Here is a 57,671-nt window from a genome sequence, read left to right on the forward strand (position 1 = left end):
GCGCTACCTGCCGCGCATGAACTGGGGCATTGAGGTCAAGATGGATGCGGAGGAAGTGTTCGCCTTTGTTCCCAGAGTACGCAACTACAGTTTGATAGTGCTGGGCCTCACCCTGATTGCCGCTATGCTGGGCGCTTTGTTGTTCAGCCGACGCGTAGTCACCACGCTGAAAAATCTCAGTCACAGTGCGCAGCATATTGCCGCTGGAAATCTAAGGCAGCGAGTTCCCGTTGCAGGATGGGATGAAATCGGTCAGCTGGCCAGCACCTTCAATACGATGACTGAGCGCCTGACCGCCAGCGATCGTCAGCGTGACGTAGCCGAAAAAGATTTGCGCCAGCTCAACCAGAACCTCGAAAACCGTGTTGCCAAACGTACAGCTGACTTGGAGCAGGCGAATGCGGTGCTTGTCAGCAAAGAAGAAGAAATGCGTTCGATCGTGGAGCACATGGTGGACTGCATCATTACGATCGACGACAAAAGCATAATACGCTCGGTCAATCCCGTTATCGAAAAACTCTTCGGTTACACCCGGGAGGAAGTAATCGGTCAACCCATTTCCATTCTGATGCCCGAACCTTTCCGCAGCGGTCATGAGGGATATGTTGAGAGATACTACCGGACCGGGAGGGGTCGGTGTGAATTCGACCACATTCTGTCGCTGGAAGTCGAGGGTGTGCATAACATCGGCATGGGCCGCGAAGTCGAAGGCCGGCACAAGAATGGCGAACTCATCGACCTATATGTTGCGGTCAGTGAGTATTTCGTCGGAGGGAAACGTTATTTTACCGGCGTGCTACGCGATATCCGCGAACGCAAGCGGGTCGAGCAGGCTTTGCGCAACAGTGAACAGCGTTTTCGGGCCATCGTGGACAACCTGGCGGCGCTTGTGGGCGAAATGACTCCTGATGGTGTCTTGGTGGAAATCAACCGTACCGCACTGGAGGTAGGCGGCCTGCGCAGCGAGGATGTTATCGGCAAGTGTCTGTCCGACACCGGATGGTTCTCCTACAAGCCCGAGGTGCAGCAACAACTCCGGGAAGATATCAGGCGGGCGCGAGCCGGGGAAATCGTCCGCCGTGACATTGAGATGCGCATTGCCAATGGTGGTCTAATGACAGCTGATTGTATGCTGGTGCCGGTCCGGGACGCCAAAGGCCAAGTCGTTAAAATAATTCCTTCTGCAATCGACATCAGCGACAGGAGTCGCATTCTGAAGGATCTTGAGCAGGCTCGCCATGATGCGGAGCAGGCCAATCAGGCAAAATCGATTTTTCTTGCGGCCATGAGCCACGAAATACGCACCCCCATGAACGGCGTGATCGGCATGGCGGACGTACTGCAGCAAACCAGCCTGAGCGGTTATCAGATGGAAATGGTCGATCTCATCCGTGAGTCGGCTTTCGCCCTGCTGGAAATCATCGAGGATATCCTGGATTTTTCAAAAATCGAGGCAGGCAGACTGGAAATCGAGCAGGCCCCGATGTCCGTGGAAAAGGTCGTGGAAAAAGCATGTGCCATGCTTGAAAGCCTGGCTGCCAGGAAGGCTGTGGAACTTACCCTGTTTCTCGACCCGGCGATACCTGAAGAAGTCCTGGGTGATGCACTGCGACTACGCCAGGTGCTCGTTAATCTTGCCAATAACGCCATCAAGTTTTCGAGTGGATTGCAGGAGCCGGGGCGGGTGTCGGTGCGCGCGCTGCTCGTTGAGCACGGCGAGAACGCGGTAACAGTGGAGTTCGAGATAGCCGATAATGGCATAGGCATGAACGAGGAGGTGCAATCTCGGCTTTTCACCTCTTTTACCCAAGGAGATACATCCACCACCCGGCGATACGGTGGAACCGGGCTGGGTCTGGCGATTACTCATCATCTGGTGGAATTGATGGAAGGTAGTATCCGGGTTCAGAGTGCCCCGGGCGAAGGGTCGGTTTTCACGGTACGGTTGACGTTTGACCTCATTCCTTCCTCGCACATGGAAGATAAGGTTATCGATCTCACCGGCATTTCCTGCCTAGTACTCGGTGCTGAAAAAGGTTTGGCGGATGATCTGGCCGTGTATCTGAGATACAGCGGAGCGGTTGCAGAGCGAGTGATCGATTTGCCAGCTGCCCTCAAGCGAATCGAGGTACTTCCGCCGGGCCTGTGGTTGCTGGTCATAGATGCCGGGCATGAAACCCCCCCGCTTGAAGAATTGCGTGCCGCCTTCCGTTCCCGTCCTGACCTGGATCCACATTTCGTAGTCCTCGAGCACGGTCATCACGAGCCTGATATTGAGCCCCGCTTTGTCGTCATTCGTCGCGGGCGCAGGCGGCATGAGCGTACCGAAGAGGTCGATACCGTTACATTGGATGGCGATGTCATGCACCGTGACGCCTTCCTGCGGGCAGTCGCACTCGCCGCCGGAAGACTGCAGGAGGAATTACCCGCGCCCCCCTCCGAGGAGGTGAAGGCGGTGGCATTGCCGTCGCGAGAAAAGGCGCTCGGTGAAGGCAGACTTATCCTTGTCGCCGAAGACAGCGAAATCAACCAGAAAGTGATCCGGCAGCAGCTTTCTCTGTTGGGTTATGCGGCGGATATTGCAAAGGATGGAGGGGAGGCACTCAAACGCTGGGAAAGCGGCAACTATGCATTGCTGCTGACAGATTTGCACATGCCGGAAATCGATGGGTATCAATTGACCGCAGCAATTCGTGTCAAGGAGGGGGAGCAAGGTGCTGCGCGCAAGCCGATTATTGCCATTACGGCCAATGCACTCAAGGGTGAAGCTGAACATTGCCGTGCGGTGGGTATGGATGACTATTTGAGCAAGCCGGTGCAGCTCTCGCATTTGAAAGCGGTGCTACAGAAGTGGCTTCCTTCTCCCGGCAGCAGCACTGAATTGCTCGAACTGGCTCCACCAAGCTCTACTGCGCCTGCACCTTCCGCCACGGCCATACCTGTTGCACCCGCTACGTCCGGGGAATCTGCTACTACCGGTGCCCCCGCTCTATCTACGGTTGCGGCAAAACCTGTCGATGTCCATATCCTTGAACAGCTCGTAGGTAACGACCCTGCCGTGATCAGTGAATTCCTCCAGGATTTTCGGGTGAGTGCACGAAAAACAGCAGAGGAGTTGCGAGCAGCGTGTCAGGCCAGTGATGCGAAAACAGCCGGCGGTATCGCACACAAGCTTAAGTCCTCGGCTCGCTCGGTAGGCGCATTGCAATTGGGTGAGTTGTGCGCTCAGATGGAACAGGCGGGCAAGGCGGGTGACATGACACGGTTGAATGAGCTATTGCCATCTTTCGAATCGGAATTCGCCGCTGTGGATAAGTACATCGGGTCATTGGCATAATATCGTCGTCTGATAGACAAGTTGCCTCCAGCGACGTTCGGATTCAGAAACCTGACTGAACAATAACTGAAAAGATAAATGTTATGGTAGAACGATCCGCAGTGAAAATTCTAGTGCTTGACGATGAATCTTTCATGCTCAAGCTGTTGAACCGCATTTTATCCAACCTCGGATATAGCTCGGTCATTCTCTGTGATAGTGGCCGTGCCGCACTGGAAAAAATAGCCGATGTGGATGCCGTCCCAAATGTGATCCTGCTCGATCTCAACATGCCTGAAATGGATGGAATTGAGTTCGTGCGGCATCTGGTGGACCGACACTATCCGGGTAGCCTCATACTGGTCAGCGGCGAGGACGAACGTATACTTCAGACCACCGTAAAACTGGTGCGGGCACACAAGATTCCCATACTGGGATACCTGCATAAGCCGGTGAAGCCCGATGCGTTATCCGAACTGCTTGAAAGTTGGGCCCCTTCCGCAGCCGGTGCCGCTGGTATGGCGAAGAAAGTCTACGCCGCTGATGAACTGCGCGCCGCCATCGAGGGGGGGCAACTGGTTAATTATTATCAGCCGAAGGTGGCGGTCGCTACAGGCGAGGTGGTGGGTGTAGAGACTCTCGCGAGATGGCGTCATCCAGCGGACGGTATCGTATTTCCGGACCAATTCATTGGCGTGGCCGAGGCTGCCGGCCTGATTGACGACCTGACCAAGGCGGTGTTTGCCGGAGCCATGGCTCAAGCGAAAGCGTGGCAAGAAATGCAGTTGCCGCTGCGAGTAGCTGTCAATGTGTCCATGGACAATCTGGCCTCGCTGGATTTTCTGAATTTTGTGGCGGAACTCGCGGCAAAGGAGGGCATAGCCCCCCAAAATGTGGTCCTGGAGGTGACCGAAACCAAGCTGATGCAGGATACACGCGCTCCACTTGAGATTCTGACCCGGCTGCGCTTGAAGCGTTTCCGCCTTTCCATTGACGATTTCGGGACAGGGCATTCATCATTGGCCCAGTTGCGCGACATCCCTTTTGATGAACTCAAGATCGATCAGGGCTTCGTGCACCGCGCCGGCACCGACGAGACGCTGCGGGCGATTTATGATGCAAGCCTCTCTCTGGCGCGGCAATTAAATATGGAAGTCGTGGCGGAAGGTGTCCAGGACCGGGAGGATTGGGATCTTCTGCGCCGCACGGGATGCGATCTGGCGCAGGGGGCTTTCCTTTCGGGTCCCATGTTGCCGGAGGATGTGCCGGGCTGGATGAAACTGTGGCGGGAACGGGTTCGTACCGAGCTTTTCCTGACGGAAGACGTAAGGAAATAATCGGCAGAGCGAGGGACAGAAGCAATCTCTGCGGGAATGACGGAAGCGTCCGCAGTTTTCGAGTCTTTCATTCCATTCGCCCTGTCCTTCGAATCCGTTTGTTTGGCCCTGGCAACGATCTCTACGCTGCTAAAGGGGTTTTTTCACTCAAGTTGCGAACTGAGTGGGGAAGGTAGCGGGAGTTACTATGAATACGAGATAGTCTGCTTTCTGGATGAAGCGGATGAATGAGCTTATTGCATGGAATGTAATCCGATCATATTGCCCTCGGTGTCGAGGACCAGGGCGATGAAACCATATTTGCCGATGGGCATTTTTTCCTTGAAAAGGCGCCCTCCATGCTCGGCAGCACGAGCGGCCTCTACCGCACAGTCTTCACACTTGAAATAAACCAAGGTGCTGCTTCCGCCGGACGGGCAACCCTCCATTTTCGCTAGCGCGCCCGCTGCGCCATAGCCTTCCTCCGACATGGGGAAGGCCCATAGTTCTATATCGGGGCTTGGTATCTGCTCGAGCTTTCCTTGCAGAACCCCTTCGTAGAACGTTTTTGCGCGTTCCATGTCCTGTACATAAATTTCAAACCAGACGACTGGATTGGATTTCATGGCGTTGCTCCTCGATGTTTATCATCCGGTTAAATCAATAATGCAGCCGCTACCCGTCGTTCTTCCGCCGATAATATGTTGTAAGTGCGACAGGCGGCAGCGGTATCCATCACTTCTATGCCAATGCCGGACTCGATCAAGCTTCTGGTAAGTTGCGGATGGGGAAAACGCAATGTGGCGCCCGTTCCGAAGAGGACCATTTCCGGCTGCAGCGAGAGAATGAACTGAAAGTGTTCGGTATTGAGTTCCTCGAACGTTTTTGCCTCCCACTCTTCGATCAGGCGATCGGGTAACACGATCAGGCTATGATCGTAGCGTACGTGATTGATCATGACGTGGTCGGTTCCGTAACCGGTAAACAGGTTGTGCCCGGTAGGACCGGAAAGATGCAGTTTCACACGAGACTCCATTTGCGGCAGTTTAGCGGGTCGGGTAACATTACATCTTTTTCCCGTTGCGATAAAGGTTTTGCGTCGAATAAAGCGGGAACGACAGAATCTCTTGATTTTCCACACTCAACACTCGCAGGCGCTTCCGGTTACGTACTTCCATCTGAACCCGGCTTTGCACAGAGCCTTCGCTGATCTTTGCCGTAAGGCTTTTGCCACCCATCCGTCCCCTATCTGATGCAGCCCATTCTCAAATCCAGCAAATTGGCCAATGTATGCTATGACATTCGCGGACCGGTGCTTGACCGGGCGCGGCAAATGGAAGAGGAAGGGCACCGCATCATCAAGCTCAATATCGGGAATCCGGCATCATTCGGTTTCGAAGCTCCCGAAGAAATCCTGCAGGATGTGATGCATAACCTTTCCGCTGCATCCGGTTATTGCGATTCGAAAGGATTATTTGCGGCACGCAAGGCCATCATGCATTACACGCAGGAGAAGCGTATCGAGGATGTCCGGTTGGAGGATATCTATATTGGCAACGGCGTTTCCGAACTGATCGTGATGGCGATGCAGGCGTTGTTGAATACGGGCGATGAGGTTTTGATTCCTTCACCCGATTACCCGTTGTGGACAGCAGCGGTGGTGCTGGCAGGCGGGACTCCGCGTCATTATGTGTGTGACGAGCAATCGGGCTGGTTGCCTGATCTGGAGGATATTCGCTCGAAGGTGACCTCGAACACCCGTGCGATCGTTGTCATCAATCCGAATAATCCGACAGGCGCACTTTATCCAGACGAAGTGTTGCGTGAAATCATCGAGATTGCACGTCAGCATCAACTCATCGTCTACGCCGACGAAATCTACGACAAAGTCTTGTACGACGATGCGACCCACACTTCGATTGCTTCCCTGGCGGATGACGTGCTGTTCGTTACATTGAACGGGTTGTCCAAGAATTATCGTGCCGCAGGATTTCGCTCGGGGTGGGCAGTGGTCTCCGGAACAAAACACTATGCCAGTGACTATATCGCTGGTCTGACCATGCTGGCCTCCATGCGGCTGTGTGCAAATGTTCCTTCGCAGTTTGGTATTCAAACGGCGTTGGGGGGGTATCAAAGCATCAAGGATCTGGTCCTGCCCACTGGTCGGCTTATGCGGCAACGCGATCTCGCCTGGAAACTGTTGACGGAGATTCCGGGTGTATCGTGCTACAAGCCGCGGGCGGCAATGTATCTGTTCCCGCGTCTGGACCCCGCAATCTACCCGATCGAGGATGACGAGCAATTTGTGCTGGATTTGCTGCTGGAAGAGAAGGTGCTGCTGGTGCAGGGTAGCGGTTTCAACTGGCCGTATCCGGATCATTTCCGTGTTGTATTTCTACCTAATAGTGACGACCTGACCGAAGCCATTCGCCGCGTTGGAGGTTTTTTGGCCCGCTACCGCAGGCAGCACGGAACCGGGTGAGGCGAACCCAACTTCTGTAAACGAGAACGCTGCGTACGAACAAAAGTCCCTTTCAGCAAATATGGCAAATATGTCCGAAAAATTCATCATTACCGAAGATATGAAACCTATCAACGTGGGCCTGTTGGGGGCAGGCACTGTCGGCAGCGGTACGTTCGCCGTGCTCAAACGCAACCAGGAAGAGATCACTCGGCGCGCCGGCCGCAGTATCGTCGTTCGCATGATTGCTGATCGAGAGGAAGAGAAGGCCCGCCAGATCGCAGGCGACGATGATGTCATCGTCACGCGCGATGCGAATGAAGTAGTGATGAATCCCGATATCGATATCGTGGTCGAACTGATCGGCGGCTACACCGCGGCCAAGGACCTGATACTGAAGGCCATCGAGAATGGCAAGCATGTCATTACCGCCAACAAGGCATTACTTGCTTCACATGGGACCGAAATCTTCGCCGCGGCGCAGAAAAAAGGCGTGATGGTGGCATTCGAAGCAGCGGTGGCCGGGGGCATTCCTATCATCAAGGCTCTGCGTGAGGGGCTGACTGCCAACCGCATCGAGTGGATTGCCGGCATCATCAATGGCACGAGCAACTTCATCCTCTCGGAAATGCGGGATAAGGGGTTGACGTTCGAAACCGTATTGAAGCAGGCGCAAAAACTGGGCTATGCCGAGGCCGATCCCACTTTTGACATCGAAGGTATCGATGCGGCGCATAAACTCACGATCATGGCCTCGATTGCTTTTGGCATTCCGATGCAATTTGACAAGGTATATACCGAGGGTATAACGAAATTGACCCGCGAGGATATCCGGTATGCGGAGGAGCTGGGTTATCGCATCAAGCTGTTGGGCATTACGAAACGTACGTCCGGAGGAATTGAGTTGCGTGTGCATCCGACACTCATCCCTGCTCGCAGGCTGATCGCCAATGTCGAGGGTGTCATGAATGCCATCGTGGTGAGAGGCGATGCAGTAGGCTCTACCCTCTATTATGGTCCGGGAGCGGGCGCTGAACCTACAGGGAGTTCAGTCGTGGCAGACCTGGTGGATGTAACTCGCATGCACACAGCCGATCCCAAGCACCGCGTTCCTCATCTCGCCTTCCAGCCAGGCCGCCTGTCGGATACGCCGATCCTCACGATGGACGAGGTGGAAACGTCTTATTACCTGCGGCTGCGGGTCATGGACAAACCCGGCGCCCTGGCCGATATCACGCGTGTGCTTGCCGACCTCGGCATTTCCATCGAAGCCATGATGCAGAAAGAGCCAAGCGAAGGCGAAGATCAGGTGGATATCATTATGCTCACGCATTTGGCGGTGGAAAGAAACGTTAACGATGCTATTGCCCGAATAAAGCGATTGTCCATAACGACCGGCAAGGTGACACGCATCCGACTGGAGCATCTGGGCAGCAAATGATTGACGATTGCCATTTCCGATCGTGGCTAATATCCGCTATTGTCCGGGATAAGATCACTGACATTTCCAGAGCAAACTCATCAGTCACATGGCGGATAGCGAGATGAATTGCTTCACTTTTACCTTTTTGCGAGTTTGTACAAGGCGGATTTAGGATAATGCTCTATATTTCCACTCGTGGCGGCATGCCGCCTAAAAAGTTCTCCAGGATTCTTCTGGGTGGCCTTGCTCCGGATGGTGGTCTGACGATGCCGGAAACCTATTCCAGGTTCGATGACGCAGAATTGCAGGAACTGCGGGGCATGGGTTACCCGGAACTTGCGTTCGAGATCCTTTCGCGTTTTGCGGATGACATTCCTGCTCCGGACCTGCGCGCCATCATTGCGCGAACCTATACCGCCCAGTCGTTTCAAAACGATGAAATCACGCCGCTTAAAACCCTGGAACCGGGGCTGCACATACTCGGTTTGTCGAATGGCCCGACGCTGGCCTTCAAGGATATCGCCCTGCAATTGCTGGGCAACCTGTTCGAGTACGCGTTGGACAAGAGTGGTGAGCAACTGAATATCCTCGGTGCAACTTCCGGCGATACCGGGCCGAGCGCAGAGTATGCCATGCGGGGCAAGCGCGGCATTCGTGTGTTCATGCTTTCGCCGCATGGAAAAATGAGCCCGTTCCAGACAGCTCAAATGTTTTCCCTGCATGATCCGAATATTTTCAATATCGCCATTCGTGGCGTGTTCGACGATTGCCAGGACATTATCAAGGCTGTCAGTAATGATTATGCGTTCAAGCAGAAATACCGCATTGGTACGGTTAATTCCATAAACTGGGCGCGCATTGCGGCTCAGATCGTTTATTACTTCAAAGGTTATTTTGCCGCTACCCGCTCGAATACAGAGCAGGTATCTTTCGCCGTCCCATCGGGAAATTTCGGCAACATTTGCGCAGGGCATGTGGCGCGCATGATGGGTCTGCCTATCAAAAAGCTGATACTTGCCACCAATGAAAATGATGTGCTGGACGAATTTTTCCGGACGGGACATTATCGCCCGCGCACAACCACCGAGACCGTCCAGACCAGTAGCCCTTCAATGGATATCTCCAAGGCCTCGAACTTCGAGCGCTTCATTTTCGACTTGACTGGAAGGGATGCCGCCAAAGTGAAGGAATTATGGCAGGCAGTAGATGAGGGCGGGGCCTTTGATCTCGCCAATACGTCTCTGTGGGAGAGAATCGAAGACTTCGGTCTTGTGTCAGGGACCAGCAGTCATGCAGATCGAATCGCAACCATCCGTCAGGTGCATGACCGGTATGGCTTGGTTATAGACCCGCATACAGCTGATGGTGTGAAAGCGGGATTGGAACATCGTGACGCCAATGTGCCGCTGATCTGCCTTGAAACGGCATTGCCCGTCAAATTCTCGGCAAGTATTGTCGAGGCGATCGGACATGAGCCTGCGCGTCCGGCAGGGTATGAAAATATTGAAGAAAAAGCGCAGCGTTATGTAGTCATGGATGCTGACGCAGGGGCGGTCAAGGCGTTTATTGTGGAGCAGGCGGGGCAGACCCAAACCGCGGCTGCGGTATAAATTAGCGATGAGACGGGAGGGGGAGCGCCAGTAAATATAAGCGCGGGCGACAGCATCGCCCTCTATTCCACCTTCCTTCGGCAGATTCAGGACGAACAACGACAGGAAGGGGCTGCCCTTCTTATTATTCACGCTGCTTTTCGGCTGCAGCAAGAAAATCATCCAGTATGGGACCGGAATCGAGCAGGTCTGTGGCGGGGCCATGAAATTCGGGATGCCATTGGAATCCCGTCACGTAGCTATCTCCATGCATACGTATTGCTTCGATGATGCCGTCAGACTCGGACACTGCCTCGACCATGGAATCCCGTCCCAGTTCCTTGATTGCCTGATGATGTATGCTGTTGACAAGATGTTGGTAGCGATTGCCGTAGAGCTTCGCCAACCGGGAATTTTCTTCAATCAGCAATGCATGCCGATGCTGGTCATACAACACTGCATCCACGTGTATGATGCATTCCGGGCGATCCGTCGCGATATCCTGGTACAGGCTTCCACCCAATGCGACATTGATGAGCTGGAGCCCGCGGCAGATACCCAATACGGGTTTTCTTTGTACCACACATTCCCAGAAAAGCTCCATTTCGTAAAGATCACGCACCCGGTCGCCGGACCACTCCGGCCGCTGAGGTGTTTCACCGTAGGAAACGGGAGATACGTCCGCACCACCTTGCAGCACCAGGCCGTCGATTTCCCGGACGTAGTCGCTTATGCGCACATGAGAACGCTCGACGCCACCGGTTTCTATTGCTGGCAACATGAATGCCAGCGCTCGTCGGCGCATGATCCAGTGGGCCACGGTCTGTTCAAGGTATTGCAGGGTTTTATTGCGAAAACCCAGTTCAAGGGGCGGTTGATGCAGGATACGGGGTGACAGGCCGATACGCAACGGGCGGGGCATCTCAGGTAACGAATAAGTCCTCAGAAATATAAATGTAATTAGATTTTGGAATTTCCGCGGTGTTCTTCGTTACATATAAGATACCTGAATAACTTTGCGTCCTCCTTTGCCTGGGGGCAATCGAGCCGACGTTGCGCTACTTTGTTCCGCTGGTTTTTCTCAGCGATCCATATCTAACTGACAGTTTAGACATTCCTCACGGAAATCAGTTTCCCATCCATAATTCGGCTTGCAATTGCATGACGTCGGCAAGGTTGTGCTCGCTTGCATAAGCCCTGCGCTGCCAGCTTGTGCCGTTACCGACGATGAGTATTTCGCGGATGCGTTCCATCGCTTCCACCGCGTGCAGTTCTCTTGCATGGTCGGAAATGTGTTCAAGCATCTCCATTATATCTTCCCGGATACTACGTTGTTGATGGGTACGAGGATCGATAAAGACGCCTTCCAGGCCAAAGCGGCATGCCTGGAAGCGATTGAACGTATACACCAGATAGTCATCCTCTTCGGGCGCCATACGCTGCTCCACCATGATGTATCTGGACATTGCCTGAATATAGCAGGCAATGGAGGCCGCAATCTCGACTGTAAGGGGCGTGTCGCACACTCTCACCTCAATGGTACCGAACTCGGGCTTTGGCCTTATATCCCAGTAAAAATCTTTCATGGATTCGACCACTCCCGTTCCCGTCATTTTGGCGAAAAATTTTTCGAAATCGTTCCAGCGCAATACGAACGGAGCCCGCCCACTTAATGGGAAGGAAAAAACGGAGTTCAATCGCGCAGAGGCAAAACCGGTATCATGTCCCTGCACGAACGGCGAACTGGCTGACAGAGCAATAAAATGCGGAATGTAGCGCGAGAGCATGTGCATCAGATGCAGCGCTTCGTCCGGCCCGGGACAGCCGATGTGTACATGCTGCCCGAATATCGTGAATTGTTTTGCGAGGTAGCCGTACAGCTCCGAGAGGTAATGAAAGCGCGGCGCATCGAAAATCTTCTGCTCACTCCAATGCTGGAACGGGTGGGTGCCTCCACCTGCAACAGCGACGTTGAGAAAACATCCGGCCTCGGAAACCACATCCCGCAGGGCACGCAGTTCCGTCACCAGTCCAGCATATTCCTGCTGCACCGAGGTGTTGATCTCTATCATGCTGCGCGTCATCTCCGGTTTGATTTCCCCGGGATGAGTGCGTTTTGCTACGCGGCGCAAAATCTCGGGTGCAGAGGGGGCAAGGTTGTAATCGTTGCAGCCGAGCAATTGCAGTTCAAGCTCCACTCCTATGCTCAGGGGACGGGAGGGCGCGAAGGGCATCAGGCTCATGGCATCAGGCTCATGTTTTCTTTTCCGGTGTTTCTCCGGCTCTTCGCAGGGCAACTTGCACCAGAACAGGTCCGGCCAATTCAAGTATGACGATCCAGTTCATCAGCACCATTCCAAGGCCGAACGCGAATTCGGGAAAATCGATTGCAGTATCCATTGTCAGCAGAAGCGCCACACTTGACATGGGGACTAGTGCAATACCGAGGGATATCGCCTGACGCCAGCCAATGCCGCTATGGGTTGCCAGCGGTAGCACGGCCAGCAGTTTGGCTATGATTCGTACGACGATAAGTAGCAGAACCAGTAAGAAGCCATCCCGCAAGCCTCTGAGATCAGCTGCAAGACCATTCGCGATAAACATCAATACCACCAGAACAGCGCCCGCGGAGCCGAAGTGCGGTGGGAACGTACGGGTGTGTTTGCGCTGGTAGCGGGTGATTAATCCGGCAGCAAGCAGGACAAGGATCGGGCTAAGCCTGAGCGTCGAGGCCATGATGGTGGCAAAGGCGATCATGCCGAACAGGATGAAGGAAAAAGTTTCCTCGTGCTGCCCCAAGTGGTGATGGATGCGTTCGAAGGTAATACCGAACAACCATGCCAGCAACGCGGAGCCGCCGAGGAGATAGAGTGGAGCGAATATGGTATGTACGAAGCTCGTGCCCGCCTGACCGTGCATGACAGCAACCGCCAGCTTGTGGAAAATCACCGCATAGATGGTGTTGAGCGCTGTCATGAGCAAGAGCCGATCGGTTACCTGACCCTGAGCGCGAGATTCCGTTACCGTGCGTACTATGATAGCGGGCGAGGTTGCGATTGCGATGGTTGCAACGATGGCAGCGGCAGTGCTGGTAACATTAACCCATACCAACACCGAGAAGACAACCGCAAAAGTAGTGATGGCTTCGAGAAGGCTGGTGCCTGCAAGCCATGGGTTGGCTTTCAGCCAGCGCAGATTGACCTTGCTGCCCAACTCAAACAGGAGAATCCCAAGTGCGAGATCAACCACCAGACGCCACTCGTTCACAGGGAGTTGAGGGATAAATCCCAATCCACCTGGTCCCAATACCACACCAATGCCGATATAGCCAACTATCCGGGGGAGCCTCAGATGACGTACCATCGCTTCGCCCAGAAGTACGGCGACAACGAGTGTGAGCGCCAGCCACAGCGCTGGACTGATTTGAAGCGGCCAGGCTGGAAGATAATCAGACCAGGTCATGCGTTATGATCAAATACTCCTGAGAATGAAGAATCAGCATGAGATTCATCCGACCGTTGTAAACGTTACTGTAAGCCACATCGATGCCTCCTTCGGGCAAATGCGGGTATTGGATCTGTTCAGATCCCGGTAAAAACCGGGCTAGACCCGAAACCGGCTCCAGAAAGCGTTGTATTTTCTACTGCTTTTGCGGGAGTGTGAATGAGGTACTGAGTCAATATTGGGAGAGATGCCCGGATTATAAACCATGAATCGAAACAGGGATAACTCTTCGAAGCTGACGAATAGGGGATAGACCGCAGTTTTTCTCATGAAAGTGACTCTCACGGAGTTTCAGTTGCGCAGCAATCTGGGGTATGTGATGGGTCGAACAGACAGGCTCGCGTCCAGCATTCTATGATTTTCAAGCCCCTTTTTCAGCGAGGGATGATGAAGGTCAGAGTCAGATCAAGTAAATTGCTTCGTTCATAAGGAAAAATGTGGGAAAAACGGCCATCTGTCCTCGCTTCTTGCGCTCGGCAATTACCCACGCGTATCGGCACAATGAGACTGAAAGCGTGAATGGTTTGTTGAAGCAGATCGATTGGCCGCCATGCAGTCGTGCGCGAGCTGAGGAACTCTCTCGTAAGCTGGTGACTTCGATACGAGGCAAATACAGCCATAGGGGAGGCGTGGATGCGTTGATGCACGAATTTTCCCTGTCGAGTCAGGAGGGTATAGCTCTGATGTGCCTGGCCGAGGCGCTGCTGCGCATTCCGGATCGGGAAACTGCCGATCGTCTCATACGAGACAAGATCAGCAAGGGTGACTGGCGCGCACATGTGGGACACAGCCCTTCGCTTTTCGTAAATGCGGCGGCCTGGGGCCTTCTGATCTCTCGCAAGCTGGTTTCGACCCACGGAGAAGATGGACTGTCAGCCGCATTATCCGGATTGATGGAAAAGGGGGGCGAGCCGCTGATTCGAAAAGGAATGGATCTGGCAATGCGTATGTTGGGCCACCAGTTCGTGATTGGCGAAACCATCGAGGAAGCGCTGGAGCGTAGCCGGGAGCGCGAGATGCGGGGATATCGTTATTCATACGATATGCTGGGGGAGGCGGCAATAACGGAGGCTGACGCCCAGCGCTACTGGACTTCCTACGCCTCGGCTATCCATGCTATCGGCAAGTCGAGCGGCAAGAGTGGTATTAAGAGCGGTATTTATAAAGGACCAGGAATTTCAGTAAAGCTCTCCGCGCTGCATCCCCGTTATGTACGCTCCCAGCGCGAGCGAGTGATGGCTGAGCTGTTGCCACGTCTTAAATCACTGCTGCTGCTTGCCAAGCACTATGACATGGGCTTCAACATGGATGCGGAGGAAGCCGATCGGCTCGATCTCTCGCTCGATCTCCTGGAAGCGCTCGTGTTCGACCCGGATCTTGCGGGTTGGGATGGCATCGGCTTTGTCGTCCAGGCCTATCAGAAGCGATGCCCGTTCATTGTCGATTGGCTCATCGATCTTGGGCGGCGCAGCGGTCATCGCATCATGGTTCGGCTTGTGAAGGGCGCATACTGGGATGCGGAAATCAAGCGTGCACAGGTAGAGGGGCTGGATGGCTATCCCGTTTATACGCGCAAGATTCACACCGACATATGCTATATGGTTTGTGCACAGAAACTTCTTTGCGCCGCGGAGGCGGTCTTTCCCCAGTTCGCCACCCATAATGCACACACATTATCAGTCGTATGCCAAATAGCAGAGGATGCGGGTGTCGAAGATTACGAGTTCCAGTACTTGCATGGGATGGGCGAGACGCTGTATGACCAGGTCGAACTCCTGAAGGAGGATCGGTTCGCAAAGTCGTGCCGCATCTATGCGCCCGTAGGCAGCTATGAGACGCTGCTTGCTTACCTCGTGCGCCGCCTGCTTGAAAATGGCGCAAATTCGTCATTCATCAACCGTATTCTCGACGACGATATCAGTATAGAAGAGCTGGTTGCGGATCCGATCAGTCAGATCGAGCAGGAGGGGGTGCATCCTCATCCGGCGATTCCCTTACCTGGCGATTTGTACGGTCACAAGCGCAGGAATTCCGCAGGCTTTGATTTCAGCGATGAGCAGGCGCTGGCTACATTGGCTGCTGAGTTAGCTGGAATGGAAAGGCGTGAATGGCGGGCTGAGCCTGTGCTTGCAGAGGGTGGGAATGCCGGAAGTGCAGGAAATGTGGGTTCATGGGTTCTCAATCCGGCTGATCGCAATGATTGCGTCGGGACAGTGATAGAGGCGACCGAGCATGATGTCGAAGTGGCGATCGCTGCCGCGCACGCGTTCGTGGCCGAATGGCAAAGTGTGTCGCATGAAGCCAGAGCCGCGATGCTTGAACGGGCAGCGGATGCACTGGAAGCGCACCGTACGGAACTGATAGGGCTTGCGGTACGCGAAGGCGGCAAGTCGTTACCGGATGCAGTCGCGGAAGTGCGTGAAGCGGTTGATTTCTGCCGTTATTACGGGCAACAGATACGCGATTGGTCCAATACGAGTCCACCTTCAGCGCTGGGACCCGTGGTCTGCATCAGCCCCTGGAATTTCCCGCTGGCAATATTCATTGGGCAGGTAAGTGCCGCGCTTGCTGCCGGCAATCCCGTACTCGCGAAGCCAGCCGAGCAGACGCCCTTGATTGCCGCCGTTGCCGTCAGGCTGCTGCACGAGGCTGGCATTCCACGGCCAGCGTTGCAGCTTTTGCCCGGACAGGGTGAGAGGGTTGGAGAGCAGCTTGTCAAAGATGTCCGTGTACGTGGAGTTATTTTCACTGGCTCTACCGAAGTCGCGCAACTCATTTGCCGTACACTCGCTCTTCGTTCGCAGAAAGGTGAGATCCTCTTCATCGCCGAGACCGGAGGTCAGAATGCGATGATCGTCGATTCATCCGCTCGTATCCAGCAGGTGGTGCAGGATGCGCTGACCTCGGCGTTCGATAGTGCGGGGCAGCGCTGCTCGGCCCTGCGGATATTGTGCTTGCAGAAAGATATCGCTGAACAGGTGCTGGAGGTTCTGAGAGGCGCAATGATGGAACTCACGGTGGGTGATCCCCGGCGGCTTACTACCGATGTCGGCCCGATAATTGATGCAGATGCTCAGCACGCGTTGCTCGATCATATCGAAAAAATGCGCGCAGCAGGTCATACCGTGTTACAACCGGTGCTGCCGTCGGTTTGTGCGAACGGCACTTTCCTTGCACCCACCCTGATCGAGATTGATCATATAGATGAGCTAGAGCGTGAGGTGTTCGGGCCGGTGCTGCATGTCGTGCGTTTTGCCCGCGAACGGCTGGACGAGCTTATTAATCAGATCAACGCGACTGGTTACGGTCTGACCCATGGCATTCACAGTCGGGTCGATGAGACTATTGATTTCATTACTAAGCATGTGCATGCCGGCAACATCTATGTCAATCGCAATATGATCGGGGCCGTGGTCGGTGTGCAACCCTTTGGCGGGGAGGGCAAATCGGGTACCGGCCCCAAGGCCGGAGGGCCGCTCTACCTGCATCGGCTGATGCCTCAGACGCCTCTCTTGCTGGCGGATAACGGCGGCCTGCAGGTAAATGATGCGCTTGCTGAGCTGCAAGCTCTTACCGATTGGGCCCGGCAAGCCGGACGGGACGTACTCGCCTCGTTGTGCGAGGATTATGCGAAACGCACACCGCTCGCATTCAGCATTCCGCTACCGGGACCGACAGGCGAGAGCAATACATTAAGATTCGCCCCACGGGGAGCGGTAGCCTGTATTGCCGTAGACGAAGATGCATTGCTTGAGCAGATGGCGGCGGCGCTTGCAACCGGCAACCAGATTATTTTGGCTGATAACCCGCCTTTACACGCGTTACTGGATAAGCTGCCGCCGCAAGTGCGGGATCGATTGCGCGCCGAGCGGGACTGGGTCCACGCACCAGTTTCTGCGGTGCTCTATTCAGGCTCTGAAGATGAGGCGTACCGGCTCCGAAACGAGCTGGTGGGACGCGAAGGCGCTCTAGTCGCATTCATTACTGCCTCCGGCACCGATTTTCCTTTATACCGTTTGACGGCTGAGCGGGTGGTTAGCGTGAATACCACTGCTGCTGGCGGCAATCCTGGCTTGCTGGGACTTGATTTCAATGGGTGAGACTATTAATTTTGAAACTTCAAGCGCCCGCCCACGAGAACTGCATGTTCAACGCTAAAGTTTTCAACAATTATTGCTGACGTGTATTTCAATCTCGAACCTGTTCCCGCAATTCTTATCTAAAGGCAACAACGATTCAGGCGCAATGCCAATGCATTCCCGCCTGCCGGAACTATTTCATACCGATGCATATCACTCCAGATCGGCTATTTGTTATGACGACCCGCAATAGCACAATCGACGTGGCAAAAGGAATCGGCATATTTTTTGTCGTACTCGGACATAATTGGCTGTCAACTCATGAGAAAAACGAACTCCATATAGTTATTTTCTCATTTCACATGCCTTTGTTTTTCTTCCTGGCAGGAATATTCTTGAGAGCACCGGACGGAATCCTGCGTTTCGCAATAGGCCGGACAGGATCGCTACTGAAACCCTATTTCGTTGTCCTGACAGCCTTGGGCGTACTCAAGATGCTAAGGGCCGCATTGGGTGGGAGCGGCGAAGCTGGTATGAGCGGCACCAGTTATTTTATAGGCTTGCTTTATGGTACCGGCGATACGATTGAGTGGATTGCCCTATGGTTTTTACCGCATCTTTTTATCTCGTTGATCGCGTCCCTGATCATTTTGAGGGCAATTGAAGCTTGCACGGACAACAAGGTATGGATAGTGTCAGCTGCCCTCCTGCTCTTAGGGATTGGCATAAGTTCTATCGATGCTTATCATCACCCTACGGCAATAGCCGCAAGCCTTATGGGACCAGGACGATTCCTGGGGCTTCCCTGGGGCGCTGATCTTATTCCGATAACATCTTCCTTCATTATCTTCGGATATCTGCTCGCCGAGCCTGCGAAATCGATGAAATTCAGCCTGCCCGGCTTATTTATATCTGCCGTGGTGTTTGTTGCTCTGCACTTTTATTTTGATGACACCATTGATCTTAATGAAAGGGTATACGATAGTGCGGTTGTATCGACCCTGGAGGCGGCGACAGGAATATATATAACGTTCAGTATCGCTTCGTTACTGCAAAATTTTCCATCCTTCAGAAAACCGCTGGCATACCTGGGATCAGGGACACTTTTTATCCTGATCTTTCACGGCTTCCTGCAAGTCCAGGCGTTTGTCGCGCTGCACCATATCAGTCCTTATATGTATCTAAACAGCATTGTGAGTCTTGCATGGAGTATCGGGATGTCTTTGCTCCTGTGGGAGATGGCGAAGCGTCAGCGATGGTTGTCAAAGTTGCTATTACCACAAAAACCACAAAAGGCAATTGTTCGCGACGAGTTGGAGCGGAGTGCCGGCTAATCTGTCGCTTAAAGACCCTCGAGATCCTCAAAAAACGCATGAATGGACGTTGCACTTCCTCCACTTTCCCTATTTTCTTTCACCCATGCGTTGATATACGGGCGACTGCACTTGTTGAGGGAGCCATGTCAGGTACGCGAAGAAAACCGCATCGACAAGTCTATGGCCTTTATATCTTTGGTAAGACTGCCAATGGAGATACGGTCTACACCGGTTTTGGCTACTGCGCGGACATTGTCGAGCGTGATTCCACCGGAGGCTTCCAGCATTGCGCCTTTATTGGTCAGCCGCGCGTTCAATACTACTGCTTCCCTCAGTTCTTCCAGATCGAAGTTATCCAGCAGAATCAGCGTCGCTCCGGCATTCAAAGCGGTACGAAGATCTTGAAGTGTTTCCACTTCGATCTGAATGAATATTCCCCGGGCGGCAATTTTCCTCGCTGCACGCAGTGCCGGTTCAATACCGCCGCTAGCTATGATATGGTTTTCCTTGATCAGAATGCCATCATATAAACCGATCCGGTGGTTTGTTCCCCCGCCGCATTTAACCCCATATTTTTGTGCCAGCCGTAATCCGGGCAAGGTCTTGCGGGTGTCGACAATGACTGCGTCCGTTCCGGATATTGCATTCACGTAACACCGGGTCTGGGTGGCGACAGCCGAGAGCAGTTGCAGAAAGTTGAGAGCTGTCCGTTCACCTGTCAGCAGTGCCCTGGCAGTACCCTTCACTTCACAAAGTTTCTGTCCGGCGCTGACTGTTTCGCCGTCCTGCGCATGCCAGCGCACTTCGACTTGCGGTTCCAGTTGCCGAAAACATTCGTCAAACCAGCGCCCTCCACACATCACAGCCTCTTGACGACTGATCACAGTAGCGGCCGCAGTTTCATCACAAGGAACAAGGCCGGCGGTGAGATCACCCGCACCCACATCTTCGAGCAGCGCCTGGCTGACGTTATTCTTGATTTCGGTTTCCATATACGTGAAATGATCGTAAAACATTTTTATTATGTTCACCGGAACGAATGGAGTATTTTAGCTGAATGTGATACGGAGGCATCATGTCTGATGCATTGAAAGTAATCTCATACGGTTTCAGCACGATTGCCGGTCTGATCGTGATAGGGATAGTCGTATTCTGGTTCATTCACGATGTAACCCAGAAGAAGCATTCCATCCTGCGTAACTATCCAGTAATCGGGCGCCTGCGATTTTTCCTGGAGAAACAGGGAGAGTATTTCCGACAGTACTTCTTTTCCAGCGATCGGGACGAAATGCCCTTTAATCGCGCTACCCGCTCATGGGTGTACAGGAATGCAAAGAATGAGGGTGGTATCGTCGGTTTCGGCTCGACCAATGATCTGCGGGAGCCAGGCTCTATTTTTTTCGTCAATGTCGCTTTCCCGTATTGGAGAGCGACCGGTTGCCCACTCCGCCACTGGTGATTGGCGAGGACTATTGCGAGCATCCTTTCCATGCGAAATCCATTATCAATATCAGTGGAATGAGTTACGGCGCGATTTCAGCACCCGCAGTACGCGCATTGTCGCTTGGAGCGGCGGAGGCGGGATGCTGGCTGAACACGGGGGAAGGTGGGCTCTCACCTTATCATCTTGAGGGGGGTGGCGATATTGTCATGCAAATCGGTACTGCAAAGTATGGTATTCGCGACCAGGAGGGTAATTTTTCACCGGAGCGGGCAAAGGAACTTGCGAAGGTGGTCAAGGCATTTGAAATAAAGCTCTCTCAGGGCGCGAAGCCGGGTAAGGGAGGGTTGCTTCCCGGAACCAAGGTAACCAATGAAATCTCAGCTATTCGCGGTATTCCTGCTCATCGTGATTCAATCAGCCCTAATCGTCATCGCGATATCGGGAATGTGGATGAACTGCTCGACAAGATTGCTCATATCCGCGATCTCACCGGGCGGCCCGTGGGTGTCAAGGCTGCCATCGGCGGGTGGCACTTTATTAACGACCTGTGCGATGCAGTGAATCGCAGGGGTTCCGAATACGCGCCGGATTTTCTCACCATTGATGGGGGCGAAGGGGGCAGCGGCGCTGCGCCCCAGACTCTGTTCGATCATATGAGCCTGCCCATTGCGGAAGCGTTACCACGGGTGGTGGATGCGTTACTGGAATCCGGCTTGAGAGACCGCGTACGTGTGGTTGCAGCAGGTAAGCTGGTGACAGCGGCACGGGCGGCGTGGGCGTTGTGTGCGGGTGCGGACTATGTCAATACCGCGCGCGGCTTCATGTTTTCACTCGGCTGTATCCAGGCCATGCGATGTCACACGAATACCTGCCCTACTGGTATCACCACCCATAATCGGCGTTTGCAGCGGGGTCTGGTGGTGCAGGAGAAATACTTGCGCGTTGCCAATTATGCCAAAAACATGAACAGGGAAATCGATATGATTGCCTACTCCTGCGGCTTGCGCCACGCCCGCCAATTGAAGCGCGAGCATGTGCGCATCGTGGAAACGGCGGGCAAAAGCGTGGCTCTCAACATTTTGTATCCTTATCCGGAAATACTTTCGCTTTGATATGGCATGTCATACTGGATCATGCGATACAGCAATGGCTTTGCTTATTGCATCCTCCATCTCGCCGGAGGATTTGGACGCATGAGGGATATCTTGAAAATTCTACCGTATCCCATATATATAAGAATCATTCACTACCCATAAAGGGCTTCTCATGCGTTTCGACAAATTAACCACAAAATTCCAGCAGGCGTTGTCCGACGCGCAGAGCATTGCTGTGGGTCAGGACAATCCTTATATTGAACCGCAGCATTTACTGCTTGCACTCTTGCAGCAGCAAGATGCAGGCACGGTTTCGTTGTTGCAGCGCGCAGGTGCGAATGTGCCGCCCCTGCGCGAGGCACTGAAAAAATCGATCGAGCGCCTTCCTAAGGTAGAGGGTACAGGTGGAGAGATCAACGTCTCGCGCGATCTGGGTAATCTGCTCAATCTGGCCGACAAGGAGGCGCAAAAACGGGGTGATCAATTCATTGCGTCGGAAATGTTCCTGGTGGCGGCGCTTCAGGACAAAGGCGAGACCGGCAATCTGCTGAGGCAGAATGGGGCCAATCGCAATGCGCTCGAACAAGCGATCAACGAGGTGCGCGGTGGCGAGAATGTCAGCAATCCTGAGGCTGAAGCCAGTCGGGAAGCATTGAAAAAATACACGCTCGATCTGACGGAACGCGCGCGCGCGGGAAAGCTTGATCCAGTTATCGGGCGCGATGATGAAATTCGGCGTACTGTTCAGGTATTGCAACGCCGTACCAAGAACAATCCCGTGCTGATCGGCGAACCGGGCGTGGGCAAGACTGCTATTGTCGAAGGTTTGGCTCAGCGCATCGTCAATGGCGAAGTGCCGGAAACCCTCAAGGACAAGAAAGTACTCTCGCTGGATATGGCCGCGCTGCTCGCGGGAGCTAAATACCGGGGCGAATTCGAGGAGCGCCTCAAGTCTGTCCTCAAGGAGATTGCACAGGCCGGGGGCAGCGTTATTGTCTTCATAGACGAGCTTCATACCATGGTAGGGGCGGGCAAGGCCGAGGGCGCGATCGATGCGGGCAACATGCTCAAACCCGCGCTGGCGCGCGGCGAATTGCATTGCGTGGGTGCCACCACTCTGGACGAATACCGCAAATACATCGAGAAAGATGCTGCGCTGGAGCGGCGTTTCCAGAAAGTGTTCGTGGAAGAACCCACGGTCGAGGCGACTATCGCCATCCTGCGTGGCTTGCAGGAAAGATACGAACTGCATCATGGCGTGGATATCACCGATCCGGCTATCGTCGCAGCGGCCGAACTGTCGCATCGTTATATCACCGACCGCTTTCTGCCCGATAAGGCCATCGATCTGATCGATGAAGCTGCGGCACGCATTCGGATGGAAATCGATTCCAAGCCGGAAGCAATGGACAGGCTCGACCGGCGTCTGATACAGCTCAAGATCGAGCGCGAGGCGGTGAAGAAGGAAAAGGATGAGGCGTCGCAGAAACGTCTTGCATTACTGGAAGATGAGATAGCCAAACTCGAGCGCGAATACGCCGACCTGGAAGAAATCTGGAAAGCCGAAAAATCTCAGGTGCAGGGTACGCAGCATATCAAGGAAGAGATGGAAAAGGTCAAGCTCGAAATCGAAGCGGCGACGCGTAAAGGAGATTGGCAGAAAGTTTCAGAGTTGCAATATGGACGCCTTCCGCAACTGGAGGCACAACTTCAGGTGCAGGATCGGCAGGCTGAGAAGGAGACCGTGGAGCAAAACAAGCCGAAGCTGCTTCGAACTCAGGTTGGGGCGGAAGAAATCGCAGAAGTGGTTTCGCGCGCTACCGGCATTCCTGTTTCCAAGATGATGCAGGGTGAACGGGAGAAACTCCTGCACATGGAGGAGAAGCTGCACGAGCGCGTAGTGGGGCAGGACGAAGCAGTACGACTGGTGTCGGATGCCATTCGTCGTTCGCGCGCAGGTCTGGCTGATCCGAACCGCCCTTATGGCTCTTTTCTGTTCCTGGGGCCGACAGGGGTGGGTAAGACCGAGTTATGCAGGGCGTTGGCAGGATTTCTGTTCGATTCGGAAGAGCACATGATCCGCATCGACATGTCGGAGTTCATGGAAAAACATTCGGTTGCGCGGCTTATTGGCGCTCCACCGGGGTATGTGGGCTACGAGGAGGGCGGTTACCTGACGGAAGCCGTACGACGGAAACCCTACGCGGTTATTCTGCTGGATGAAGTGGAGAAGGCGCATCCCGATGTATTCAACGTCTTATTGCAGGTGCTGGATGATGGCCGCATGACAGACGGACAGGGCCGCACGGTGGACTTCAAGAACACCGTTATCGTCATGACTTCAAACCTCGGTTCGCAAATGATCCAGCAGATGGCAGGAGATGATTACCAAGTCATCAAGCTGGCGGTCATGGGCGAGGTGAAGGCATATTTTCGCCCGGAGTTCATCAACCGGATTGACGAGGTGGTGGTATTCCATGCGCTGGATGAGAAGCATATCAAATCCATCGCGCGGATACAGCTGCAGCAACTGGAAAGGCGCCTGGCAAAACTTGAGATGCATCTTAAGGTGACGGATGCTGCCCTTGCAGAGGTGGCCCAGGCGGGATTCGATCCGGTGTTCGGTGCACGGCCCCTCAAGCGCGCGATACAGGGCCAGCTCGAGAACCCCTTGGCAAAGGAAATTCTCGAAGGTCACTTCGCTGCGAAGGATACCATCACAGTCGATTCGAAAAATGGCGTGATCACCTTCTCGAAGGCAAGGGAATCCGTACCGGTTTGAGGATATTTCCCGGAAGCCAAGGGCTCTCTCCCCGATCCTCTCCCGCCTGTTTGGCCTGTGGGAGAGGGGGAGGGAAGGGAGCAGCTTTACAGTATCATCGTCTCGACTCTCATCGGATTCATCTAAGGTGTCGGGAACCCGCTCCTCCTGGCGTTGTCTGACAACGCGACCTGTACCGTCGCGAATATATTTTGCGGGTGCCGGATTCAGGTAAAATAGGAGTTTTTTCGAGTCGCGTCATGGATAACGTCGCAATAAAAGGCAGTCTGGTCGCCATTGTCACACCGATGCATGAAAATGGCGAACTGAATCTGGAGCGTTTCCAATCCTTGATCGACTTTCATGTGACGGAAGGGACCGACGGTATCGTGGTGGTAGGAACCACCGGCGAATCACCGACCGTGGATTTCGAAGAGCACCATTTGCTGATCAAAACCGCGGTGGAGCAAGCGGCAGGACGGGTACCGGTAATTGCGGGAACCGGAGCCAATTCCACACGCGAAGCAATTGACCTTTCCATCTATGCGAAGAATGCGGGAGCGGATGCAAGTCTGTCAGTCGTACCGTATTACAACAAGCCCACGCAGGAGGGTTTATACCAGCATTTCAGAGCGGTGGCGGAGGCTGTGGATATCCCGCAGATACTATACAACGTGCCCGGCAGGACGGTGGCAGATATCGCCAACGATACAGTCCTTCGTCTTGCGCAAATTCCCAACATTGTCGGAATCAAGGATGCAACGGGTGACATCGGTCGCGGATTCGATCTGTTGTGCCGTGCCCCCGAAGATTTTGCAATTTATAGCGGCGATGATGCCAGTGCCCTGGCTTTATTGTTGCTCGGCGGGCATGGCGTTATTTCCGTCACCGCCAACGTGGCGCCGAAGCTCATGCATGAGATGTGTGCTGCGGCATTTGCCGGTGACCTGGCTGCTGCCCGCGCTGCAAACAGAAAGCTTTTGAGATTGCATCTGGATTTATTCATAGAGGCCAATCCTATTCCTGTGAAATGGGCTGTTGCACAAATGGGATTGATAGGCGAGGGACTGCGGTTGCCACTCACACCGTTGTCAAATCGATATCATCAGACTGTCAGGGAAGCGATGAGCGAGGCAGGAATTGATTTGGCGATATCTGTTTAAATGACTGCCCGAATTCGAGAGCCGGGAGCAGGATTTTCAGGAATCAAGTATTACACATGAGATCGCAGATAATGGCTGCGCTGTGCCTGGCGGCGGCCGTTGCAGGATGCAGTGTTTTCTCGGACATTTTGCCGGAAGCTAAAAAGATCAATTATAAATCGGCGGGCAAACTTCCCCCTCTGGAAATTCCACCCGACCTGACGGCGCCGGGTTCGGATGAGCGTTATCATGTTCCGGATATCAGTCCCACCGGGGTTGCGACTTTTTCGGCTTATAACAAGGAGCGCAGCAAGACGGCAGGTATCACCACCGGAGGAACCTCCATCCTGCCCTCGATGGATGAGGCCGCGGTACGGATGGAACGTTCGGGCACGCAGCGCTGGCTTGTTGTAAATGGCGAACCGGAGGAAATATGGCCGATCGTCAGGGATTTCTGGCAGGAACTGGGCTTTCTCATCAAGATCGAAATGCCGGAAGCCGGCGTGATGGAAACGGACTGGGCGGAAAATCGCGCCAAAATTCCCGAAGATATTCTTCGGAATACGCTCGGCAAGCTTCTGGACAGCCTGTATTCAACGGGCGAGCGTGACAAGTTTCGCACGCGCCTGGAGCGCGGTGAAAATGGCACTACGGAGATCTATATCAGCCATCGCGGCATGGATGAAGTGATCGAGGGCGCTAACGTACGTACTGTATGGCAACCTCGTCCCTCTGATCCTGACCTGGAAGCGGAGATGCTCTCCCGCCTGATGATGCGCTTTGGCGTGACGGAGGAGCGCGTCAGAAGCGCGGTGGCGAGTACAGGCGTTCAAGAGCGTGCGCGCCTCAATAGTGAAAAAGGCGGGATACTGACCGTAACCGAAGCATTTGACCGATCATGGCGACGCGTCGGACTGGCATTGGATCGTATCGGATTTACCGTCGAAGACCGAAACCGCTCTCAGGGCATTTACTTTGTGCGCTATGTAAATCCGGATGCAGAAAGCGGCACAGGGACCGGTTTGCTTTCGAAGCTTGCATTCTGGCGCGACGAAGATAGCGATAAGCCGGATCAATACCGCATCCAGCTAAGCGAAGCGGGGACCAATACCGACGTCACCGTGTTGAACAAGGATGGGGTGGCGGAGGATTCCGGTGACGCAAAGCGCATATTGAAGCTGCTGTATGAGCAGTTGAAGTAATCACCTTCGGTTGCTATTGCCCAGATAGCTGTACGTCTGATTCGTGCCCGATGCGACCCGATCCAGTCGCATGAGCGTTGCAGCGAGCCTCATGCATTGAAGTATCGTGCTTCGCTCCAACGATCCAGCAGTACTATCGGTACTGCCGCCAGGTATCTTGGAGCGAAGGTGATATGCTTTCTTCCTGCTATCAGGCAAGTTCCGGATAAATCCGAATTATCCGTCGTGTAATATGTCGGTGAATGGCGCTCCACTCGCGTTATCGGACAATAACTACGTTTCCAGTCTTGCTTCCATTGTTATTTTTGCCTTGAATAGTTTGGATACGGGGCAGCCTTCCTTTGCCTTGTTGGCAATCTCTTCGAATTTCGCCTGATCTGCCCCCGGTATTTTGGCGGCAACGTCAAGGTGGATAGTGGTAATCTCGAAACCTTCTCCAACTTTATCGAGCGTGACGGCAGCGTGCGTCTCGATCTTCTCCGGCGTCAAACCAGCTTCTCCGAGCATCAGGGAGAGCGCCATCGAAAAGCAGCCTGCGTGCGCGGCGCCGATGAGTTCTTCCGGATTGGTGCCCTTGCCATTTTCAAATCTCGATTTGAAACCGTAAGGTGCTTCGCTCAGTACACCTGTTTCCGTGGAAATCGTTCCGCCCCCGTCCTTGATTCCACCTTTCCAAACTGCCCACGCCTTCTTTGTAGTCATATTCCCTCCTCATATAGAAAAGTTATCGTTTACTTCTGCCGTATAGCTTGATTATCAACAAGTGTTTCGGAAAATAGTTTTACCATCTGCTCCATTTTTATTCACGCTCATGGATTTTTTTCTCCTTCTGGCTGTGCATTCCAGAGTATGGCGACGCCGATGATCGCCGAGAGGACCGATCCACCGAAAATTGCGATTTTGGCGGCCGCATAATCGCTTACCTCGGGGAAGGCTTGGCTGGCTATGAAAAGCGACATGGTAAAACCGATTCCGGCGAGCGCTCCCGCTCCTCCAAGCTGTCGCCAGGAGTAGGCATCTGGTTTGGTGGCAAAACCTAGTTGAACAGCGGTTACGGTGGCAGTGATAAATCCGAGGGGTTTGCCGATGACCAATGCTGTTGCGGTGCCGAGCATTAACGGTACGTGCTCGCTGAGTACGCTTGTCTCTACAACCACTCCTGCATTCGCGAACGCAAACACCGGCAATACCAGAAAGCTCGATCTTGGCGCCAGATGCCGGAGCATGCGATCAGCGGGAGATTCCAAACGGTCATGAATGGCATCCAGTGCCTCCAGTGCAGGCTCGGAAGGGCCGTAATGCATGACTTCCCTCCCGCGTCGGGTTTCGGCGGTCAGAATGGCATCAGCTTGCAGCATGAGTGCGCGAAGATTAGGCGGCGGGCGTGTAGGAATGAACAACGCGAGAATGATGCCAGCCAGGGTGGCATGTATCCCGCTTGCATACACGCAGACCCACAGGACGATTCCGAGAATCACATACGGAGATGCCCGATACACGCCACCCTTATTGAGCAGCGCCAATAAGCCCGTAATCGCGGCCGCGCTGCCCAGATAACCGATATGCAGTTCACCTGAATAAAAAATTGCAACGACAATGATTGCTCCAATATCATCGACAATGGCAGCCGCGGTAAGAAAGACACGTAGCTCGACAGGAACGCGTCTGCCCATCATGGCAATCAGCGCAATTGCAAACGCTGTATCCGTTGCCATTGGGATACCCCATCCATATGCCCATGCACCATCAGCTCCCTCCGATCCCGGAGCCATTGGTGGTCCTGACGGTACCAGAATCAGATAAAGCAAGGCGGGGACAGCCATGCCTCCAGTCGCTGCGGCGATTGGCAACATTGCGGATTGCCGCGCTGCAAGATGCCCCACGGTGAACTCGCGCTTGATTTCGAGGCCGACAACCAGGAAAAAGATCACCAGCAATCCGTCATTTATCCAATGACGCAATGAAAGCTCAAAAGCGCTATGCTGGAACGTAATCCCCAGGTGCTGCTCCCATATTTCATTGAAATCCGGGCCAAGCGCGGAGTTGCTCAGAACAACTGCGAGCCCGGTCGCAAGCAACAGCATGATTCCGGTCGAAGGCGCCCATTTGGCAAAATCCAGTGCGGCAGCATGCACAACGTGGCCAAGCGAGCCAAGCATTGCTTCAGAGAGTGAACGCACATCCCAAGGGCCATCGTAACGACGGTCGTTGATGAAGAATGTCGGCGTGACGGTGACACCGCTCGCGTCTGCGCTGACTATATCCGCTTCTACGCGATCTCTTGCTCTTGCTGCTGTTTCTTCCTGTGCGGCTCCTTTATTCCCGTCCAGCTTCAAATCAGAAATAATGGTGCACAGATCGTCTGCGTTCAGCTTGTCAGAGCGGCTCATCAGTGCGACATGCAGATCCCAGAATCGAGCGGGATCGTTGTGTGATTCCACCAGCTCAGCTGCACGGCGCGCAATTTTGCTTCCTGCCAATGGACGATGGCGAAATACATAGCGCATCCGGTTGCCAAACCGGCTTCGCAGCTCGGCAACGCGCTCGTGTGCGGAACGTGAGGGCGCATCTGCGTAACTACCGTATTCGACCAGGGTAATTTCGGCATCAGCCGGTCCCAACGTATGGTCATACGCTTCGTCGACCGGTTTATCGAGGTGATTTGGTGGCAGTTCAGGATTCATCAGAGATCGAGCGTATCAAATATATTCGCTCACTCCTGGCAATGGCGCCGGGAGGTTCCTGCTTTTTGCTATCTATCCCGCTTGATGAATTGGGACTGAGAAGCGAGCTGCTGCGCTTCGCTTAATAGATGAGAAATCGCTTGTATGTTTCCGCCACCACGGGGGTTGCAAGCTCTTGGTCCTCAAGGCGTTCGATTGCTCTCGACAATGCGTCTCGAAGCTCCCGAGCCTGTTCAGTTTGCATCACGTAGGGTCTGCCGGGATCTGCCTCGGCAAGCTTTTGCTGCTCGTGGGATAAAAATGGAAACCGGACCGAGAGCGAGCCATCGACAGGTTCTGTTTTTATTTCCCATCCCGTGATCGGGAATTGAAAAAGATCGTCACCCATTACACCAACTCCTGTCATTCTCTGAAACCCGAAGCCTAGCAAAAGGAGCAATTCTTATTCGTTGGATAGCGCACATATAGGAACATTTGGCATGCAACATGACCTGTTTCCCGCCCCCCCGGAATTTACCCATCAGACTTATGGCCTCCTTAGATATAAGGCGTCCACCAGCTGCCCCGATGGCGGGACTTTAATGCCGCGAACCGCCGGCAGATGGGATAGAGCGCTGTAGTGACCACCACCCATACCAGGTAAACAACTGGAAGGCTGAATCCCCACCAGGGTGGGAATTCCCAGGAAGAGGTCAGGAAGGAGCGAATATTCGTTCCCATTGCAAACGCAATGAGCAGGGCGAGCCCGTGAATAAAATACAGATGAATGAGATAGAAAAACAGGGGCACGCGTCCAAAGGTGATCAGAAAACGCCCTACGACACCTTGCGGACCATGCGCCTCATGCCACCATTCAAATGCAGATATCAACAGGAACATGAGTCCGAGTGTCATCAGCAGATAGAGTAATGAGGGCGGGTATTTTGTCGTATTCAGGAAGGAAAGTAGTGTAAACACCGAGGTTTCCTGCAAAACCCATGGATCGGGATCGCCATAGATATTCAGGGTTCGGAGAATGAGGAAGCCTGCGACAAGAATAGCGCCGCATTCAAACACTACCTTTATTCTTGTCCTCGATGCCAGCAGCATGAGAGGACCAAATGCATAACCTGCGGCCATTACCCCGATCCAGGGGATGAGGGGGTACACCACCGGGAAATGGGGGATATGGAGCACGCTTAGCAGCCACCCTTTCCAGGTGAGCGAGCCGCCCACTGCCTGAAAATCCTCAAGCTGTATGCCATCGAGCAGATTGTGAGCCAGGATCATGCCGATGCCAAAGCAGGCGATCGCCCATAACGGCAGATAGACGAGCGCCGCGAGAACAATCATGGACCAGCCCAACGCCCAGATCACCTGCAGGTCCATCAAGCTGTAATCCAGATTGAAGAACCAGGCAAAACGCACCACAGTCAGTTCAAGAAATACCAGCCACAACCCCCGCAGGAATAATCGTTTCGCCAACTGGGAGTGCTTCATGCCCCGCGATGCAGACAGATAAGCACTGGTGCCTGCCAGAAACACAAAGGTCGGCGCGCACAGGTGAGTGATCCAGCGTGTCAGGAAAATGGCGGGAGTGGTGCGCGCAAGATCAGTGGAGCTGAAATCCGCATCGGTGAAAAATCCCCGCACATGGTCAAGCGCCATGAGAACCATGACCAGCCCACGCATGAGGTCGACAGAGGTAATATAGGGTGGAGGAGTTGAGGAAGGTGTAGGAGCGGGTTTGTTGGCCATGGTTGAACTTTCCCCATCGTGTTCCGTCAGCTCACCTGCCAAGACTGTATTAAAGTTTTTGGATATTGCGATCAGATAGTGCCAGTACCAGAAAACGTCTAATCATTTGCTTCCCTCCACTTCGCCGCCGCGAGACAAACTGCTTCCCGCAATGTGGAGGCGCTGCTTCTGATTTCATCGCAATAGAGAGTGAAGCCGCCACAAGATTGCGATGTCGGACGATTATAGACGGCTTGGTCGCAGTATTCGCTTAACCAGTCAAGTATCTCGGTATCCGAGAGATCAAGGGGGGTGGGACGATGTTCGGTCCACGCTGCCATCCAGTTCATCCATTGTCCCACCCCGTTTCCCATCACGCTCTCCCTCGCTCTACCCTAGTTTACCCTTTCAAATCGGGTTCAATTTCCGCGCCAGGCACAGCCTGGATATTTCTTTGTGCCTTTCCCTTCCCTGACCGCTTGTCTTTCGACGCCCTGAGGGTCTTACTCGATCGAGGCTATGCCTGAGGCAGGCTGCACGTCTGTTTCACGGATGTTGCAACACCGGGACCGATCAACTGTGACGTTGCAACATGGAGAGCATAATACAAGTATTACTTGTAATTGTCAAGATAAACTTGTAAACAAGTATCGGATGGAAGGGAAGGGGTTGGGTTTTGAAAGATCGGGATCGGGCAATCGCTGGAAGTCTTGGGAAATACGGATAAATGCAAGTTAACGGGCGGGAATCCTGACGAAAGGAACTTCAGCCTGGCGCTCGTGTGTTCTGCCTGGGCCGAACTCCATCACCTGATCATCACGAAGGATGACCGAATAATCGACAGCATCCCGATAGGGTCCACCAAATAAGGACCAGGAGTGCCGACGATCGATATAAAGCAACGCCTCATAATCGCCACTGCGCTGATAGCCATCCGGATTACCCGCAATGCTTATCACTTGCTCTTTTGTCATGCCTTCCCGAATGCCTGACATTTTTCCCGTGATAACACACGAAGAAAGCACCAACATGCTGAGCAAGGCAACAATAAGATTTTTCATATGAATTCCTGATCGATAAAAAGGTGAAAAGGGAAGAGGATATAAAATTCCAAAGAAATCAGTATGTTCTCTCGTACAGAACTTCGGCCTTCCGGACAAATCAGCTCTCCAGTTCCCGGATAAGCAATGCGACTTCCGCTACTTCACCCAGCACTTCCTTTACTGCCTGCTCAAGTGTATACCTCCTTTTTTCCAGTTCCCGCGACTCCTCGGGGAATTGCATAATGTATCTGTCACGTTTTGCACGTGCCTTTTCTGATACATGAAAAGCGAGCAGCATCTCCGTGCTGTCATACGGCAGTCTATTTGCTAATGGTCTCATGATGGCAGGAGGTACTGGCGTATTACTGGTCCAGATTATTATAAGGCACCAACTCTTCTATTATTCGATGATATTCATGAGTAAGTGACGCAAATATATTCTGTATTTCCTTATGTATCTTTTCTTTTTATAAACATACTACAACAGCGTCAGCTGCGGCGTCTGTCATTTTTGCGGCGATCCATTCCATGCCTGGAAAGCCGTCGTCTATCTGATTGCCGTCTTTCCCCTGACCTTCGTTCTACTCTCGGGCATCCGACGCGGAGGAAAAGCTGGAGGTGGATGAGGAGGCAGATCCGGTACCGGTAGCGGTTTCAGATCTACCGAAGGAACCACCTCAACCACTTCGGCAGCTGTTTCACCCACCAGCGCCTTGCTTATTGTTACCAGTCGTGCTGCATCTTCTTTAGACATGCGTCGCATTGCTTCGACAACCTGATTGATAAGTGCATCGTTCTCCGAAACCGGTTTCTCAGCGACGCGGGGAGAAGTACCTCGAGTTCCACGTGCCGGATTCTCCGGTTGACGCGATACTGTAGCATCAGGCGCAGCCGGAACTTCCAGTGACATCCCGAAATGCATCATCGCCGGGGGCAGCTTGAGCACTTCCGCGATCCTGTTCAGTCTTTTCCCGCGAGGTTGCGTAGCCCCAGATTCCCACTGCTGAACCGCTTGTGGAGATACGCCCACAAGCTCGGCCAGCTCCGACTGGTTCAATTTAAGCTTTTCGCGCCCCTCGCGAATTATCCGCGCAATGTCCATGCCATCATAATACAAGCAATTCTTGCACCCCGCTTACAAGTTTCACTTGACATATACAAGTAAAACTTGTAATAATACCCCTCATTAGAAATCTTCAAGCAAAAAAGGTTCATTTCACCAAGGAATCATGAAGCAATGCGATTTACCGTCGAGCAAATGGCTTCGCGCTCTGAATGACTACAGACGTATCGGGTAACTATCAACAACAACCTGTGCCACAGGCATTCATACAAGGAAAACCACAACCATAGTGGAAATTTTAAGGAACTGGAGCGTAACCAATGAGAACTGGTATCAGAAGATCAGACATCGAGAAGAACGATATGTGCTTGCCTCTTGAGCGTTGGGAGTATGGAAATCCGGAAGCGGTTGCAGAGCGTAGGCAGACTCGATCATGTCACGGCTGCCGGCATGAATCGAAAATCCGAATGGGGTGGAATAACCTGGAGTTCTGTGAAAAAGGGCAAAAACACGGCGTTCGTTGTACATTTTTTCAAAAAAAGGGATATGACAAATGAAATTTAATGATCCGCAGCATGCATTGAGCTGGGCGTATGAAACCACTAGCCGTCCAATCGTGAAAATCTCATCCGTTAACGCGATGCGTGGACCTGACAGAGCAGGGGAGAGCGGCGCAAATGGTGAATTGACCGCGCACGATCTTCACGCACAGGCAGCGCTGATTCTAAGCCTATGCAACCGCATATTATCCGATCTGCATATAGCGTATATTAATGTTCAGTTTGGCCGGGAAGCGAGCGGCTTCGATCTGCTCAGTCGGCACCTTGCTGCAAATTTTGGGACAGGAATTCATCACCGCAGGGGTATCGAGCAGATAATCCGCGCTTACTGTGGCCAAAAGATCGGATTGCGTGAAATCAGGAAAACTATGGCCTGTGGAATGCTCAAGGCGGCCTCATTGCGTAATCGTGGTTATGACGCGCTCGATCTGATTCATGATCAGGCGATGGATATGTTGCAAAGGGAGATGGAAAGCCGCGGCCTACTGCGGAGCCCTGTGGTCAGTGAAATGGCGTAATTGGATCAGACCAGAAGAAGGTCGAGCTGGTGTGGCGTAGACGTCTTGCCCCGGCTCGATCCTGGTTTTCGCCGGTTTCGTTGATTACTTCTTTTCTTTTAAAAAATTTTCCTATGCACTCGTTCAGCTCTCGACAAGCTCAGAGAGAACGGGGACGAAGACTCAGGGTAAGCGGAAGGTGAAGTGTTTCGGGTGAATGAAGATCTGCTAGAGTCTGTTTACACTTGTTTCACATCCAGACGACCTTATCAGCACGAGGCCTGAGCCGCGCCGGTGAGCAGGCCTCTGTAAGCAGCAAATAACGATAGATTGGATAAAACCATTCCATTCCTTCGAGTAAGCGGATGCGCAACTCTACTCTCAAAACATGCGCCATTATCCCGTGAATCGGTGAAATATCCAGGTTAAACGTCGGCTTGTGCCCCCATCAACACTGCGTATTGTGGAAGATTCAAATCCTCAGAATGAAGTTCTGTAACGATTCTGCCTTCCTTGGTTGGGTACGCCACCGCACAGAATTAGCCCGCCGATTTATGCAATTCTCAAGCGGCATGAACCCAGACAGAACGGTGAGTACCGGGTCTGTTTTATCACAGATAATCTACCCCGAAGAATTTAAATATGAGAAAGTCTATTATTTCAGTAGGAATGAGCGGATTCGTGATAGCAATGCTTGCCGGATGCGGTACCCGCACCGCGCAGGAAGACGTCAGATCCGTTGATTGGTATGAGTCGCATGAAACGGAACGAACTGCAAAGCTAAAAGATTGCATGACCAGTCCGCGCACGCTGGATGCAACGCCCGATTGTGTCAATGCGAGCCGTGCTGAAAATAATATTAAAGCAGCGACTAAGTGGGCTACGCCAGACGAAGGTGTGCGGACTGAGCCATCTATCAGAAATTAAGAACGAACAGGAGAATGCTGCCTTTCCGCGACGTAAAATAAAACACGAAGTAACTAAAGCTGGCGCGGGCGCTGCGCTCTATGGCTGCTGAACTACTGGGGAATGTGAAGTCTGGCTTGTTGTACGGTACATCATACGGTACATCAATTTGCTCAATTCACGCAACCACAGCACGGAACTTGCTACCCCTGCGCAAAGCAACCAGTCCCGCAGACTCAGGCTGACAGTAGAGAATGCGTGCTGTAGAAATGGCACGTAAATTACAGCGACCTGCAGCAGGAGCGAAAGCAGGATCGCGCTCCACAGCCATTTATTGGAGAATAAACCGATAAATGCACTCTGTTTATCAGAACGCGCATTCAGGACATTAAAGAGGGAAAACAATACCAGGGTATTGAAAGCCATTGTTTGCGCATAGGGTATGCCGCCCGAGCCTTCTATAAGGCCTTGCGGAAGGCAGGCGTCGATCACCAGCAGCGTTCCCACTGCCGTGATTACACCTACAAAGGCGATGCCGAACCACATTTCAGATGTTATTACACGTTCTCCCTTTACCCGGGGAGGTCCGCGCATGACATGGGCTCCTGCCGGATCGACGCCCAGCGCAAGGGCGGGAGCTCCATCGGTTACGAAATTAATCCACAGGAGTTGCGTTGCCAGCAGGGGCAGCACAATAAGTCCGTCCTCTATCTGCAATCCGATGATATTTGCGAGTAGAACGCCGAAAAACATCACGAGCACTTCTCCTATGTTGGACGAGAGCAGATAGCGTAAAAATTTTCGAATATTGGAAAAGATGGTGCGGCCTTCTTCCACCGCTGCCACGATCGACGCAAAATTGTCATCCGTGAGAACCATGTCAGCCGCTTCCCTGGAGACATCTGTCCCTGTGATTCCCATAGCCACTCCAATATCCGAAGTTTTCAGGGCGGGCGCGTCGTTTACGCCGTCCCCCGTCATTGCAGTGACTTCACCCCCTCTCTGTAGCGCTTTGACAATCCGAAGCTTATGCTCGGGGTTTACGCGCGCATACACGGAAACTTCCTTTACAGTGCGATCAAGCTCCTCATCCGAGAGTTGCTCAAGTTTTGCACCTGTAACAACCTGCCTGTCTTCAGTTATTCCCAACTGGGCGGCAATAACGGTTGCAGTTACAGGATGATCGCCTGTGATCATTATCGGCCTGATACCGGCGGCCTTTGCCCGGCTAACGGCATTTTTCGCTTCCTCGCGTGGAGGATCGAGCATGCCAATCAGCCCAACAAATACCAGGTTGTACTCGATGCTTTCATCCGCTCTATCGGCTTCGAACGCGTCAGCGGGGACGGATCGGAACGCAACACCGAGAGAACGTAATGCCTCAGCTGCCAATTCCTCATTCAGCTTCAGGATCTCGCTGCGTCGCTCCGGAGTTAGCGACCTGGTTTCTTCCCCCACCAGTTCAAAGGAGCATCGGGCGAGTAATGCATCGGGCGCTCCCTTGGTAAAGACAAGCAGGCATTCGCGTTTTTTTGCATTGGCATGCAGCGTCGTCATCAATTTACGCTCCGAGGAGAAGGGAAGCTCGCCTACACGCCCGAATCGTGCATCCAGTGCATCAGCCTCCAGTCCTGCCTTGCGCGCCGCGACTATAAGTGCCCCCTCGGTCGGATCGCCCTGCACCCTCCATCCATCCGCATCATGCTGCAATACAGCGTTACTGGCTCTGTCGGCGATGGTCAGGGCCCGCTCAAGCTCATGTCGCAACGCGCCTTCAATCCTGCCACTCGCTTTATCTTCTTCTATGAAACTTAGATCAGTTTGAAGCAGATTATCCGGATATTTATTATTCCCAGGACTGCAGCGGCGCACCTCGCCTTTGGGTGAATAGCCGGTACCAGTCATTTCGATGCGTCCACTTGTCGTAATAACTACCCGCACTGTCATTTCATTTTTTGTCAGGGTGCCTGTTTTGTCGGAAGCGATAATGGTTGCGGAACCAAGCGTTTCGACTGCGGGGAGATGACGTACTATTGCATTTCTGCGCGCCATGCGTTGGACGCCTAGGGCAAGTACAGCTGTTACCACGGCAGGTAAACCTTCGGGTATGGCGGCAACAGCGAGGGCTACTCCCAGTATAAGGACGTCCATAAGCACAGCCGGACTGCTTACATTCCCTATGAGAATAATCGTGGTAATCATTATGACGGCAATTGCCACCACGATTATTCCCAGTAGTTTGCCGACACGCGCAAGTTCTTGCTGCAACAACGTTGTCTCTGGCGGCATCGTTGCCAACATTCCTGCGATATGTCCCATCTGGGTTTGCGCGCCGATTGCCACCACCAGTGCATGCGCGTGGCCGAAAGTAACGGCGGTTCCACTAAAGATCATATTATGGCGGTCCCCAAGCTCGGCCGGTTCCATGAGGAGCCCGGTATCCTTGGACACAGGCAAACTCTCGCCAGTGAGTGCCGCTTCAGTCGTTTGTAGTGCGGTGGTTTGAATGAGCCGTGCGTCCGCAGGGATGGTATCGCCTTCTTCAACGAGAATGATATCGCCAGGCACCAGTTCTGCTGCAACGACAGAGCGCTGTACACCGCCGCGGATGACCTTGGCACGTGCAGCTGACATCTGACGTAAGGCAGCGACTGCTTCTTCCGCCCTGGATTCCTGAATGTAACCCATGAGTGCGTTGAGCAGCACCACCGCAAAGATAGCGATTGCCTCGTAAGGTAAAGTGGATTCGCGTTCATAAAGCCACAGGCCTGCCGAAATTGCCGTTGCAATCAGCAGAAGCATAACCAGTACATTCTGGAACTGAGCGAGAAACTTTTGCCAGCGGGGAACAACTTTTCCGGCCGGCAGTTCATTTCTCCCGTATCTCTCCAGTCGGGCCAGTGCTTCTGTCTCGCTCAAGCCGAGCTGGGTATCCGTTTCGTAGGCGGAGGCCAGTTCTTGAATGGATTGCTGATATGAGTCTTTCTTATTTTGCTCGGATGTATGCAATGTTCATCTGCCTGCTTCTTGTTTTCCTTGTTTGTTCTGTAACATAGGGGGCGTTGAACAGATATTACTGGCGCAACTGGATACCGGAATGCTGCCGAAAAGGCGGTGATAATCGGTACATGGACCTTGGGACGATCGATTTTAACTGCAATTCGTTCACTCAGGACTGCCAGGATTGTTCAAGAGTTTCTTGTACTGAAGATAGGCTGGAAAAAACAACAGTAGGGGTAGTGGAAGTAGAGCTTACCTAGATAACCGACAAAAGATCGGTGGATCAGGTGTTCCAGAGATGAGTCTCTCTAATCGAGAGCTTTTTGAATTTTCTTTGAAGAAAGCGGCCTGCCAAAATGGCGACAGAGTGCTTTGATCGTACCAAGGGGAGGAGTTGGTACGATCTTTGAGTTTGAGAAGTGCTAATGTTGTCCGACCGAACCGCGCCACGCTCCGGTTTCCTTTCCCCGGCTTTCGAGAAATTCCTTGAAGCACCGGAGATCTTCGCTCGTACGTGCCTTTACTGCCCCCAAAGCGTCTCCCAGTCCTTCAAGGAAGGTCCGCGGTCCATAATCCATCTTCAGCACCACTCGGGTTTTTGAGTCGGAGATTCCATAGAAGCTCACAACACCCGAATTTCTGGCACCATTCGTGCTATGCCAGGCGATCCGCTGATCGGGAACCTGTTCCGTAATCTCGGCATCCCATTCTTCTTCCTTGCCTGCAATCTCTGCCCGCCAATGCAGATGGGTATCATCGATCTGTCGTACTTCGCGTACACCTTTCATGAACCTGGGAAATTCTTCAAATTGGGTCCATTGGTTATATGCAGTACTAACCGGTACATTGACTTCGATAAAGTTCTCCACGGTCGATGTGTATCCGAAGTCCCTCGATTTCCTGAATGTTTTCGATAACATCATTCCCCCTGCAGCAACTGCGGCGAGTGCCACTATTCTTCCTAGCATTTTTACCTCCTGTAGACTTGATTTCATTGGCACGATGCCGGATTTTCCAGGCGAGAAAGCCTCTCGGTTTTATGAAAAATTATTTGCTGATACCCGCGATAATAGGTTTTTCGGGGTGGAATTCTGTGCGGTTGTGCACGTAATCGCAGTTTCGCGGACTATGATCTGTTAACACTTGTTTTACGCTCGCGAAGGTGACGGATTTAACCGGGGCGAGGCGGGAGCCGCGTAGCAGAGTAAATTTTGTAAGCGGTGAGTAACGATGGACTGGCGAGATTCCGTCCCGTCCCTTCGAAACAAGTGTCAACAGGCTCTAAAATCAAGCAGCTGCAGAGGCTGCATGTATCCAAGGACACCCTTATACACTCTTATCCAAGGTGCGCTATCGCACCGATGACCGGATATCGGACAAATATCATTCAGTCAACCTGCCAACTGAAATATGCAAAAAGCAGATTGCAGGAAAATCATCTCCCCAAGGGCGGATTGAAAAATGAATATGCCAGGGTTTACTGCCGAAGCAGCAATATATAGAACGAGTTCACGATATACAGTCAGCTATAAAGTCCAACACCTCGGCTCAGGCCTCAACGAGAGCCTTGTCATTTTCCCTCAAGCATGCAGTTTTGGTAGAAACATTATTTGTAATGGCTGGATTCTTGGCTGCATCGGGTGCACTGCATTTTTTCCGTCAGTTCCCGCCATGATTGCATGCTATGCGGCCTGCATGGGGTCGATGTTCACCTATTGCCGTGATTGTCTGGACTTTATCGATATACCGGAGAATGGTAGTGGTGGCGGTGGCGGCGGGGGAGGGCCCCCTGCCGGAGGTACCTGTTTCCCGAATAAATGCTGCGAGTGGGGTGAAAACGCCGAGTGTACGTTGTGCATTCCCCGGAACGCTGCCTGTCCCTAACGGGTCAAAGTAACTGAATAGAAAGATAATTCCTGACAGGGATGGATGAACTTGCCATAAATCCCGATTGCACAGATATCCTGGAGCAACCGGTCAGATTTCTATTATGGCTTTCAGGGGCAGGTGATCCGATGCAATCCGCGCGAGGCCGCTGCTATGAGCTTCGAGGCTTTTCAGTCGGCGGCGCGGATGCACCCATAGACGGTCCAGTGCCATGAAAGGTCTTCGCGCGGGAAATGTGGCGCAGTGAGGAGGACGCTTGAAGTGAGCGTGCAACCAGTGAAGAGGGCGTCCCCACAGAAACCATTCATTGAGGTCGCCCATTAACACATAGATCTCTGTAAGACGGATTTCAAACAGCTTAAGCAAGTGGCGTACCTGTTCCCGTCGTTCCCAAGGTCGCAGACCGAGGTGGGTTGCAACCACATGCACCCGTCGCTCGTTCCAGGCAAGAGTGACATCGAGCGCTCCGCGCGGCTCCCGCCCAGGCAGGGTGAGATCTATCCGATTTACCGCCACGACCGGAAGCCTCGTCAACAGGGCGTTTCCATAGTGATGTGTGCGGCGTACCAGGGTTGGTCCGGCAATGGCGGTGAGCCCGGTCTTCGCTGCGAAATAATCCAGCAGGTCATAACCTTCAACCTGGTGATGCTCTACTTCCTGCAGAGCAATTACATCCGCATTCATCTCCTGCAGAACGTCTATGATGCGGTCAGGTTTAAAGCTTCCGTCGGCGCCGATACAGCCGTGTATATTGTAGGTAGCCAGTGTCATTTGCATAGAATTTCATGAACTCCGGTTTTCCTGTCCGAACAGGCGTTTAAACTGAAAGCTGCCGGGCGGAAAGCAGGAAGCCGGCGCCTGGCTAAACTTCAGTCAGATTGAGTAACTGGCGAAGCCTCCATTGTCTCGGGCCGTCGGGTCGCCCATCTCCAACATGCCCATGCGATAACGATTATGATCCCAGCAACGGCAACCAATGCTGTAAACGCTGGCAGGTCAGGTTTCTGGATGGTGGCAGCCAGCTGATCCGTAAAAACCGATATGCTGATTATCCCTGGCAGCAAGCCTACTGAGCTTCCCAGCATGAAATCCCGGAAACGAATCCGCGATGCTCCCGCAACGAGATTGACAACCGTGAATGGAGCGAACGGTATGATCCTGAGAGCGATGATTGTCATTAGACCGCGTCGGGCCAAACGTTTGTTCAGTTCCCGGATTTTTTTCCCGGCAAAGCGCCAAACTGTATGGCGTCCTACCAAGTGGCCGATACCGTAGCTGGAGGCCGCGCTCAATAGCGCACCCCCCATCGAATAGAGAAAACCGTACCAGGAACCAAATACCAGCGCGCATACCACAATAAGCACAGTGAGTGGAAATGCAACCAAACCACCGAGAAGGAATATAGCGAGCGTAATGAATGGAGCAGTTGGAGCGTGCTCCAATTCGGCGGCAAGCGTTACCAGGGTACTGACGTCTATCCATTCCTTGAGAGGCGACCAGCGCCATGCGGCGGCGAGCGTCAATACACTGATCAGTATCGATACGATGAGACCAATGTGACTTCGCACAGGTGCGCGTTCTTCCTCGGGAATAAGCTTCGCCATCAGTAGGCTTGCATCGAGCGGTTTGCCCGGGTCCACGATATCTTCGTCCGGCACGAGGGCATCCACATCGGCAGCGACTCGAAACTGCCACGGTCGTACGGTACGGCCATAACCTCGCAACGCTTCGATCGTATGTATCAACGACCCTTCCCGTGCCATGCGTTCTTCGATTATGTTGGCGTCCATGCCTAAATGTTCGGCAAGCAGACGGGCTCTAAAACCAGCTATTGCCCGGCCTACATTCTCTCTCCCATTCGCTTCAAGCATAAGATCGCATTCGGTATCCAGTCCCATGGAGCGATTATTGAGATTGGCTGATCCGATACGCAACCGCTCATTATCAATGATGATAATTTTGGAGTGGACGTTGACGCATTCGTTGACAAGCCCGGGTATGCACGGCTCGTAAAGGGCCAGGCGGTGATGCCGATCTGCGGTGACCAAGCGCTTGAGCGAGCGCTCGCGCAGCACATCCATCGTATATTGCGATAACCAACCGACTGTTTGTTCCGCCAGCAGCACGACGACCTCCGGACCGCTTTCTTCTTCCAGCCGCCGAACCAGTGCATCCGTTATGATGTGGGAAGTAAAATACTGCGCCTCTATGTAGATGTTATGGCGCGCGGAAGCGATCAGGTCCAGCACCAGCCGTTCCACCTCGCGCACTTCTTTCTGGTTTTCATATTCGGGAACAGTGCGGGCGATCGCAACCTCGATGTTCTCAACGTCGGGTGCAAGATAATCGGGCCAGTAGTTTGTTTCTCTCCTGACCCTGGGAGCAGAAAGTTTCTGTCCCGTTGCAAGGAACCATCGCTCACGCGCCAATTCTCCCAGTGCGGTGGCGATCGGGCCGGAAACCATCATCTGGATATCATGATAAGGCTGCGGTATGGGTTCTGTCAGCAAATCCCTGCGCCGCTCGTCACACGCCGCGTGCTCAGTTGTGTCCCAGCGACCCAGCGTCAGGTCCAGCCCCCCCACAAACGCCACTTGATCGTCAACTACCACGACTTTCTGGTGATGAGAGCCCCCGGTGGGATGATGATCATCAAGATGAAAATGCAAGCGTCGGTGGCCATTCCATCGTTGTTTATAGAGAGGAAGCCATTCTCGGTCAGCTGCAAACAGCATGACGAAATCCCAGTCAAGGACATGAACATGGAGATTTCTGTTACGTTTGACGAGGCTGTTGAGAAAATCCCCGAGGGTGATCGGCCAGCCATCGGGTTCTTCATCCCGTACCAGTTTCAACCTGCTGTCGATATCCCAGGCCATGATCAATACGGAACGGCGGGCGTGTTTTACCGTTTCCCGGAAAGCACGAAAAAAATCCGCTCCATCAACGATAAAAGCAGCCTTGTCCGCATGCTCGATGCGCCAGCAGTTATTCCCCGGCTTCAGGATGGATGATCCGTTCATTGCTTTTAAGGTTTGCACCGGGAAGTATGATAAAGACTTTTGCAGGACTTAAAACTTGCACTCTCGCACGGGCGGCGGTTAACGGTCCTGTGAGCAAGTTGAATTCTTCCAGACCGCTGACGGCTGCAATATGCGCAAGCAATTCCGGTCCACCTGCTGCGTCAATCTCTTCAAGTTGAGCCGCGGGTTCTCCGGGATGGAGCGTTTCAAACAGGGCATGGTTATAGTTGGAGGGGAGGGTTATTTCTATTCGCTGCGCCCCTTCCAGTAGCGGGGGTATTGATTCAATCGTTTCCCGCCCGCGCCAAGGCAATTTGATCAGCGGTTCTTTTTCCATTTCAAAGTTATCCCTATGACTGAGAAACTGCTTCGCCCCTAAAAATAATTCAAAACCGGGCGTGATTCGCGGTCTGCTGAGCATCCTGTTATACCCGTTCGTTGCGCACGGTGAAACCCCGGATGGGGATGGGCGGATGAGCCGGTTCTGGAAGGCCGAGCTTATACTACGGGCGATAAGACGATAATGCCTGAGCTACCGCTTTGTGTTCCGTTCGTTTTCGTACATAAAGAGGGCACGGACTTGATAATGGAGGGATGAAGCGCTCGATGTGAATGGGGAGCGAAGTGCTGGGGTCGAACCGGGATGAGGAGAGAGGGCTACAGGTCTGAGCGTAAAGACATGGCTTCCGGGATCGAAGTGGAAGCTACCAGCGCGTGATTCGAGGGGTCGAATGATGCAGCCGGGTAACAGCTACCAGTTATCCAGTACATTCAATCGCATTTGCAAGGCCTCAATTTCATCCAGTAACTGCAGGGCAAGCGCAACTCCCGCAAGATTGATACCAAGATCGCTTTGCAGCCGAAGTGCCATTCTGGTGCGACGTATCTGGGCTCCGGTGAAGCGCCAGCAATGCGGTTCATGCTCTTCCGCCATAATTTGCGGGGTAATCAACCCTTCATCCACCAATTCGATGATATAGCCACTTTGTACCGAGCAGGCGTGACTGAGCTCCGCCAGCGTCAATGCGTTCTGTTCATCGACAAGCGTTACCGATAGTTCCGGCGGTGGCGAAGGCGCGTTCTTTCGATGATCGTTTTCGTCGCTCATGCCTGCACTCCCAGTTTGGCTCGCGGGTTGAACGATTTGAATTGCTCCGCCATGCTGCGGTAAAAAGCCTTGTCTCTTTCATCGGTGGCAGGGGGCGGTGCAATGCGCAATACGACGTAGAAATCCCCCGGCGTTTTACCGGGAATACCGCGCCCTTTCAATCGCAGCTTCCGTCCGGTAGTGGAATCAGCGGGTATTTTCAAGTCAACCATTCCTTCCGGGGTGGGAACAGTGACCGTTGCGCCCAGGGCTGCTTCCCACGGGGCTACGGGCAGGTCAAGATAGACATCGTGCTCATCCATTCGATAGATGGGATGGGAGCGGAACTCGACTTCCAGATACAGGTCGCCCGCTTTTCCCTGACCGTGCCCAGGTGCACCTTTACCCGTAAGGCGAATGTATTGTCTGGGCCGAATACCACGGGGGATAACCACGTTCAACTTATGTTCGCGGGTCGATACATGTCCTTCTGCATCGACCTCTGGTACTTGCAGTGAGATGGTACGGGTAGCGCCGTGATATGAATCTTCCAGATCGATCATTATCTTGGCGTACCGATCCTCGCCAGGGGCATGAAAGAAAGCTCCACCGGGACCCCTATGGGTTTCTCCTCCGCGTCTCGCTTGCCCGGCACGAAAACTGCGTCCAAACAGGGATTCGAAAAATTCGCTGAACTGGGCGGCATCTGCTCCTGTAAATCCCTGTTGCGAAAACTCAAAGCCGGCATTCCAATCGGGGGGAGGACGAAATTCCTGATCGGCTTTCCAGTTTGTGCCAAGGCGGTCATATGCTACGCGCTTCTCCGGATCCTTGAGGACTTCATAGGCTTCACCCAATTCCTTGAAGCGGGCTTCCGCTTGCGGATCCTTGCTGACATCCGGATGATATTTGCGTGCCAGTTTCCGGTAGGCGCGCTTGATGTCATCCTGAGAGGCATCGCGGGGGACGCCCATGATTTTGTAGTAATCCTTGAATTCCATTGCAATTACAGCGAAAAGAGGCTGTTATGGGATTGAGACTTCAAGCATAGCCAATCCCGTGGGAGAATGTAACTACCTCCGCACCAAACTTTAGCCGAGGTGATTGGTTTAATAGCGACCTGAAGCAGGATCACCAGCAAGGTCGATGTTGCCGATTCAGAAGAAACCCTACCAGCCGTAGCGCAGCCGGCTGACGCCGGCAGGTATGCGCTCGGACATTGGATTACCGCCTCTCATATCCTTGTTATAAAGACTTGTGGGTTAACCCATGAGGCCATTCTTCATAATCGGTGCCCCATTTTTTGGCCCGCCAGGCGAGCGCCAGGAGTAATAATCCCGAAACGATAGCGTATATGGCGATCATCCAAACCAGCGCAAGTGCCCCGGCGCCAGGGAAGAAGAACACGAACATACCGAACGCAATGGAGATGATGCCATTGAGAATCAGGAATCCTTCCCCACGGATGACTTTGCGTAACCGGATGGCCATTGCAATATCCACAATTCCGCTTGCCAGTGCGGTAGCCCCTATTATCAGCACGAGCACTACAGCCGTCAGATTGGGAAGCATGAACGCCGTTACGCCCGCTCCAATCCCTACCACCCCCCACAACAGCATCAGCCACCAGTCATGATAGGTTTTCCGGCTTTTGAATGCTGCCACAGCGGATGCTACGCCCTGGATGAGGGCATAAGCAGCGAACATGACGAGCAGCCATAGGAGCGTTATTTCTGGCCAGAATGCGGCGAGTATACCAAACACTAACGATATGAAGCCGCGTAGTGCCAGAGAGCGCCAGGATTTCGAAAGTAGTTCATTCATGATATCACCTCTCTTTTTCGAGTGATGTTATGAAGAGTGGAATCCGCAGCGGTTGGCGTTCCAGACTTCGTTACCAGATTTCATCCCAATTTTGGAAGTTCTGAAAGTTCTCGTGGATGCGCCCGCAGTTTCCATATTGTCGCCATTCTCGGGGCATTCAATTGCTTTTGCTGTGCGTTAACCGACATAAGGCGAATGGGTACAAGAATAAAGTTAGGGGTTATGTGCGTTGGGGCACAGCCCGAGGACAGTAGATGCGATAAGGTAAGGATGATTTTATAAGAATGATTTTATAAGAATGATTTTAATTTTATAAGGATGCTCCTGGTTTGAAGTGGCGTTTCAATTTTCACCTTTCCTTTCAGTAAGTATCTTTCAATGTATTGACGCTACGGGTGATATGATGACTACAGAAAACAAGCCCCCTTCCAAGCGAATGGAACGCGAGGAAAACGGGGTGCTGACGGAACGGGTGGATCTGCCCAATTCGAAACCGCGTGCCAAGGATAAGGAAGAGCCTCAGACGTTGCTACCGCATGAGCGCGACGAGACAACGAGGCCGACGGGTACGAGCCACCCCGGGAATGCACATTCACGCGAGGTAATCGAACAGGCGCATGAAGATACGAAGCAGGGTCTGAAGGATACAGACCGGCGTGGAATACCATCGGATATTGTTGATTCTGATATCCCGGCTGCAGATGATATTCCTGGGGTCTCCCGCGACAGAAACGTAAAGAAACATGAGAAACCTTGATGATGTCCTTGCATTTTGTGCTCATGCAACAGCGGATGAGCGGAATAGGTAAGCTAAAAAGCTATTCATTTCAGTGTTCTCCATCAGAAGCTGAGGCAAGCCTGAGGCAGATTAATGAAAACTGTTAAACGCGTTCTTACAGGTGCAATCGCAATTGCATTTGTATTTGTCCTGGCAGGTATTGTGTCCAGTCCTGGTTTTGCTCAATCAGGATCAGATCCATTCTCTACTATTGCTGCGCTTCCAGCGGTGCAATCACAAGGGCAGACCGAGTTTTTAACGGGAGGTATCGGGGTGGATGAGTCGGAGGCAATATTGAAGGAAGCACGCACCTGGCCCCTCGTGCTCCAACTTGTCCAGAATGCCCCGACTCATGCTGCCTATATCAGTGACGTTCGCGTTACCATTAAAGATGGGTCTGGCAAGATACTTCTGGACACGATTACCGAAGGCCCTTTTCTGCTCGTCAAGCTCGCGCCTGGAAAATATTCGATCGATGCTTCGTATGAATCGAAGACGCTTCATCGTGATGTGAGCATAGGGAAAGGGGGCAGTAACAAAATAATGTTGCTATGGCCTGCTCCAGGGAACGAGGAAGACAGGTAATGGTAAGTTAAGACAGGTAATGGTAAGTTCAGAGGATACCATTAGAGATTTATCACGAAGGATCCTGGAGAGTACACCCCTTAACCCATGAACGGCAGAAGCTACGGGCAAAGCCTATAACCCAGCTTGTTCAAGCGGTTCTGAATGTCGGTAGAGGCAATGGCGGCATGTGCCGCGGCAACACTGATCTGATTGAGTCCATCAACCACATCTCCCACCGCATATACACCGGCCACAGTGGTACGCTGGTGCCGGTCGACAATCAGCTTCCCCTCTCTATTACAGCGTGCGCCAAGCTGAACCGCCAGTTGGGATCTGGGGCTCTCGCCCAGCATCGGGTAGATTACATCGAACTGAAGCTCTTCTCCCTTTGAAAGGCGTATCGAAGGTTTCGATTCTCCCCTTATATGGAGGCTACCGAGCGCGTCCTCAATCACCTCGACATTGACCTGACGAAGCCTTCTTTTTTCGGCACTCGTCAGTTCAGCCTTGGCCTGATAGATCAATGTCACGTTCTGGCTGTATGTTCGCAGAAACAGCGCATGCTTTACACCCTCTCGAGGAGATGAGGATATCAGGGCGATGTTCTGATCCGTGGCTTCATAGGCATCACAGATGGGGCATAACCGGATAAGTCCTTTCCTTATACACGTCTTCCAGTCGCGGGTATCCAGTCTCGAGTCCGCAGTTCCCGTTGCCAGCAATATCGTAATGGCACGGATTATTGACATTTCGCCACCGCCGCCCCCATCCCTACCCCTATGGCGGCTAGTTCCGCTGCCGCCACTATTGCTCACGTGAGCCTCAAAAAAATTTTCAACCTGCTTGAGTCGCATGACCTCACCAGCCTGTATTTCAACGCCGTACTGCGCCGCCTGGAAGCGCAGGCGCTTCAGAAATTCCTTTCCCGAGATACCCATGGGAAAGCCGGGGCAGTTATGGGTGGTAGGGATGAGCGCTGCGCGGCTGAATCCACTGTCAACAATTGCAATATTGCGCCGAAAGCGAGCGAGATAGATTGCTGCGGTAAGTCCACCGGGGCCAGCCCCGATGATCAAGCAGTCGACTACTCCAGTTGATTTCACATTGCTAACTCCATGGCACGTTTTAGCGAAAACCCAGACCGCTATTTATGGGTGTGGAGAAGAACAGCATTTCAATGCTTTCAAAACATTACCGCTGGATTCTTTTCGGTTCGGTTCGTGACAACACATAGCGGACGCAAATGAAGGGGGCTTGACCGTTGCTGCGACATTCTGCAATGGAAGAAAAATTAGCTTATGTATGATGGCGTACCGAAAAAAGCCTCTTGAGGTCTCACTATACTTGTTTCAAGAGTGAAGATCATCCGTCTAATTCAGGGGAGCAGTGATGGGAACGGCTAACGAAAAGGACAATAAATCCACCATTGGGGGACCGGCTAACCCGACTGGCTCCCCGGCAAACGAATTCACCAGAAAGCTCTCCACTACTGACGAACTCGCAGCGGCAATGCCGTACAACGCCAAAGCCGGAGAGTATGGAGAAGCCTCCACTTCTCCCGAGGAGGGGCAAACGGTGGCGCCTCCCGATCCCTTTGTTACAGGCAGTACATTAACGGAGACCGTTGCTTCGCCAAAGGTCGGTTCGGGCGAACCTCGGCTGCGTTTCAACGCCGGCAGCGAACCGCTGGACAGGGTTAGGGCGGATGCAAGCAGCCAAGCGCTCACAACTAACCAAGGCGTTCCCGTCGGCGATAATCAGAATTCCCTAAAGGCGGGTTATCGCGGACCGGCGCTGCTGGAAGACTTTATCCTGCGTGAAAAGATCACGCATTTCGATCACGAACGGATACCCGAGCGTGTGGTGCACGCCCGTGGATCAGCCGCGCACGGTCATTTCGAATGCTATGAATCGCTCGCTGAATATACGCGAGCCTCCTTGTTTGCTGAAGCGGGGAAACGCACTCCTGTTTTCGTACGCTTCTCCACTGTCTTTGGGGAACGCGGGTCTGCCGATACAGCCCGGGATGCGCGGGGTTTCGCGGTGAAATTCTATACGGACGAAGGCAATTGGGATCTGGTAGGAAACAACATTCCCGTATTTTTTATACAGGATGCCATTAAGTTCCCCGATCTGGTACATGCGGCCAAGCCTGAGCCCCACTTCGGTATTCCACAGGCTTCGACGGCTCATGATACGTTTTGGGATTTTGTTTCACTCATGCCGGAATCGGCGCATATGCTGCTGTGGGTAATGTCCGATCGAGCCATTCCCCGCAGCTTTCGCATGATGCAAGGTTTTGGTGTGAACACTTTCAGGCTGGTGACGGCTGAGGGGGAATCCCGATTCGTGAAGTTTCACTGGCAGCCGCTTGCCGGGACTTATTCGCTCGATTGGGATGAGGCGGTCAGAATTGCGGGGGCCGATCCCGACTTTCACCGACGGGATTTGTGGGAAGCAATAGAGTGTGGCATGTACCCTGAATACGAGTTGGGCATGCAGATTTTTACCGAAGAACAAGCGGAACAATTCAGTTTTGACGTGCTCGATGCGACGAAGATTGTTCCGGAGGAGTTGGTCCCGATCAAGCCGGTGGGACGGATGATTCTCAATCGAAATCCGGACAATTTTTTTGCAGAAACGGAGCAGGTGGCTTTTTGCGCGGCGCATGTCGTTCCCGGGTTGGATTTCAGTAATGACCCCCTCCTTGCTGGGCGCATTCATTCCTATGTCGACACCCAATTGACACGCTTGGGCGGGCCGAATTTTCACGAGATTCCAATCAATTCGCCCATTGCACAAGTTCACAATAATCAGCGGGACGGAATGCATCGCCAGAGCATCAATAGAGGCCGAGTTTCATACGAGCCGAATTCCCTTGCGGGAGGTTGCCCCTTTCAAGCGGGTGCAGCCGGCTTCAGGTCATTTTCCGAACCTGTGAAGGGAGATAAGGTGCGCGGTAAACCTGAGCGGTTTGCGGACCACTACACGCAGGCGACCCTGTTCTGGAACAGCCAAAGCGCTGTGGAAAAGGCTCATATCATTCGTGCCTTTCGTTTCGAACTCACTCGCGTCCAATCTCCCGCCATTAGGCAGCGGGTAGTGGCAATGCTCGAAAATGTTGCAAGCGATCTGGCCGAGTCTGTTGCTCGTGGTTTGGGCATGGATGCTTTGCCGCCACCCCTACCCAAAGCCCTGAAGAAAGATGTTATGCCGGAGGTTTCTTCATCTCCCGCTCTGTCACTTTTTGCTCGTCCCGGCGATGGTGGCATCCGTATGAGAAGAATAGCGATTCTCGTTGCGGATGGTATAGATGGAAGGATTGCGACATTGCGTGCCGGACTGCTGGGAGAACAAGCGGTGCCGCGCTTCGTTGGGGCACGTCTGGGTTCAATCCGGACCACAGAGGGAAAAATCGAGGTTGACGTAACGCTGGAGGCCATGCCCTCAGTCCTTTTCGACGCTTTGGTAGTGCCCGGTGGAAGCGAGGGTATAGACGCGCTCACTCGTCTGGGCCAGGCGCTGGAATTCGTCAAGGAGCAATATCGCCATTGTAAACCCATACTGGTGCTGGGCGATGGCAGGAAACTGATCGAAGCTTCCGGTATAAAATGGACATTGCGATCAGGCGGACAGGATAGCGGACTTCTCCACTTCGAAGATGAAGATATCGGAAACGCGTCAACCCGCTTCATTGAGGCTATAGCAGCGCACCGTCATTTTGAAAGGGAAATGGACCCTTCGCCTGTTTAGAGCGCTTATTTATTTTATTTCGGCCGGGAAGGCCGAAATCCTTGGATTATTACGGCGAGTCTTGTAGCTTTATAGAATGTCGTCCTTGGAACAAACAATTCGAATTGTTGTTCCTGCCTCCCTGCATCAACAATTGTATCCATACCCGACCAATGTTCGATCGACTTGATCGACCTGGCAAACCAACACCGTTTTCCCATGTCACTGAACAAAATCCTTACCTTTGTGGCAATCGGCATGCTGTTGCCGATTATTTCAGTAAATCAGGCTGGGGCGGAAGAACAAGCAACCCAATCCACACTTACTCCCGCTCAAGCCAAGCGGACGTTATCGATTCTTCAGGACGATGCAAAGCGTGCGGAGCTCGAACAGACGTTAAGGGCAATCGCACAAGCCACGGCGGAAGCGCCACTGGCAAATACGTCAGACGAAGTTTCCGCGCCCGCTGCAACTTCTGATTCTGACCAATCTCCTGCTGCCGTACAAACCAATGGAGCCTCGTCATCCGGCGGCGCTTCACCGGCAGGAGGTGTTCCTATCGAAATCGCCAAGGGTGGACTTGTCGCCCAGGTATTCGATCTCATCGGCGAGCGGCTGCATGTCGTTGTGAATCAGTTACGGGCAGCCGTTCAAACACTTCTCCAAATAAGAACGGTGGGCGATTGGTGGCAGCACAATCTGGGTGTGCCGGAACGCCGTGCCATTGTCCTGGAGGCATTATTGGAGGTTGCTCTCATACTTGGCGGGGGGCTAATTACCGAATGGGTACTGAGACGAACCTTGCGGCACCCGCGAAGAATGATCGAAGACCGTGCGGCAGTTCGCCAAAACGCGATTGACCGCCAAAAGGACGAGGAGGAAAGGGCGAAAGAAAAAGTAGGGCCGGAGAAGGAGGTGAACCAGGTCGCTCCTCATCTTCAATCCGCAACGAGCATGAGCATGCATGTTGCCCCTGGTACACGCAAGGCAACGGCTGTCGACAGGCATTGGAGCCTGTTGCGTCGCTTTCCATTTGCTCTGGGTTACTGGTTGCTCGAATTGGTTCCAGTGGGGGGGTTCGTGGCGGGAGCCACTCTGCTCCTGACTGCCTTCGGCGGAAGATCGTCAATATTCTACACAACCACGATTCCGCTCATCAGTGCTTATGCCACTACGCGAATCGCATTGAGTATCGGTCACCTCATGGCATCGCCAATCGGCCAGCGCTTGCGCCTGATGCATATCAGTGACGAGGCGGCAAATTTCCTGAATCTCTGGCTGCGGCGCATTGTTATCGTCGCTGTTTTTGGTACTGCCATTGCCGATATCGCCCTTGAAACCGGAGCGACCCCCGACACTCATGACGCGCTTTCCAAACTGGTGGCTCTCGTTGTCCATATCATGCTGCTGATAATGATTTTTCGCAGCCGCAAGGAAGTGGCAGCCGCGATCCGTGGTTCCGCCGAAAACAGCCAAGGCCTGGCCGGACTGCGGAGGCTGCTGGCTGATAGCTGGCTTTTCGTGGCAACGTTTTTTATCGTAGGCGCTTGGCTGTTGGGGTCGATGGGAACGGAAAATGGGTTTCAGCAGGTGCTCCACATCTTTGCGCTATCAGCCGTGGTTATTATCAGCGCGAGCCTTGCGTCGATTTTTGTTCTTGGCGCGCTCGACCGCGCATTCATTGCCGACCGGAAAAATACGCCGGAGCAGCAAGGACAGCAGTTGTTCGAAGGATCAGCCGAAGCTGGAACAAAAAGCCCCTATCATCTGCTGATACATCGTGCGGTCTCATTGTTGATCGCTGTTGTTACCGGGCTCGTATTGCTTCGGGTTTGGGGGGTGGATACTTTATCCTGGTTTGAAAGTGGATCAGTTGGCCGGCGTGTGGCTTCGGCGGTTGTTACAATCACGGTTACCTGTGCTTTGGCACTGGCGGCATGGGAGTCATTGAATACTGCAATCTGCCGACGCATCGATCGTTGGGGGAAGGCTGGCGATATTGCTCGTGCTGCCCGCCTGCGTACCCTCCTGCCTATGCTGCGCACAACCATGTCCGCTGTCTTTATCATGATAGTGCTGCTTGCAGCACTGGATGAACTCGGCATTACCATTGCGCCCCTGTTGGCCGGTGCGAGTATCATCGGAGTTGCATTGGGTTTTGGTTCACAGAAGCTGGTGCAGGATTTCATCACCGGAATTTTCCTGCTCATGGAAAATGCCATCCAGGTTGGCGACTTCATCACAGTGGCTGATCTTTCAGGATCGGTCGAGCATTTGTCGATTCGCACTGTCCGGTTGCGCGCCCCGGACGGGTCACTGCATGTGGTTCCGTTCAGCTCGGTTTCAACCGTTACCAATACCAATCGCGGTCTTGGGAATGCTTCGATCAGGGTCAGCGTGACCGCTGATTCAGATGTGGAAAAGGTATTTGCTGCTATCAGGAGTGTGGTCGATGATATGCGAACCGATCCACGTTTCAACGACCTCATCCTGTCGGAAGCCGATATCTGGGGTGTCGACCAGATGGATGGGTTCATGATTACCATTCTTGGGCAGATACGGACTCTGGATAAAGGCCGATGGCCAGTACAGCGCGGCTTCAACTTACGGATTCTGGAGCGTTTCCGTGAATCGAACATCCGGTTCGTCAATCCTCAGGAGCGGCAGGTAGTGATGGAGAGTAACGAAATCCAAGGTGGCAGCGAGTCATCTAAGCCCGGCATTCAAACCCCGTAAACATTCGATTGCTTTCAATTTTAGAACGACTGCATGGAAATAAAGAGAACAAAGGGAATTCTTCCAGGGAAGGGGCATGACAGGCAAGGGATAGTTCAGCATGAGTGCGTTAGCGAACAGAGAGGAATGCCTGTTGTTTTTAAAATAACTTCTAAATTGATTAAGTTGAGAAAGATGCAAGAGAGATATTAATCTAGCAGGAGAATAGCATGAGGTATGAACGATATGAACATAACGCGCAGGGGTTGGACAAAGTTATAGATGGGACGGGCCCTATGCCCCGGTTTATGGGTGCGACATGGCCAATAGGAGAGGGCGTCTACAATAACAAAGGCGAGAAACTGGGTGACATCAAGGAAGTCATGCTGGACGTGGAAGAGGGCTGCGTGGCCTACGCTGTATTATCTTTTGGAGGATTCCTCGGAGTCGGCGACAAGCTCTTCGCAGTGCCTTGGAAGATGCTGACATTGAAGCTGGAAGCGCTGGATAAGCGTTTCATACTCGACGTGGAGAAGGAACGTCTGGAATCAGCACCCGGTTTCGACAAGGACAACTGGCCCGATATGGCTGATGAATCGTGGAACAACCAGGTTAACGCATATTATGATAACCAGCGCGTTGGATGATGGAAATCCTGGCAGCGTTTGCTCTTCACTTGCAGCAGTAAATAGTGAGGGACTACATGGAGAATAATAGAGGTATCCTGAAGCGGGCCGTAATATCCGGAACGGTGAGCAGTTTTGCAACAGCAGGTGTCGCTTCGTTCGCCGGAAAACATGAAAATGGCTCTTATGCGGCACCTCTAAACGCAACGAGCCATATTATCTGGGGGGAGGAGGCCGCTTACCATGACCGCCCATCGCTAAAATATACCCTGACGGGTTTTCTCTTGAATCACGCGTCCACCATTTTCTGGGCTTCATTTTACGAGAAACTGTTTGGCCGACACGGTACCAGGCAGCGCATGCGAACGCTTCCTTTCACTGTATCCCCTGGACCGGTGTCTCTCGTCAAACCCGTTTGCCGCGGAGCCGCAGTAGCAGCTGCGGCTTACATTATTGATTATCACCTCATTCCAAAGCGGTTTACGCCAGGATTCGAAAAGCGTGTTTCAGGAAAATCTTTAACCGCAATTTTCGCCGCGCTTGCAGTCGGCCTTGCTGCGCGCGACATGATCGATGCGGGAGTCGAATTTCATAAACGGCGCTGATTTAAGAATCTCTTAAATCTCTCGCAAGACGAATTCCGGAAAACTGCCAGCATGTATCCGCAGGGAAGAAATTACGAAAACTTGCCCGTATCCGCTCTTTTGGAATCGCGCATGATCCACCGCGCAGCACATACTGGTTCACCATAGACCGGCTGTTATATTCGCCTACCGCCTCATCCCAGACAAAGGACATCGGTTCGTTCTCGTTTGGTTTTGCAGGATTGTAACCCGGATAAGGGGAGTAGCTCGACTGCGTCCATTCCCAGGCATCACCATAGAGTTGAGCGAGGTCCCCGGTATTTGCAGATGGCGTAGCCCCGCCTGCGGAGGAGGGATGAAAACGGTTGTTATCAGCGAAGCACCCTTCTATTTCCTGTTGAGAAGCAGCATTTTCCCATTCAGCTTCCGTGGGGAGCCTGGCGCCTGCCCATCGCCCGAAGGCATCGGCTTCGTAGAAGGACACATGAATGACCGGCAGATTCAGGTCCAGTGGCATGGCACCGCTGAGGGTGAATTCCTCCCATCCCTGATCGCTTTCCCGCCAGTAAAGAGGATGCGGCCGGCGGTTGGCTTTCATCCAGTCCCATCCTTCGGAAAGCCACAGGCCAGGATTGTCATATCCGCCGGCCTTCATGAATTCGAGGTATTCGCGATTGGTGACAAGCCGGGATGCGAGCTGGTAGGGTTCCAGGTATTGCTTGTGACGGGGGGATTCATTGTCGTAGCTGAACTCGTCTCCCTTATAGCCTATTTCAACGAGACCTCCGTCAAAACGACACCATTCGAGGGGCGGAGGGACAGGGGAATCAAGGAGCGGATGGCTATTATAGGTAGGGTTCAAAGGGCTTTGGGAAAGCAGATGCTTGACATCGGCCAGCATAAGTTCCTGGTGCTGCTGCTCATGATGCATTCCCAGCACCGCGAGCATGCGCAGCATTTCGTCTTCTTCCGAGCGTTTCAGGACCTGCTTCATACGTTCGTTGACGTTATTGCGGTATTCTCGAGTCAAGGACAAGGACGGGCGGGTGAACAGCCCGCGTTTCGGATCAGGGTGGGTCTGACCTGATTTATTGTACGAGCTGAACATCGTGAGAAAAGCCGGGTGAAAAGGCGTGAAGGACTTTTCGTAGTGCTGCAATACAAACTTCTCAAAAAACCATGAAGCATGCCCCAGATGCCACTTTACCGGACTTGCCTCGGGCATGGATTGTACACAGCAGTCCTCGTCGATCAGTGGCTCGATCAGACTCAAGGTCCGGTCGCGGATCGAGGAATATTTTACGTACAACGGCGTTGTCATGGCAGTCCTCCGAAGGATAGCGATCTACACCCAGAACACTTGGACAGTTCGATGTTCTAATCAGGATGAAAGGGCTTTATTCCCGGCAAGCTTACAAGGGGGATGCTGTAATAGCAACGAGCCAGTTTGTGCAGCTTGCTTGTGAAGTCGCCAAGTCGTTTGATGTCAATCTGCTTCCAGCATAAGGAAATAAATGAGCCAAAGCAATCTTCAGAGGAGTATGCCGATCGTCACGCTGTTAGATCTGTCCGATGCACGGTTCGATAACCGCTTTGTGCGCGAGCTACCGGGCGATCCGGAAACGCGGAATGTTCCCCGTCAGGTGCTCAATGCCGGTTATACACGTGTGAGTCCTACGCCTGTTCGCTCACCGCGACTCCTCGCCTGGGCGGATGCAGTCGGCGAAATGCTGGGTATTGCCCGGCCGGCATCTCCAGTTTCGCCAGCAGTGGAAGTGCTTGCCGGTAACAGAATCCTTCCGTGTATGCAGCCTTATGCAGCACGTTATGGCGGACACCAGTTCGGACACTGGGCAGGGCAGCTTGGCGATGGGCGTGCCATCACTTTGGGGGAATTGATCAGCCCAAACGATAAGCGCTACGAGCTACAACTCAAGGGTGCAGGGAAAACACCCTATTCGCGCACCGCGGATGGACGTGCGGTCCTGCGTTCTTCCGTACGCGAGTTTCTGTGCAGTGAGGCGATGCACTCCCTCGGGGTGCCTACTACGCGGGCATTGAGCCTGGTTGCGACAGGGGAACCGGTGATACGAGATATGTTTTACGATGGGCATCCGGAAGCGGAACCTGGCGCGATCGTCTGCCGCGTCTCGCCCTCGTTCCTGCGCTTTGGCAATTTCGAGATACTTGCTGCCCAGAAGGAGCCAGAACTTCTCAGGCAACTCGCCGACTTCGTGATAGGCGAACATTTTCCGGAACTGGCCTCGTCCTATAGGGCACCTGAAGTTTATGCGAAATGGTTCGAGGAGATTTGTCGTCGCACAGGTCTCCTCACCGCGCACTGGATGCGGGTCGGTTTCGTCCACGGCGTGATGAATACGGACAATATGTCCATATTGGGGCTGACGATAGACTATGGTCCTTATGGGTGGCTCGAAGGTTTCGATCTGCACTGGACGCCTAATACCACCGACGCACAGGGGCGGCGTTATTGCTATGGTAACCAGCCCAAGATTGCGCAATGGAATTTAACTCGCCTGGCCGGCGCGTTGACGCCACTGATCGAGGATGACGCTGCGCTGGAGCATGGATTGGCAGTCTTTGGTGAAACATTCAATAACACATGGAGTGCCATGCTGGCCGCCAAGCTCGGGTTGGCTTCACTCGAACACTCCGACGATGACTCGCTTTTGAGCGACCTATTCGAAACGCTGCAGCAGGTTGAGACGGAT

The 57,671-nt window shown here is 53.1% G+C and carries 43 protein-coding genes and 1 pseudogene (2 of these 44 cut by a window edge); 20 read left to right on the forward strand and 24 right to left on the reverse strand.

Features of this window, described 5'->3' with window-relative positions; genetic code table 11:
* Both BMW46_RS07570 and BMW46_RS07575 read left to right on the forward strand, forming a co-directional pair.
* Nucleotides 1–3,337: the 3' portion of a PAS domain S-box protein gene (locus BMW46_RS07570; protein ID WP_074706805.1), read on the forward strand. The gene continues 869 nt to the left of window position 1, outside the view; the window shows 3,337 of its 4,206 coding nt (coding positions 870–4,206); the start codon falls outside the window, past its left edge; its stop codon occupies nucleotides 3,335–3,337.
* Between the two features lie 83 nt (nucleotides 3,338–3,420).
* Nucleotides 3,421–4,653 carry an EAL domain-containing response regulator gene (locus BMW46_RS07575; RefSeq protein ID WP_074706808.1) on the forward strand — a complete coding sequence of 411 codons (1,233 nt, stop codon included), beginning with the start codon at nucleotides 3,421–3,423 and terminating at the stop codon, nucleotides 4,651–4,653.
* Nucleotides 4,654–4,886: 233 nt separating this feature from the next.
* Here the strand turns inward: BMW46_RS07575 and BMW46_RS07585 are convergent, their stop codons facing one another.
* Together BMW46_RS07585 and BMW46_RS07590 are read right to left on the reverse strand one after the other, a co-directional pair.
* The gene (locus tag BMW46_RS07585; RefSeq protein WP_074706813.1) at nucleotides 4,887–5,258 is read right to left on the reverse strand and encodes a VOC family protein; all 372 of its coding nucleotides are present in this window, start codon (nucleotides 5,256–5,258) and stop codon (nucleotides 4,887–4,889) included.
* 29 nt (nucleotides 5,259–5,287) lie between these two features.
* A complete protein-coding gene (locus BMW46_RS07590) occupies nucleotides 5,288–5,656 on the reverse strand; it encodes an Mth938-like domain-containing protein (protein ID WP_074706816.1) in 369 nt (122 codons plus the stop codon).
* Between the two features lie 228 nt (nucleotides 5,657–5,884).
* Here BMW46_RS07590 and BMW46_RS07595 point away from each other — a divergent pair, with 228 nt between their 5' ends.
* The 3 genes from BMW46_RS07595 (at nucleotide 5,885) to thrC (ending at nucleotide 10,126) form a co-directional block, all read left to right on the forward strand.
* The gene (locus tag BMW46_RS07595) at nucleotides 5,885–7,114 is read left to right on the forward strand and encodes a pyridoxal phosphate-dependent aminotransferase (protein ID WP_074706819.1); all 1,230 of its coding nucleotides are present in this window, start codon (nucleotides 5,885–5,887) and stop codon (nucleotides 7,112–7,114) included.
* Nucleotides 7,115–7,214: 100 nt separating this feature from the next.
* Nucleotides 7,215–8,534 carry a homoserine dehydrogenase gene (locus tag BMW46_RS07600; protein WP_074707322.1) on the forward strand — a complete coding sequence of 440 codons (1,320 nt, stop codon included), beginning with the start codon at nucleotides 7,215–7,217 and terminating at the stop codon, nucleotides 8,532–8,534.
* A 158-nt stretch (nucleotides 8,535–8,692) separates the two neighbouring features.
* Nucleotides 8,693–10,126 (forward strand): threonine synthase, encoded by a 1,434-nt coding sequence (thrC, locus tag BMW46_RS07605; RefSeq protein ID WP_074706821.1) that lies wholly within the window; start codon nucleotides 8,693–8,695, stop codon nucleotides 10,124–10,126.
* Nucleotides 10,127–10,250: 124 nt separating this feature from the next.
* On the opposite strand, the gene BMW46_RS07610 is transcribed toward thrC, so the two are convergent.
* The 3 genes from BMW46_RS07610 to BMW46_RS07620 form a co-directional block, all read right to left on the reverse strand.
* Nucleotides 10,251–11,027 carry a gamma-glutamyl-gamma-aminobutyrate hydrolase family protein gene (locus tag BMW46_RS07610; protein ID WP_074706824.1) on the reverse strand — a complete coding sequence of 259 codons (777 nt, stop codon included), beginning with the start codon at nucleotides 11,025–11,027 and terminating at the stop codon, nucleotides 10,251–10,253.
* 205 nt (nucleotides 11,028–11,232) lie between these two features.
* Nucleotides 11,233–12,348: a YbdK family carboxylate-amine ligase gene (locus BMW46_RS07615; protein WP_074706826.1), complete on the reverse strand. Its 1,116-nt coding sequence runs from the start codon at nucleotides 12,346–12,348 to the stop codon at nucleotides 11,233–11,235.
* A gap of 10 nt (nucleotides 12,349–12,358) precedes the next feature.
* Nucleotides 12,359–13,567 carry a cation:proton antiporter gene (locus BMW46_RS07620; protein WP_074706829.1) on the reverse strand — a complete coding sequence of 403 codons (1,209 nt, stop codon included), beginning with the start codon at nucleotides 13,565–13,567 and terminating at the stop codon, nucleotides 12,359–12,361.
* A gap of 479 nt (nucleotides 13,568–14,046) precedes the next feature.
* Here BMW46_RS07620 and putA point away from each other — a divergent pair, with 479 nt between their 5' ends.
* Together putA and BMW46_RS07630 are read left to right on the forward strand one after the other, a co-directional pair.
* The gene (putA, locus tag BMW46_RS07625) at nucleotides 14,047–17,709 is read left to right on the forward strand and encodes a bifunctional proline dehydrogenase/L-glutamate gamma-semialdehyde dehydrogenase PutA (protein WP_081355726.1); all 3,663 of its coding nucleotides are present in this window, start codon (nucleotides 14,047–14,049) and stop codon (nucleotides 17,707–17,709) included.
* A 242-nt stretch (nucleotides 17,710–17,951) separates the two neighbouring features.
* A complete protein-coding gene (locus BMW46_RS07630; RefSeq protein ID WP_177171054.1) occupies nucleotides 17,952–19,022 on the forward strand; it encodes an acyltransferase family protein in 1,071 nt (356 codons plus the stop codon).
* A gap of 128 nt (nucleotides 19,023–19,150) precedes the next feature.
* Here the strand turns inward: BMW46_RS07630 and nadC are convergent, their stop codons facing one another.
* Nucleotides 19,151–20,020 carry a carboxylating nicotinate-nucleotide diphosphorylase gene (gene nadC / locus BMW46_RS07635; protein WP_081355728.1) on the reverse strand — a complete coding sequence of 290 codons (870 nt, stop codon included), beginning with the start codon at nucleotides 20,018–20,020 and terminating at the stop codon, nucleotides 19,151–19,153.
* Between the two features lie 59 nt (nucleotides 20,021–20,079).
* Here nadC and BMW46_RS07640 point away from each other — a divergent pair.
* The 4 genes and pseudogenes from BMW46_RS07640 to bamC all read left to right on the forward strand — a co-directional run bounded on the left by BMW46_RS07640 (nucleotide 20,080) and on the right by bamC (nucleotide 26,647).
* A pseudogene (locus BMW46_RS07640) lies at nucleotides 20,080–21,560 on the forward strand (FMN-binding glutamate synthase family protein).
* A gap of 154 nt (nucleotides 21,561–21,714) precedes the next feature.
* On the forward strand, nucleotides 21,715–24,324 hold the full coding sequence (clpB, locus tag BMW46_RS07645) for an ATP-dependent chaperone ClpB (RefSeq protein ID WP_074706834.1): 2,610 nt from the start codon (nucleotides 21,715–21,717) through the stop codon (nucleotides 24,322–24,324).
* 239 nt (nucleotides 24,325–24,563) lie between these two features.
* A complete protein-coding gene (gene dapA / locus BMW46_RS07650) occupies nucleotides 24,564–25,466 on the forward strand; it encodes a 4-hydroxy-tetrahydrodipicolinate synthase (protein ID WP_074706837.1) in 903 nt (300 codons plus the stop codon).
* 56 nt (nucleotides 25,467–25,522) lie between these two features.
* Nucleotides 25,523–26,647, forward strand: a complete 1,125-nt coding sequence (bamC, locus tag BMW46_RS07655) for an outer membrane protein assembly factor BamC (protein ID WP_074706839.1) — start codon at nucleotides 25,523–25,525, stop codon at nucleotides 26,645–26,647.
* Nucleotides 26,648–26,920: 273 nt separating this feature from the next.
* Here the strand turns inward: bamC and BMW46_RS07660 are convergent, their stop codons facing one another.
* The 8 genes from BMW46_RS07660 to BMW46_RS07695 all read right to left on the reverse strand — a co-directional run bounded on the left by BMW46_RS07660 (nucleotide 26,921) and on the right by BMW46_RS07695 (nucleotide 33,192).
* Nucleotides 26,921–27,349, reverse strand: a complete 429-nt coding sequence (locus BMW46_RS07660; protein WP_074706841.1) for an OsmC family protein — start codon at nucleotides 27,347–27,349, stop codon at nucleotides 26,921–26,923.
* 107 nt (nucleotides 27,350–27,456) lie between these two features.
* The gene (nhaA, locus tag BMW46_RS07665; protein WP_074706844.1) at nucleotides 27,457–29,331 is read right to left on the reverse strand and encodes a Na+/H+ antiporter NhaA; all 1,875 of its coding nucleotides are present in this window, start codon (nucleotides 29,329–29,331) and stop codon (nucleotides 27,457–27,459) included.
* A gap of 121 nt (nucleotides 29,332–29,452) precedes the next feature.
* Nucleotides 29,453–29,719: a hypothetical protein gene (locus BMW46_RS07670; RefSeq protein ID WP_256376997.1), complete on the reverse strand. Its 267-nt coding sequence runs from the start codon at nucleotides 29,717–29,719 to the stop codon at nucleotides 29,453–29,455.
* 149 nt (nucleotides 29,720–29,868) lie between these two features.
* Nucleotides 29,869–31,068 (reverse strand): acetyltransferase domain-containing protein, encoded by a 1,200-nt coding sequence (locus BMW46_RS07675; RefSeq protein ID WP_074706849.1) that lies wholly within the window; start codon nucleotides 31,066–31,068, stop codon nucleotides 29,869–29,871.
* A 98-nt stretch (nucleotides 31,069–31,166) separates the two neighbouring features.
* The gene (locus BMW46_RS07680; RefSeq protein ID WP_256376998.1) at nucleotides 31,167–31,421 is read right to left on the reverse strand and encodes a hypothetical protein; all 255 of its coding nucleotides are present in this window, start codon (nucleotides 31,419–31,421) and stop codon (nucleotides 31,167–31,169) included.
* A 360-nt stretch (nucleotides 31,422–31,781) separates the two neighbouring features.
* Nucleotides 31,782–32,108: a hypothetical protein gene (locus tag BMW46_RS07685; RefSeq protein WP_074706852.1), complete on the reverse strand. Its 327-nt coding sequence runs from the start codon at nucleotides 32,106–32,108 to the stop codon at nucleotides 31,782–31,784.
* 100 nt (nucleotides 32,109–32,208) lie between these two features.
* On the reverse strand, nucleotides 32,209–32,430 hold the full coding sequence (locus tag BMW46_RS07690) for a hypothetical protein (protein WP_074706855.1): 222 nt from the start codon (nucleotides 32,428–32,430) through the stop codon (nucleotides 32,209–32,211).
* 207 nt (nucleotides 32,431–32,637) lie between these two features.
* On the reverse strand, nucleotides 32,638–33,192 hold the full coding sequence (locus tag BMW46_RS07695) for a helix-turn-helix domain-containing protein (RefSeq protein ID WP_074707334.1): 555 nt from the start codon (nucleotides 33,190–33,192) through the stop codon (nucleotides 32,638–32,640).
* 514 nt (nucleotides 33,193–33,706) lie between these two features.
* Between BMW46_RS07695 and BMW46_RS07700 the strand changes: the two genes are divergently transcribed.
* Both BMW46_RS07700 and BMW46_RS07705 read left to right on the forward strand, forming a co-directional pair.
* Nucleotides 33,707–34,231, forward strand: coding sequence for a hypothetical protein (locus BMW46_RS07700; protein WP_074706857.1), 525 nt, complete (start codon nucleotides 33,707–33,709; stop codon nucleotides 34,229–34,231).
* Between the two features lie 621 nt (nucleotides 34,232–34,852).
* Nucleotides 34,853–35,137 (forward strand): EexN family lipoprotein, encoded by a 285-nt coding sequence (locus BMW46_RS07705; RefSeq protein WP_143121425.1) that lies wholly within the window; start codon nucleotides 34,853–34,855, stop codon nucleotides 35,135–35,137.
* Nucleotides 35,138–35,215: 78 nt separating this feature from the next.
* On the opposite strand, the gene BMW46_RS07710 is transcribed toward BMW46_RS07705, so the two are convergent.
* From BMW46_RS07710 to BMW46_RS07745, 8 genes are all read right to left on the reverse strand, one after another.
* Complete coding sequence (locus BMW46_RS07710) at nucleotides 35,216–38,125, reverse strand: cation-translocating P-type ATPase (protein WP_074706862.1); 2,910 nt, start codon at nucleotides 38,123–38,125, stop codon at nucleotides 35,216–35,218.
* A 413-nt stretch (nucleotides 38,126–38,538) separates the two neighbouring features.
* Nucleotides 38,539–39,084 carry an SRPBCC family protein gene (locus tag BMW46_RS07715; RefSeq protein ID WP_177171055.1) on the reverse strand — a complete coding sequence of 182 codons (546 nt, stop codon included), beginning with the start codon at nucleotides 39,082–39,084 and terminating at the stop codon, nucleotides 38,539–38,541.
* Nucleotides 39,085–40,093: 1,009 nt separating this feature from the next.
* Nucleotides 40,094–40,780 carry an endonuclease/exonuclease/phosphatase family protein gene (locus BMW46_RS07720; RefSeq protein ID WP_074706865.1) on the reverse strand — a complete coding sequence of 229 codons (687 nt, stop codon included), beginning with the start codon at nucleotides 40,778–40,780 and terminating at the stop codon, nucleotides 40,094–40,096.
* Nucleotides 40,781–40,872: 92 nt separating this feature from the next.
* A complete protein-coding gene (locus BMW46_RS07725) occupies nucleotides 40,873–43,026 on the reverse strand; it encodes a VTT domain-containing protein (RefSeq protein WP_074706868.1) in 2,154 nt (717 codons plus the stop codon).
* Entirely contained in the window at nucleotides 42,992–43,363 is a 372-nt protein-coding gene (locus BMW46_RS07730) for a hypothetical protein (protein ID WP_143121426.1), read from the reverse strand. The genes BMW46_RS07725 and BMW46_RS07730 overlap by 35 nt, the downstream gene beginning before the upstream one ends.
* Before the next feature lie 414 nt (nucleotides 43,364–43,777).
* On the reverse strand, nucleotides 43,778–44,134 hold the full coding sequence (locus BMW46_RS07735) for a chaperone modulator CbpM (RefSeq protein WP_074706872.1): 357 nt from the start codon (nucleotides 44,132–44,134) through the stop codon (nucleotides 43,778–43,780).
* Complete coding sequence (locus BMW46_RS07740; RefSeq protein ID WP_074706874.1) at nucleotides 44,131–45,114, reverse strand: DnaJ C-terminal domain-containing protein; 984 nt, start codon at nucleotides 45,112–45,114, stop codon at nucleotides 44,131–44,133. Before BMW46_RS07740 ends, BMW46_RS07735 begins: the two co-directional genes overlap by 4 nt.
* Nucleotides 45,115–45,358: 244 nt before the next feature.
* The gene (locus tag BMW46_RS07745; protein ID WP_074706877.1) at nucleotides 45,359–45,937 is read right to left on the reverse strand and encodes an HdeD family acid-resistance protein; all 579 of its coding nucleotides are present in this window, start codon (nucleotides 45,935–45,937) and stop codon (nucleotides 45,359–45,361) included.
* 400 nt (nucleotides 45,938–46,337) lie between these two features.
* On the opposite strand from BMW46_RS07745, the gene BMW46_RS07750 reads away from it, so the two are divergent.
* Both BMW46_RS07750 and BMW46_RS07755 read left to right on the forward strand, forming a co-directional pair.
* Complete coding sequence (locus BMW46_RS07750; RefSeq protein ID WP_143121427.1) at nucleotides 46,338–46,694, forward strand: hypothetical protein; 357 nt, start codon at nucleotides 46,338–46,340, stop codon at nucleotides 46,692–46,694.
* A 114-nt stretch (nucleotides 46,695–46,808) separates the two neighbouring features.
* Nucleotides 46,809–47,300: a TrbC/VirB2 family protein gene (locus BMW46_RS07755; protein WP_074706882.1), complete on the forward strand. Its 492-nt coding sequence runs from the start codon at nucleotides 46,809–46,811 to the stop codon at nucleotides 47,298–47,300.
* A gap of 101 nt (nucleotides 47,301–47,401) precedes the next feature.
* Here the strand turns inward: BMW46_RS07755 and BMW46_RS07760 are convergent, their stop codons facing one another.
* The gene (locus BMW46_RS07760) at nucleotides 47,402–48,385 is read right to left on the reverse strand and encodes an NAD(P)/FAD-dependent oxidoreductase (RefSeq protein WP_177171056.1); all 984 of its coding nucleotides are present in this window, start codon (nucleotides 48,383–48,385) and stop codon (nucleotides 47,402–47,404) included.
* 286 nt (nucleotides 48,386–48,671) lie between these two features.
* On the opposite strand from BMW46_RS07760, the gene BMW46_RS07765 reads away from it, so the two are divergent.
* From BMW46_RS07765 to BMW46_RS07780, 4 genes are all read left to right on the forward strand, one after another.
* Nucleotides 48,672–51,035 (forward strand): catalase, encoded by a 2,364-nt coding sequence (locus BMW46_RS07765; RefSeq protein ID WP_074706887.1) that lies wholly within the window; start codon nucleotides 48,672–48,674, stop codon nucleotides 51,033–51,035.
* Nucleotides 51,036–51,233: 198 nt separating this feature from the next.
* Entirely contained in the window at nucleotides 51,234–53,750 is a 2,517-nt protein-coding gene (locus BMW46_RS07770; protein ID WP_074706890.1) for a mechanosensitive ion channel family protein, read from the forward strand.
* Between the two features lie 209 nt (nucleotides 53,751–53,959).
* A complete protein-coding gene (locus BMW46_RS07775) occupies nucleotides 53,960–54,376 on the forward strand; it encodes a PRC-barrel domain-containing protein (protein ID WP_074706893.1) in 417 nt (138 codons plus the stop codon).
* Nucleotides 54,377–54,432: 56 nt separating this feature from the next.
* Entirely contained in the window at nucleotides 54,433–54,960 is a 528-nt protein-coding gene (locus BMW46_RS07780) for a hypothetical protein (RefSeq protein WP_074706895.1), read from the forward strand.
* Between the two features lies 1 nt (nucleotide 54,961).
* On the opposite strand, the gene egtB is transcribed toward BMW46_RS07780, so the two are convergent.
* On the reverse strand, nucleotides 54,962–56,260 hold the full coding sequence (egtB, locus tag BMW46_RS07785) for an ergothioneine biosynthesis protein EgtB (RefSeq protein WP_074706897.1): 1,299 nt from the start codon (nucleotides 56,258–56,260) through the stop codon (nucleotides 54,962–54,964).
* A 193-nt stretch (nucleotides 56,261–56,453) separates the two neighbouring features.
* On the opposite strand from egtB, the gene BMW46_RS07790 reads away from it, so the two are divergent.
* Nucleotides 56,454–57,671 carry the 5' portion of a protein adenylyltransferase SelO gene (locus tag BMW46_RS07790; protein ID WP_081355731.1) on the forward strand. 480 nt of this gene lie beyond the right edge of the window, so the window shows 1,218 of its 1,698 coding nt (coding positions 1–1,218); it begins with the start codon at nucleotides 56,454–56,456; the stop codon falls past the right edge of the window.

It is taken from the genome of Nitrosospira multiformis (genome assembly GCF_900111585.1).
Lineage (GTDB): Bacteria > Pseudomonadota > Gammaproteobacteria > Burkholderiales > Nitrosomonadaceae > Nitrosospira > Nitrosospira multiformis_B.

Coding starts and splice junctions, on each gene's coding strand:
- BMW46_RS07575 (WP_074706808.1), top strand. CDS start 3,421: ATGGTAGAACGATCCGCAGTGAAAATTCTAGTGCTTGACGATGAATCT.
- BMW46_RS07585 (WP_074706813.1), bottom strand. CDS start 5,258: ATGAAATCCAATCCAGTCGTCTGGTTTGAAATTTATGTACAGGACATG.
- BMW46_RS07595 (WP_074706819.1), top strand. CDS start 5,885: ATGCAGCCCATTCTCAAATCCAGCAAATTGGCCAATGTATGCTATGAC.
- BMW46_RS07600 (WP_074707322.1), top strand. CDS start 7,215: ATGAAACCTATCAACGTGGGCCTGTTGGGGGCAGGCACTGTCGGCAGC.
- thrC (WP_074706821.1), top strand. CDS start 8,693: ATGCTCTATATTTCCACTCGTGGCGGCATGCCGCCTAAAAAGTTCTCC.
- BMW46_RS07610 (WP_074706824.1), bottom strand. CDS start 11,027: ATGCCCCGCCCGTTGCGTATCGGCCTGTCACCCCGTATCCTGCATCAA.
- BMW46_RS07615 (WP_074706826.1), bottom strand. CDS start 12,348: ATGAGCCTGATGCCCTTCGCGCCCTCCCGTCCCCTGAGCATAGGAGTG.
- BMW46_RS07620 (WP_074706829.1), bottom strand. CDS start 13,567: ATGACCTGGTCTGATTATCTTCCAGCCTGGCCGCTTCAAATCAGTCCA.
- nadC (WP_081355728.1), bottom strand. CDS start 20,020: ATGTTTTACGATCATTTCACGTATATGGAAACCGAAATCAAGAATAAC.
- clpB (WP_074706834.1), top strand. CDS start 21,715: ATGCGTTTCGACAAATTAACCACAAAATTCCAGCAGGCGTTGTCCGAC.
- dapA (WP_074706837.1), top strand. CDS start 24,564: ATGGATAACGTCGCAATAAAAGGCAGTCTGGTCGCCATTGTCACACCG.
- bamC (WP_074706839.1), top strand. CDS start 25,523: ATGAGATCGCAGATAATGGCTGCGCTGTGCCTGGCGGCGGCCGTTGCA.
- BMW46_RS07660 (WP_074706841.1), bottom strand. CDS start 27,349: ATGACTACAAAGAAGGCGTGGGCAGTTTGGAAAGGTGGAATCAAGGAC.
- nhaA (WP_074706844.1), bottom strand. CDS start 29,331: ATGAATCCTGAACTGCCACCAAATCACCTCGATAAACCGGTCGACGAA.
- BMW46_RS07670 (WP_256376997.1), bottom strand. CDS start 29,719: ATGGGTGACGATCTTTTTCAATTCCCGATCACGGGATGGGAAATAAAA.
- BMW46_RS07675 (WP_074706849.1), bottom strand. CDS start 31,068: ATGGCCAACAAACCCGCTCCTACACCTTCCTCAACTCCTCCACCCTAT.
- BMW46_RS07680 (WP_256376998.1), bottom strand. CDS start 31,421: ATGGGAAACGGGGTGGGACAATGGATGAACTGGATGGCAGCGTGGACC.
- BMW46_RS07685 (WP_074706852.1), bottom strand. CDS start 32,108: ATGAAAAATCTTATTGTTGCCTTGCTCAGCATGTTGGTGCTTTCTTCG.
- BMW46_RS07690 (WP_074706855.1), bottom strand. CDS start 32,430: ATGAGACCATTAGCAAATAGACTGCCGTATGACAGCACGGAGATGCTG.
- BMW46_RS07695 (WP_074707334.1), bottom strand. CDS start 33,192: ATGGACATTGCGCGGATAATTCGCGAGGGGCGCGAAAAGCTTAAATTG.
- BMW46_RS07700 (WP_074706857.1), top strand. CDS start 33,707: ATGAAATTTAATGATCCGCAGCATGCATTGAGCTGGGCGTATGAAACC.
- BMW46_RS07705 (WP_143121425.1), top strand. CDS start 34,853: ATGAGAAAGTCTATTATTTCAGTAGGAATGAGCGGATTCGTGATAGCA.
- BMW46_RS07715 (WP_177171055.1), bottom strand. CDS start 39,084: ATGCTAGGAAGAATAGTGGCACTCGCCGCAGTTGCTGCAGGGGGAATG.
- BMW46_RS07720 (WP_074706865.1), bottom strand. CDS start 40,780: ATGCAAATGACACTGGCTACCTACAATATACACGGCTGTATCGGCGCC.
- BMW46_RS07725 (WP_074706868.1), bottom strand. CDS start 43,026: ATGAACGGATCATCCATCCTGAAGCCGGGGAATAACTGCTGGCGCATC.
- BMW46_RS07730 (WP_143121426.1), bottom strand. CDS start 43,363: ATGGAAAAAGAACCGCTGATCAAATTGCCTTGGCGCGGGCGGGAAACG.
- BMW46_RS07735 (WP_074706872.1), bottom strand. CDS start 44,134: ATGAGCGACGAAAACGATCATCGAAAGAACGCGCCTTCGCCACCGCCG.
- BMW46_RS07740 (WP_074706874.1), bottom strand. CDS start 45,114: ATGGAATTCAAGGATTACTACAAAATCATGGGCGTCCCCCGCGATGCC.
- BMW46_RS07745 (WP_074706877.1), bottom strand. CDS start 45,937: ATGAATGAACTACTTTCGAAATCCTGGCGCTCTCTGGCACTACGCGGC.
- BMW46_RS07750 (WP_143121427.1), top strand. CDS start 46,338: ATGATGACTACAGAAAACAAGCCCCCTTCCAAGCGAATGGAACGCGAG.
- BMW46_RS07755 (WP_074706882.1), top strand. CDS start 46,809: ATGAAAACTGTTAAACGCGTTCTTACAGGTGCAATCGCAATTGCATTT.
- BMW46_RS07765 (WP_074706887.1), top strand. CDS start 48,672: ATGGGAACGGCTAACGAAAAGGACAATAAATCCACCATTGGGGGACCG.
- BMW46_RS07770 (WP_074706890.1), top strand. CDS start 51,234: ATGTCACTGAACAAAATCCTTACCTTTGTGGCAATCGGCATGCTGTTG.
- BMW46_RS07775 (WP_074706893.1), top strand. CDS start 53,960: ATGAGGTATGAACGATATGAACATAACGCGCAGGGGTTGGACAAAGTT.
- BMW46_RS07780 (WP_074706895.1), top strand. CDS start 54,433: ATGGAGAATAATAGAGGTATCCTGAAGCGGGCCGTAATATCCGGAACG.
- egtB (WP_074706897.1), bottom strand. CDS start 56,260: ATGACAACGCCGTTGTACGTAAAATATTCCTCGATCCGCGACCGGACC.